This window comes from Candidatus Zixiibacteriota bacterium, from assembly GCA_016933955.1.
Lineage (GTDB): Bacteria > Zixibacteria > MSB-5A5 > GN15 > PGXB01 > JAFGTT01.
Map to the genome: position 1 here is coordinate 115,344 of JAFGTT010000015.1, position 57,671 is coordinate 173,014.

Below are 57,671 nucleotides of genomic sequence, written 5' to 3' on the forward strand. Positions count from 1 at the left end.
GGGCCGCCCAGGAATTGGAACTCAGAGAATAAATGACATCAAATTTATTCTTAAACCGTTTAACATAGGCTCGACCATCTTCGGATGCAACGATCACCCGTGGATCATGATAGATACGCCCCGTATATTCCGGAAGAGTGATAATCTCCGTTAACGAATCACTCAATATATACCCCGATTAATCGCCATAGAGCATCATATGGTTGATATGACCGTTGATCTCGACCGCATGGATTTCAGTTGCCCCGTATTGCAGGGCCTGAAGAACATCGACTCCTCCCCCCGCTCCAAGGGATAAAAACGTGCAGGAATCGAATTGGTCAATCAGATATTTAACATCGATACCATATTGGAAAAGTTCCGAATCCGGTTTATTCCAGTCACCATCGAAAGGATAAACCGGCGAATTGGCGATATTATCGATATTCAAACCCCGATAAACCCCATCGAAATCGTACAGTTTTATTTTCGACATGGCATCCCAGTGCGTGTAAATCACCCGCCCGTGTTCCTGCCTCTCAAGTGCCAGAAGTCCCGGCGCCATCCAGCTTAACCAGAAAACCGCCGCCGTTAAAATAACCGGGAGGCTTTTTAACCAGCCCCGGCTGGCAATAAAAGCCGCGGCCAGAAGCGGTGCAGTTACCACAAAGGTCGTCACCGGTGTCCCCAACCGGTTCATCAGCAGAATTGCGACAACCACTCCGAGACCGGCCCCGAGAAGGTCAGCCATATACAATTTTGTTATTTTGTGACTGTTCTCCTTGAAAATCCGGGATAAGGCCATACCTCCAAAGAAGAAAGGCAAACTTAGAATCAAGATTGTCAGCCCCACCTTTCCTACCATCAGCCAGCCATTCAGTAATTCCGAAAAATTTAATTCTAAGGAAAATACAAACGGAGGACTGATAATGGCCGCCAGACCCGCCAGTGAAAGAATCGGACCGACTTTATTACCTCGGTTAAGAAAAGGAAATAATCTCAGGGCCAGGCCTCCCAATCCGAGACCAAGAATCGCCAGTGATAATATTAAAAATGCGAAGGTATAAAAAAATTCCGCGGAAAATATCCTGGTCCAGACCAGTTCCAGCGAAATCAGGGAGATTGATAATAGTGAAATAATCAACATCTTATGATTTTGCATTCTTGCCTCGAAATAAGCAGGTATGTTACATGTCCAAACACGTCCGACCCGGTCTGAGGTGGGAAGACCGGCCCCTTATCAATCGAATACGCATAAACCTTAAAAAGGTTTCAGCCACCCGGAAATTGAAAACGACATGAATCATTTTTTATACGGCCAAAACAAATGAAACCTGCAACCAGGCATTTTCGTCTATAATGGTAAAGAATTCATCGGAAATCGGGAGGATATCATATGAAAAAGTCAATTATCGCAATTGTTGGCCTAATGCTTTTATTTTCAATCAGCCGGGCCGCTGAAACCAGCAGTCGTTTTCATGCGGTGGATATTAAGCATAATTGCCATCTGGATGATATCAATATCGATGTGGATGACAATGATGTTGTCATTACCAATAGAGGTAATGGATTCTGCCGCGTAATAATTACCGAAGATTATGAACTTTATATTGATGGTAATCTCATTAAAACCACTCCCGAACAGAAAAAATTGCTGGCCGAATATTATGATAAGACCATGGAACTGGTGATCTACGCCGAGGATCTCGGTTATGAGGGCGCGAAAATTGGTGTGGCGGGAGCCAAAGTCGGCCTGAAGGCGATGGGCGGGGTGCTAAAATTACTGTTTACCGATTATGACGAAGATGATCTCGAAAGAGAACTTGAGGCCGAATCCGCGCGGATTGAGGCCCGGGCGGCAAAACTCGAGGATAAGGCCGATGAACTGGAGACTCTGGCTGACCAGCTTGAATTACTGACCGAGGAACTTTCTGACGAAATTCCCGAATTAGAGCAACTGGAATGGTTCTCGAATTAGTCGAATGATTGAAACATAGCCGCGATAAATCAAAGGCGCCGGAGAAATGAATCGGCGCCTTTCTTGGTTTGAGAAGGTTATGACCTTATTCAAATGAATTTAATCATCCGAAACGGCACTGAAGATTTCCTCTCGTTGAGGTTTTGTGGACGCTGCCTTTATGCCGGATTGCGTTTTGGTGTATTGGATTGTCTTCGCAATAGAAGTCCGCTTTTCGGCTTTTCTGATAACCGTCCGGCCTTCAACCACTCCGGCGATATCATCGACTATTTCGGAAAGCCGTTCGGCCTGGGCGGCCAGTTCTTCCGCGGCAGACGATGACTCCTCGGCATTGGCCGCCACCTGCTGAACAACCTGTTCCATCTGGCTGACAGCCGCATTTATCTGCTGAATACCGACCGATTGATCTTCCGAAGATTGCTGGACTTCCCCTGATATTCTGGTGACTGATTCGATCTGTTTCTCTATCTCAGTAAGAGCCCGAGCCGCCCTATTGACCACTTCCACTCCGGCATTGGCCTTTTGGGTGCTTCCAAGGATTAAGTCCGAGGTGTCGCGGGCCGCCGTGGCCGCCCGCTGGGCCAGATTACGAACCTCTTCCGCTACGACCGCAAAACCTTTGCCGTGCTCTCCGGCACGAGCCGCTTCGACAGCCGCATTCAAAGCCAGGAGATTGGTCTGAAAGGCAATCTCTTCGATGGTTTTAATGATTCCCGAGATTTGATCGGAGGAGGATTTGATATCGCTCATGACACTGACCGTCTGTTGCATCGCCTCTCCGGCCTGGCTGGCGGATTCACGGGCCTCACCGGCATTGGCCGCCGCCTGTTGTGTCTTCGCGGCACCGTCTTTGGCGTGGCTTTCCAGCGACTTGAGCGAGGCCGAGGTCTCCTCAATTCCCGCCGACTGCTCCGAAGCTCCTTCCGCCAGAATTTCACTGGATTGAGATATTTGCTGGGAGGCTGAGGTTACTTCGCTGGCCCCGGAGGTCAAATTGCTGATGGCCTGATTTAGCGGACCGGCCATTTTGTGCCCGAAATAAAACGATAAAAGACCAAAAATAATCACCAGCACCATCGCTACAATTGCCGCCAGAATAACCATGCCGTTGATAGCCGCCGTAATTTTCCCGTTCGACTGCCGCACCAGTTCCTGGACATCCTTATAATCGTCTTCATATGTCCCGGCCCCGATTACCCAGTCCCAGGGCTTGAAGTATGTCACTGCCGCAATTTTATTACGCGCCTTGTCATCACCGGTATTTTTCCAGGGATAAGTGACATAAGCCACCGATCCGTTTTCCGTCTGGAGACCTTTGCTGACAATGTCCTGAATGAAATAACGTCCGTCGCTATCCTTTGCTTCCCAGATATTCTCACCGTCACGCTGGCCGCCTTTGGAAATTATATAATGACCTTTAATATCCCCACTACCGCCCAGAACATAAACATAACCGCTCTTACCAACATTTATGGCCATTATACCATTTCGGAGGCTTTCCACATTTTCCTGTTTAATGCCGACATAAAGAACTCCGACCACCCGGCCGTTATCGTCCTTTATCGGCTCGTACGAAGTTATATACCAGGCATTAACGACGAATGCCCGCCCCGTAAAGGTGTTCCCCCTCATCACCGCGGAGATAACCGGATTGGCCGTCCCATCCGGATTGACCGCCGGGATATATGTCCCGATTGCCCTGGTTCCGTCAAGTTTTTCGACATTCGTGCAAACCCGGAGCATATCCCCGTTATCATTCATCCGCTGGAATATGGTGCAGGTTCCGCCCACCAGGTTTTTAACCTCATCAACCACGGGCGATGATCTGGAAACTTCGGTATTCTGTCCCAGCCAGGTTTTCCCGGCATACATTTTGGGCAGTTTTACCCTTGAGGAGGCTTTGGAATACTGGTTGATGGCTTCCCATTCAACTGATTCCTCTGCAAAAGAAGTTTCTCCCGTTTCATTTAATACTTTACGGGCAACATTGAGGTCCGATTCGACTTTTTTCTCGAGCATCTGTTGCATCACTACGCACATTTGATAAACATCTTTGGTGATTTTACCGGCCTCACCTTTGGCGATATCGATGACGACGGTTTCCATGTCGTTTTGAACGGTTTCGACTTCACCTTGGACAGTCTCTTTCTTGATGAACGTCACGCCTATGATGATCAACGATGTGAAAACCACACCTGCCAAACAAAGCATGATAATTTTGGATTGCATTGAACGCAGATTCATAGTTGTACCATCCGTTGTTTATGAATTATATTAAAATGTGTTATATATGTTGGCTTGTTATAAATGGCCTCCAGGTGGCCGGACGTCCGGATAATTTCCTGAATCAACATATAAAATGTGAGGCCTGAAGTCCCTCCTGTTGTCATTTCCCTAAAGGACATATCGGCATTATTAATTATAATATTGCGTCTTGTCCATTATTTGCACAGACTGATAGAAAAAAAACCGCCGGAGGGTAATCCCCCGGCGGCCTTTAAGTTCTTATGTAACTTAAGGTATACTACAATTTGGCGGCTACGGCCCGGGCCATATCAAGGGTTCCGGAACTTCCCCCCATATCATAAGTGCGGACCTTGCCTTCCTTGATAACTTCGGCTATGGCGCCTTCCAGATTTTCGGCCTTATCGGTTTCTTCCAGCCAATCAAGCATCATCTTGACCGTCAGCAACATCGCCATCGGATTGACTTTGTATTTCCCGGCATATTTCGGGGCTGATCCGTGAGTCGGTTCAAAGACGGCATAATTGTCCCCGATATTACCGGATGATGCGAATCCCAGTCCGCCGACCAGTTGGGCGCAAAGATCGGAAATAATATCACCGAACATATTCGATGTTACCAGAACCGAATAATCTCGTGGATTCTTGATCAGCCACATGCACATGGCGTCGATATTGGTTTCCCAGAGATCGATCACGGGATAGCTTTTGGCCACCTCGCGGGCTGTTCGAATCATCAAACCCGAAGTCTCCCGGATTACATTCGGTTTTTCGACCACCGTGACCGTCTTTCGACCCGTTTTTTGGGCATATTCGAAGGCATCCGTAACAATATTTCGGCAACCGGTTTTGGTGTTGATTCGAAGCGATATCGCCACTTCATTTCCCGGGTGTTTGTCGAATTTTTTCATTTTGGGATTGTGCTTTTTAATGGCCTCGCGAAGCTCATCTGGAAGCGGGAAAAACTCCACCCCCGAATAGAGATCCTCGGTATTTTCCCGGAAAACAACAATATCAATGCCTTCCTGATAATTAAGAGGATTTCCCATATAGGCCTTGCAAGGCCTGAGATTGGTACGGAGATTGAATTCCTGCCGCAGACGAACGATCGGAGAAGAATAAATCAGGCCTTTACCGCGTAATGCGGGAATCAATTCCGCTTCGGCCTCCTCTTTTGGCTTTGAAGTAATGGCGCCAAACAGTGCACAATCGGTATTTTTCAGAATGTTAATGGTTCGATCGGGTAACGGATTCGATTCCCGACACCAGAATTCCCAGCCAATATCAGCATGAACATATTCGGCGTCTAAAGCCAGTTTATCCAGAACGATTCTGGCCGCATCCATTACATCGATACCGACACCGTCTCCGGGCATCCAGGCAATTTTATACTTCGCCATCTAAACGTACTGCTCCTTTCTCTATATCTGAAAAGTCAGGTTGAACAAATGCGCATCAGAAAGTCCCTCTTTGTATGGCAAGAAGGCATAATCAATTCGAAGATTACGCCGGGCAAAGCCGAATCCGCCCGAGAAATTCTTCGTGTCATACCCGGTCCGATACCCGGCCCGGATATAAAAATTATTCGCGAAATTGTATTCCCCCCCCAGGTGAAGGTGGGTATCGTCATCAACATTGACAATATCCACCGCCCCGGTCAATCCGCGAAATAAATACGAAATTCCCGCCCGATAAGTGGTCGGAAGATCAAAGGCCTCATCGCGCAGCTGCATGGTTGATCCAAAGTTCAGAACCGCCAGTCCGATATTCAATCCCTCCTCCGGCTGCATCAACAACCCGAGATCGAAATTAAAAGCGGCATCATCATCGGTATCGATTTCTTCATACATCATTCCCAGCGAAAACCCGAAGATATAATTCTTTTCCAACTCGAAGGCGGCGCCCAGCTTGAACATGACATCGTGAGCATCGAAGGTAATAAAATCCGAGGTCGGACCCAGACGCCCTTCAAGATTGTCAACCGCGGCAAAATGGATTCCTGCCGAAATAGCCACGGCTCTCTTTTCAAAACTGATATATCCCGTTTCCATCCGGGTGTTTTCCCAGTATGAGTCATAGCCGAAGGAACCGGCCAGACCCTTGACTCCCCAGCGCGCGGCCGGATTGAAGGCGGCCGAATAGGGATCACCGGGAATCGAGGAAAAAGCCCCGCCCATTCCTACCGGCCGGGCCCCCGGTTCCACCGTCAGCATTTTAAGGCCGGCCGCGGCGTCCGAGTTTTGACCGAAAAACAAAATTATGAGCAGGCACAACAGAGAATAAAAAAATATCTTCATCATCCAAACCTCAGAATATCAAACCAAAACTGAATATGTGATCATCGCCCTCGCCCACCCGGTCATTGGAAAAAGCGTAATTTATCGAAAGAAAGGTTTTTTCAAAAGCAAAATTAAATCCGGCGCCGGCTGTAAAGGTCCCGTCATCGAGACCGGTCCGGAGAGTTAATTTGTCATTTAATTCATATTCCCCGCCGAATTGAAAAACCGCTTCCGAAACCGTTTCTCTATCAGTTGTCTGGGTTTCTCCATCATCCACCGGATAATCCATCCGTTTCAGAAGAATATCCATATCGGCCGCCAGAAGCAGTTTCCCTTGTAAAATCCGCCCGGCCAGACCCAGACCGATATCGATCGGAAAATCATCCGTCTTGGTGGCCCCCAGGCCTTCCGTATTGGAATCCCATTTATACCGCCCAGCCAGATTGCTTATAACCAGGCCCAGTGTCAGATCGGATAAATATTTCGTATAACCGGCCTCATAACCGGACAGAGAATCCACATATAAAATCGCCCCCAGATTGAATCCGACCGAATTGGCTTTGATATCACCAATGCTCTTATGCAGATAACTGAGTTTTGTTCCCAACCCCAGCCAGGGAATAAAACGTTTGGCAAAGGTCAAACCGAAAACATGTTCCTCTGATGAAATCGTCGAGCCCGTCAGAAAACCGCTGTTGTCGCGTCGTTCCACCTCGCCGTAACCGGTATAAAGCCAGCTGAACGCCAGCGCTGATTCCAGGCGGGTCGGGAAACCGATCGAGAGATAGCCGAGTTTGCGGCCCAACTTCATGGCCCGATATGAACTGGCGAAATTATTGGCCGTGATGGTTTGAAGCCCGGCCGGATTATGAAGCTGACTGTAACCATCATTTGATACCGCTATATGAGCCCCGCCCATACCGGTGGCCCGGGCATCAACCGGAACCTTTAAAAAGACTCCGTTGTAGCCACCCTCGGCGGCCAGAACCGGCAGGTAACCCAGTATCAGCAGTATGAAAATTGTTGAATTTTTTAGTTTTTTCATATTCATAATCCTATGGTATTATGGCCAGTTTTCCCCATCGTTCTTCACCGGATGGGAGTGTTATCTTGAAATAGTAAATTCCTGTCGCGACATAATGCCCATCCTCATTAACGCCATTCCAGACATCCTCATTCTCTTTTATTCCGGCCGTTTTGTATTCATTGTCGGTAACTCTCTTCACCAGGTTCATGGCAAAATCATAGACCTCAACCGTAACATTCCCGGCCGAAGGGACATTGTAATGGAATTTTATCTGCGTCTGGCGCGAATCGGCATAGGAATAAGGAACCGGGAATGCATAAACCACACTTGAACTGTCATACACCCGGTATATTTCCCAGTTATTGGTGCCGAATTGATCCAGAGCGATTCGCGCCGCTCCTTCGGCTGTTCCGACCCAGAGGGTATCCCCGATCACGCGCGCCGCCAGGACTTCCGCGGCCGGATCAATTGTGTATGCAATCGTATTATCCCCGGTAACCAAATCTCCGCTGATCATGATCTCCTGCCAGGTCACCCCGGTATCGGCCGAATAAAGCAGACCCTGCGAGGTAGCCGCGAAAACTTCCGGTCCATTGAAATCAAAATTCCAGCAATTAACATCGGCAATCGGAATATGCCATTCCAATCCGTCAAGCGTCCCATAACATATGGCATTATATCCCGAATCGGTCGGATGGGTCGATGCCCAGACGCGGCTTTTACCGTCGGCAAGCGGCTGAACCGCCAAAACATTGACGAAATTGCCGCTTATGTTGTCACTCGGATAAGTATAATAGGTTACCTTGTCAAAGCGCGTCGGGTCATTATTCGGTTTTATCAGATGCCAGCGAAGAACGGCCGAACCGGGATATGATACGCCATAACCGGAATCGGCCCCGATGTATATGGTATCGTTCCAGATCAGTAAACTCCGGAAATCCTGATTATCAAAATTTATGGTTTGAGTGGTACTGTCCTTGATATTGTTGCCGTCCATCGAATACCAGAAGGCCCGGTTGGGCGATTGCGTGAATCTGTCCCGGCCAACGATAAAAATTACGGCATTGTCGAATCCGATATCATACTGCGGCGACCCCGTCGGGAACCCGGATAGATTCTGCGGCGTCCCCCACCCCGATCCATCATCAACCGCATAGTGCACCGAATTGATTCCTTCCACCGGATCCAGCGGATGATTCAATGTCCAGACAACCTTGGAATCCACCTCTCCCAGCGAATCCAGAATTGTCTGCACGGCGATTCGATATACCTGACCACCGCTGCTGTCACTGTCCACAAAAGTATGATTTTCCCGCGAGACGACCTCGCCCAGATCGTCGAATTCTATGCGCACCACTCCGGAATCCGTTCCGACCCAAAGGGTGGCCGAATCGGCGGCCACAGAATTGACCGTGTTACGCCCATTGGCGGCCGTCGTGTCAGCCGGATCGGTATAAATTTTTTGCCAGGTTTCACCGGTATCGGCCGACATATACAAACCGGCTTCCCGGGCGGCCATGAAGAGGAATGAACGGGCGGAGGAAAACTCCGCCGGGTATTTGTTTTCGCCGATAACATCATCAAGACCGGTAAAACCAGTCAGGAAATCTTCACCGTCATTATCCGAAACCGCCAGTCCGGTTCCGACTCCGCCCGCCGAATCAAGCGTTCCCGCAAATACACGGCCCCCGAAAACATGGACCGAAGCTACCGCGGCCCCCGGTAAACCATCATCGATAAATGAGGTTCGTGAAACCCGGTTGGTCAGACTTCCTTCGTCCTCGAAAAACTTAATCCGGGTAATTCCGGAATCACCGGCGATATAGATAAAGCTATCGGCCGCGGCGATATCATAAATTCGATGTGATGTCAGTTTCTCGCGCGCGGGCGCGAATATAAATCTTTTAATTCCGGCGGCCGTTCCCGTCCAAAGCAGAAGCGAATCTCCATGCAAACTGTCAATCGCCGCCGCGAAATGAAGATTACTATACTGGGTCGGATAAACCGAATCCAGCAGCGTGGCATAAATATTCCTCCAGTTGGACCCTCCGTCAAAACTGGCAATCAATCCTCCGGCCCATGAAGCACAGAACATCAGGCTGTCGATCCCGACAATGTCCCAGAGAGTACATTGGTACCCGTAGGTGTTGGGTACCATCATCGTATCCCAGGTCAGGCCCTCATCGGATGAATAGGCCATCCCATCGGCAAAAGCGTAAAGGTAATCGGCCTCATAATGATTAAGAGCCAGCCAGATAACATTACCCGAGGAATACATGGCGGAAATATCCTGGCTAACCAAACCATTGGAGGTATCATAGCGATTCCATCCGGATTCATCGAAATAAGAAAACGATACACCCCGGCCGGTGGCCAGCCAGACAGCGTTCTTGTGGGTAATAATATCGCCGACCCAGTTATCCGACAGACCCCTCCCGAAATGAGGTTCATCCAGGGTGTTCAGCATAAGGGCCGAGAGTGTCCCGGGAATAAACAATAAAAGGCCAATTAGGATAATTTTTTTCACGCGTCTCTCCTAAAAAAAATAGCCCGGAGCCTAAGAATAAGCACGGCTATTAGTTGGGCTTAAAATCATGCAATCTTATATAAATGGTTTGCTCAGTCGTTATCAATAATCTCTAAGCGTCACCTCCAAAATTGAAAAATACTCTTTTCGACCGTGAAGTCAAGCATAATTGATAAACTTATTGTTTCAATATGTTAAACATTTCAATCCCTTTTCGGTTCCCGTTTTTGGCTCTTAAGATTAATAAAATCAGCCACTTATCTGAATTTAAAAACGCCGATGTTTTTCCGGTGTCATCCCCGTCGAAAATGTCCGACGGGTCAAATACGCCATCCTTTCAGGAATTTGTTTGACAAATCGTGCCAGCAGGCGTTTCTTGTAATAACCGTAATTAAATCTTGCACTTGAGGTCAGGGCATGAAAAGAATACTTCCGCTGTTGATATTAACTGTTTTTGCCGGAATCGCCATAATTGGCATTATTCCGGGTTGCGATGAACTGATAACCAATGAATACTACGACACCATCGCCGACACTGTCACCCTGATGGACAGCAGTTGTGTTAAAATGTGTCACTCTGACTTTAACACTGATATGGAAGCGGCTCTGCGCCAGTGGCATAATTCCCCCCACGCCCTGGCCGTGCTGACCGACGATACCGCTATGGGGCTTGAGGCCGCCGACTGCGGGGCCCGGTGTCATTCCCATGAAGGTTTCGTCAAATCCTTGAGTAATATTTCCGGTTCGGTTGACTTTCCAACTCCAATCAACTGCTTCACCTGCCATAAACCCCATACCCAACCATATGATTTTTCCCTTCGTGACTCCAGCGAAATAACGCTGGCCGATGGGTCTTCCATTTACAACCTCAACCAATCCAATATCTGCGCCCGCTGTCATCAATCTCTGGTCGATAAGTTGAGTTCTATTACCAATAATATGCTGATCGGCGAAACCTGGGATTCCCTGGTTTATCATGGCTGGGCCGACGCCGAAATGATTATCGGAACCGGAGGCTATGAATACAATATTGTAACCTATGAACATTCCGGGCATGATGCCGCCGTCAATGGCTGTGTTACCTGCCATCAGGAAAAGGCCGAGGGCTTCATGCTGGGCGGACACAGTCTGAATATCCGGGATATGAGCAATCCGGATATTATCCTGCTGGAGGCCTGTAATGGAACCGGGTGCCATGCCACCGCACCGCTTTCGACCGACACTATTAATGCTCTTCAGGCCTACGTCCTCTCCAAACTCGATACCCTGGAACAGCAATTGCTCGACGATGACATGCTTTTGATTTTGGGAGATATAGTAATTCCAAATCCTGATATGATCTTCCAGACTGCTGACTCAGCCGGAGCCCTGTATAATTATTTCTATATTAAAAACGACCGCAGTAGCGGTATGCATGATTTCGTTTATGATACTCTCCTGTTGGAATCCTCGATTAAATATCTCCGGGGCGATTACACCCCATGAGAATTAATAGATAAAAAAAGGCCGCTCCCTGCGGGGCGGCCTTTTTTATAATCCGATAATTTCTATCTATTGGCTTCAAATTTGGCCGTCAGGGCCGGGACTATTTCAAACAGGTCCCCGACAATACCATAGGTGGCAATATTGAAAATCGGCGCATCCTTGTCGCGGTTGACCGCCACAATGGTCTTGGAAGTTTGCATTCCAACCAGATGCTGAATCGCCCCGGAAATACCCAGCGCAAAATACAGCTTGGGATTGACCGTTTTCCCGGTCTGGCCCACCTGGTGTGAATATTCAATCCAACCGGCATCGACAATGGCTCTGGAAGCCCCAAGCGCGGCCCCCAGAGAATCGGCCAGCTTTTTAGCCAGAGGAAGATTCTCAGTCCCTCTTATACCGCGACCGGCGGCCACAATAATATCCGCCTCGGTCAAACTGATCGACTGACCTGAGGCCGCCACCATCTCCTTTACAGTCATCTTCGATTCCCCGCCTGCCGATGAGACTGTCTCGGTAACAACTTCGCCGTTGCCATCCTTCGATTCATCCATAACTTTGGGACGCAGAGTGGCAAAAAACATTTTCCCGGGATCGGATCCCGTCAGATCAAAGATAACATTTCCGCCATAAGCCGGCCGCGTAATTACCACCGAATCGCCCTCGACCTTGATATCGGTTATATCCGACGCCATTGCGCCGTCATTCATGGCCGCCAGACGGCTGACCAGAGCTTTCCCGTAAAATGAAGCCAGCCCGATAACCACCCGGGGCTGATATTTTTTAATCAGTTCCGATATAATGCGGGCATAAATCTCATCATTATAATATTTCAGACTCGGGTGCGATACAGCCAGGACTTTTCCCCCGCCACGGAAGGCCAGATCGGCCGCCATAGAATCGGCCTTCTCGGCCAAGCAGGCAGTCAGGATTTCCCCGCCCATTTTTTTTGCGGCGGCCAGCAACTCATAACTGACATTTGAAAGAACCCCATCTTTTTGTTGCGCAATCGTCAGGACCTTAATACTCATCTTTTATCCTTCCTCTATTATAAATGCTTTTATTCCAATCCCTGTTTTCCGTAAAGGATTTTCTGATCATATTGTTGTCCGGAAATATAACAGAGCCGACAGCCCTCATCAACATTTTTTCCAAACATTTATGGGGAATCGGGTGATATGAGCGCGTCATTATTCGGGGCGGACATATCAATACGGGCCAGATATTCTCTGAAAATATTTTCGATCTGCGACAGATCCAGAACCTGCATTAATTTCCGGCGCAACTCAGCCCCATCGGGAAATCCTTTGGAATACCAGGCCAGATGCTTTCTCATTTTCAGAGCTCCCCCCTTCTGGCCATAACAGGCGACCATCAGCCGCGCATGCTCCAAGGCCATGGCCGCTTTACTGGCCGGATCCAGTTCCGGCAGAATCCGCCCTTCTTCCAGGTAGGTGTTAATAATCTTAAAAACATGGGGATTCTTCATGGCCGCCCGTCCGATCATGACAAAATCACAACCGGTGCCATCCAGCAATTGACGGGCATCAAAAGGTGTCACGACATCGCCATTGCCGATGACCGGAATAGTCAGCTCCCGCTTCAACAGAGCGATTTTCGACCAGTCCGATCTGGTACTGTAATCATGGGCGCGGCTTCGGGCATGCAACGTAACCGCCGCGACTCCTATTTTTTCGGCTTGCCGGCCGATTTCAAGATACACATCATCTGAGGCTTCCCAGCCCGTTCGCATTTTTATCGTAACCGGAACCCGGGCATTTTCGACAGCCGCAACCATGAGTTCTACCGAAAGCTGTAAATTCTTTAGAAGAGCCGCCCCGCCGTTTTTTTTGGTTACTTTCTTGACCGGACAGCCGAGATTTAGATCAATCAGGTCCGGATGGAATTCGGCCACTTTCCTGACAGCTGAGGCCAACAATTCCGGCTTTGACCCAAACAATTGAACCCCAATAGGATACTCATCTTTGGAAATATCTATCATCTGAAGGGTCTTCTCCTGATTCATGGCCACTGCATCGGCCGAAATCATTTCCGTATAACACAATGCCGCCCCATACTTCCGCGCCAGCAACCTGAAGGGGCGGTTGGATATACCGGCCAGAGGAGCCAAGAGGAGTTTTCCCTTTAGGATCAAGTTTCCTATAGTCATGCCGACAATATAATTAAGCCAATTTTTTATAGCAAGGCTGTTAACAAGAATCTGGGATTGCAGTCATTGTGACCGTTATTTTACTGATAATAATGTAATTTTGTAGCATATTGAAAGGAGTCCCGTATGCCGGAGATTATAGTCAAATACGAGGACAAAATCATTGAGCGGATTGTATCGGAGAAAAAACGTATTACCATCGGACGTACCAGCGATAACGATATTACTCTTGAAAACCGGGGTGTCTCTCGTCGGCATGCTCAGATTGAGTTTAATGATAATGCGGCCGTCATTATCGATAACGAATCACTAAACGGGACCTTTGTCAACAATCGGCGTATCACCGAAGAAATCCTGCGCGACAATGATGAAATTGTGATCGGTAAATATACTCTGGTCTATCACAGTGAAAACAGCCGGGAGGAATCAGGCGCCCATCTTGATGGAACCATGGTCCTTAAAACTAAAAAACAAAATGACCTGGTCCAGCGCGATAAGTATGAAAAAGAGCTTGTCCATCGCATGGGCGGCTCCCTGTTGCTGGGTGAGGAGAATGTCGATTTCTCGGAATACCAGATTGACCATGCCATCACCACCATCGGTAAAGCGAAATTCGTTCATGTTCATGCCAAAGGTTTCCTTCTTTCAGGAATCCAGGCCAAAATCGTCCGTGAACAGGAGCAGTTCATGATTGTCAATTTGGGGCGTAAGGGAAAAACCAAAGTCAACGGAGAAGAAATCAGCCGCCAGACTCTGAAAAACGGGGATATTGTCCAGATCGGCAAATCGGTTTTCAGATTTGTGGAAGGACGATAAGTCAATGAAAGTCGCTTTGATATCGGATGTCCATGGAAACCTGGAGGCACTCGAAAGCGTCCTTCGTGACATGGAAAAACAGGGTGTTGAAAAAATACATTTTCTCGGTGATTCCGTTGGCTACGGGGCCAATCCCAACGAATGTGTCCGCCTGATCGACAAGCACTGCGATATCAAACTTCTGGGAAACCATGATTACGCCGCGATGGGATTGGAATCGACGGAGAATTTCAACCAGCTCGCTCAGGCTTCAATCGATTGGACCCAGGCGGAAATTAAACCGAAGACCATCACCATACTTTCGGACTTCGAAATGGAAGCGGTTTTTCTCGATTATTATCTTGTCCATTCATCACCGGGACATCCTGAAAAATGGCGATATATCTTGAACAGCGAACATGCCGCTGTCTCATTCAACGATTTTTCAGAATCAATCTGTTTCGTCGGGCACTCACATTTGCCGACTTATTTCGAATTGGATTCGGACGGCAAGGTTCTCCAGAGAACCAAAGAAAAGCTGGAATGTGATAAAAACCGACGTTACATAGTGAATATAGGTTCGGTCGGCCAACCGCGCGACAATGATCCCAGAGCCGGTTATGTTATTATCGAGACAGAGATTAGCCTGATTGAATACCGAAGGGTGGAATATAACATTAAAAAGACCCAGGAAAAAATGCGGAAAGCGAATCTACCCGATTTTCTTATTGATCGCCTGACCAGCGGCGTGTGAAAGGCAAAAAATGCTTCAGAAATATTCCTCATACGTGTTGTGCTTCCTGATTGCCATCTTTGTGGTGACTCTGTATGTAAATAATTTCTCGCCCCTGGTGCGGCTTGAATGGAAAATACAGGACCTGTTGTACTCCTTCCGAGGGGACGACAATTTCTCCCAGGATATCGTTCAGATTGAAATCGATGAACCGACTTTACGGGAGTACGGCGAATGGCCATGGCATCGCGACCGCCTTGCCGATTTGGTGGCCGCTGTGGGGAGCGGGGAACCCAGAGTTATTCTCCTGGATATCCTCTTCGAAGCGGATACCCATGAGGACACCTCCGGCTATACCGCCATTCTGGCCGGACAATTATCCTGGATAAAAAACATGATTCTACCTTATGAAATCAGTCCGGCGGAATTTATGAACACCCGGATGTCGAATCCCAAATATCTTTATCAGTCATCGATTCAGGTCAACAACGAACTCGGAGTTCTGGACGAAAACGCTACCTTGATGGCCCATAAGGTCTTTTTACCGCCCGATATTTTATGCGAATATGCCAGCGGGCTGGGTTTCAAACACAGTATTTTCGACAAAGACCGAAAAGTCCGATGGGAACCGATGGCCATGTACTATGATGGATATTATTATCCATCGGTATCCCTGCTGACTGCAGCAACCTATCTGGGAATACCTCCATCATCAATTAAGATCTACGGCGGCGAATATATTCAGATGGGCGGTATTCAAATACCGATCAACAACCATGCTGAATTTTTCATTAATTATAATAAACCGGGGCGTTCATTCAACCGAATCTCGGCCGTCGACCTTCTGGCTGATCACGTAAAACCGAACGAATTGAAGGACAAACTGGCCATAATCTCGATTACCTCCGAATATATATCCGATTTTTATCGGACTCCGGTTTCCGATAACCTTGCGGCGGCCGAAAAAACAGCCAATGTAATTGAAAATATAATTCACTCCAATTTTATCAGTCGATACGATTCGTCGCCCATGCGGGACACTCTCCTTCTGATTGGACTGGGACTGCTGTTTGCATTCATACTGCCCCGCGTTTCGATCATGTATCGTCTGATTATTCTCCTGGCATCGCTCTTTATCCTGGCCAATCTGAATTTTGTCCTTTTCAACTCCTATAAAATCCTGACGCCATCGCTGTACTTCTGCCTGGAACTGGCTTTCCTGCTTCTGGCATCGCCGTTTCTCGATGAAGGATTTCTGGCCAGATTATCCAGTCTGCGTATCAGTATCGGCGATAAATCCGACGCCGCCCGTTTGCCCAAGGTGGACCTGTCCGAGGCCAATATGGCCCCTGTAGCCGAGCCGATATCAAAGCCAAAAAACCGGCAGGAGAAACCTGCCAGAATCTTTGAAACAAAGACTGCCCATTATGATATTCCTTCCGCGACAGCCGCACCAAATACAGTCGGAGTCATGAGTTCAGCCGCCATGGAAACAAGAATAGATAAGCCTGAAACAGATCATTTGGAGACAGCGGCACCGGCGACCATCGAATCCGAATTAGCCGTCGAGCAACCGGACGAACCGGTTCCTGCCGAAGAGAAAGGGAGCGGCGGATACGCGCCTCTGGAAGAATCTGAAAAAAGTGCAACGATTGATAGCCGGATCAATTTCGGCTCGGATAGTAATCCGATAAGAAATCTGGGACGATACAAAATCGTCGGCAATCTGGGTAAAGGTGCGATGGGCATGGTTTACAAAGGCACTGACCCGGCCATCAATCGCAATGTTGCCCTGAAAACTATCCGCCTGGATTTTGTCAATGATCCCGAAGAACTGGAAGAACTCAAGGAACGGCTGTTCCGCGAGGCCCGAGCCGCCGGAAATCTCTCGCATCCGAATATTGTAACGATATATGATGTCGGCAACGAAGGCAACCTGCAGTATATCGCCATGGAATATCTGGAAGGCCAGACGTTGGAAGAAATGATTCGGCGTAAGGCCAAATTTAATTTCCGGATTATCTCTCAAATAATCACTCAGATCTGCAGCGCTCTTGATTACGCCCATAATCAGGGCATAGTCCATCGCGATATCAAACCGGCCAATATTATGGTCCTGAAGGATTATCAGATAAAAGTCATGGATTTCGGTATTGCCCGAGTCGATTCCTCATCCATGACCCGAACCGGAATTGCCATGGGGACTCCCAACTATATTTCGCCGGAGCAATTGCAGGGCAAACCCGTTGATCGCCGCTGCGATATTTTCAGCCTCGGTGTGGTTATGTACGAAATGCTGTTACAGCGACGCCCGTTCCGGGGGGAAAATCTGACCGCCCTCATTTATGATATCGTCAACAAAAATCCCGAAACGCCGTCGAGCGTCAACAATTCCATACCGCACATTTTTGACAGGATTATTGACAAAGCCCTGAAGAAAAATCCCGCTGAAAGATTCCAGACGGCCAAAGAAGTCTCCACCGCACTGGCCGACTTCCTGGAGTCATTTGCTTCCAAACGGACGACTATGGTTTAAGGACAAAACCGGGCGTCAGTTTTCTTCTTCATCATTATCTGGTTGGATTATATCTTCGGCCAGTGATAAAGCCACCCCCGAAAGCATGACTTCAACACCCAGGTTGGTGAAATCGCTGGAAATTAATTCCCGATCAAGCCCTGCATAAAGCGAACACGAAGCTCCCTTCTCGACCACCAGACCGGAAAGCCGGTTTTTTGTCTCGGTAATAAAGGTCACCTCGCCCAGTTCTTCGGAAACAACGAAACCCGAGCAGTTGTGAAGTTGCAGATGCGAGTTGCCGGTGTAAACAACGACCAGCATCCCGCGTGCCCTGCCCAGCAATGTCTCCGGGTAAATTTCCAGAACCAGGACACGCTTCTCAGCGCCGTTGGAGATTTTAAGGCGGTAATGATCGGTCTGCCGGGTTATCTTTTCCGGTTCCAGTACCGCGCTGATTTTATTTAGATCCTCTTCGGAGAATTTAGCCATGCCTTATTTTTCCGATTTATCGTTCTTTTTATCGGATTCATCCACGCTTGATTTGATCTCCTCCTGGGTGTCCTTAACCGCCTTCTTGAATTCCCGGATTCCCTTGCCCAAACCCTGAGCTATCTCCGGAAGTCTTTTGGCACCGAATAACAGCAGGACAACCAGCAGGATAATAAGCATCTCCTGCCAGCCCAATCCAAACATTTTGCCATACTCCTCGGGTATACTTTCTTATATATACCACCATCTAAAGTAAATTATAACCAATAATACGCCCAGGACCGACACAAAGTTTATTTTAAACATCAGGCCGATAGTAAAAGACAACGAATACAATTGAACCCGGGCGGTCTCGAAACCAATATTGACCGATTTGGTAAAAAGCATTTTGGCCGCCCCGGGCGGCAAAAATGAGCCGATCAATTCACCTACGAAACCTCCGAGAATGGCACCCAGAAGAAGCGCAACAACGATAAACGTAAGTTCACGCGTTTTCAAACTTCATCTTCTCCTTAAAATATTTTTTCACCGAATTGAATATATACAACCCGTCGGCTGATCCCAGAATCATTTCGACCGCTCGTTCCGGGTGCGGCATCATTCCGACTACATTGCCCTCCCGGTTGGTGATCCCGGCGATATTCTCCATCGACCCGTTGGGATTACTCGTTTTGGTCAGATTCCCTTCCGGATCGCAATATCGGAAAAGAATTTGATTGTTTTTTTGCAATTTCTCCAAGTCTCCCTTAAAATTATAATAATTGCCATCCTTGTGGGCAATCGGGATTTTAAGAACTTGATTGAGTCGGCAATCTCCCGTAAAAGGATTATCAATCCGTTCTACCCGGATATAGACATATTTGCATGAAAATCTCAGGTGATCATTCCTCATCAAAGCCCCCGGCAGTAATCCCGATTCAACCAGGACCTGGAAACCGTTGCAGATTCCGATTACCAATCCCCCGTTTTCCGCAAAATTTATCACCGTTTTCATAATCGGCGAAAACCGGGCTATAGCCCCGGAGCGCAGGTAATCGCCATATGAAAATCCCCCAGGCAGGATAATGGCATCACAGCCATTAAGATCGGTTGATTGATGCCAGAGAAATTCCACTTCCTCGCCGATCAGTTTCACCGCTGAATAAGCATCATAATCGCAATTCGATCCCGGAAATGTCACCACCCCGAATTTCATTTCACTCGTACTCCACCCGGAAATTTTCAATCACCGGGTTGGCCAGAAGTTTTCTGCATATTTCTTCTACCCTGGCTTCTATCCGGCCATCACTCTCCGAGATTTCCAGTTCGAAAAATCGTCCGGATTTCACGGAATTAATCATGTCGTAGCCCATATTGGCAATGGCCCGCTGAATTGTCACCCCTTGGGGGTCAAGAACACCATCTTTTAGCCTGACATAGACTACTGCCTTTTTACTCTTCATCATCTTCTCCGTCATCATCCCGGTCACCGCCTTGACGCTTTTTTACGTAGCCAACGCCAAGATAGAATAACCGGTAAGCCTCTCTGATAAGACCAATAATAATATATGCGGCAAAGATAGGAAACAATAAAACACGCGGCCGGGCCAGAGCCGCAATAACTGCAATAATTATAAAAATAAGCTTAATCCTGTTTTTACGGGAATTAAACCGATCCGGCATGGCATCATATTCAATCTGCGACACCATCAGGGCCGAAAAGAGAAGCATCATACTCACCAGATACTGGCTGTATTCGACCTGCCCGAACACTTCATAGCAGAAAATGACATAAGAAACCAGAGCCAATGCTGCACCGGGAGATGGTAGCCCGAGAAATTTTTTCTTCTCCTCCGTCTGAGCCAGGAGGTTAAAACGAGCCAGTCGGTAACTTACGGCCATTATAAAAACCACCCCAATCACCCAACCTGATTTGCCCATAGCGTTGAGTTTGACGACATACATAATCACGGCCGGGGCAATCCCGAATGAAAGAAAATCGGCCAGGGAATCTAGTTCGATACCGAAATTCGAGGTGGAACCTGACAACCTGGCAATTTTTCCATCAAGACCGTCCAGAAATGCCGCCAGAATAATCCACCAGCAGGCTGTCGTGATCTCACCCTCGAAGGCATGTAATATGGCAAGAAAGCCGCATACCACATTTCCCATGGTAAATGTGCCCGGCACAATTCCTTTAAACTGGCTAACCTGCATCTTTAAATATAACCCCTAATTCTTTGTATAACGGCCTATTATAGTCTCGCCAGCCAACACATTATCGTCCGCCGACACCAGCACTTCAACATCCTCCGGAAGAAAAATCTCCGCTCTCGATCCGAAATGAATCATTCCATATATATCCCCGGCTATGACTTCCTGATCGGCAACGGCGGTACATGATATTCGCCGAGCCATAATTCCCGCAATCTGTTTGAAAATCAACCGGCCCCCATTGAAGACAAGCCCGATTTCGTTATGCTCATTTTCCTCGGAGGCTTTATCGAGAAAAGCCCGGAAAAATTTCCCCGGAACATACTTAACATATTCCACCCGGCCGGAAACAGGTATCCGGTTAATATGAACATTAATAGGTGACATGAAAATCGAGACTTTTTTTCCGGCACCCCCGATATATTCGTTTTCAATATCCTCAACCGATAGAATCCGGCCATCGGCCGTGGCCAGAATGAGATTGGAGTCTTCGGGAATATCTCGCGGCGGATTTCTATAAAAAAAGGTCAGAAAAACGGTTAACAGCGCCAGGCAGACCGAAATAATAAAAAGACTGACCGAATCCTTCCAGTTTGCCCAAAGAATTGCTGTCAGGGTTAGAAAAAAGCCCGCCACGATAAATTTAATGCCATATGAAGCAATCATTTACCAAAGACCCGCCGGAATATTTTATCGACATTTTTAAAATAATATGAAATATCGAAACATTCACCGATTTCTTCGACCGAAAGATATTTCGATATTTCTTTGTCATGGCTGACCAACTCGTCGAATTTCCCGTTTTCTGCCGCCGCTATCATGGCATGGCGTTGAACTAACCGATAAGCCTGGTCACGGTTACCGACAGCTTCGGTCAGTTTAAGTAACAGCCTCTGGGAAAAGACAATCCCGCCGTTGCGATAAATATTTTCAAGCATCCGGCCTTTATTGATAACCAAACGGCTGAGAATATCATTCAATAATTTAAGACCATAATCAGCCAGAATAGTAGCATCGGGAATAATGACCCGTTCGGCGGAACTGTGGGCAATATCGCGTTCATGCCAGAGTGGAATATTTTCCATGCCCGTCACGGCATATCCCCGTATCAGTCTCGCGATTCCGGACAGCCGTTCAGCAGTGATTGGATTCTTCTTATGCGGCATAGCCGAGGAGCCCTTCTGCCCTTTGGCAAAACCCTCCTGGATTTCGCCGATTTCGGTCCGGTGAAGATTGCGGATTTCCGTGCCGATTTTTTCGACACTGCTCATAAGAATGGCCAGGGCAGTGATATATTCCGCATGACGGTCCCGCTGAATTACCTGGGTCGAGACCTTGTCCACCTCAAGTTTCAACAGCTTACAGACCTTTGCCTCGATTGCGGGATCAATATTGGCAAAATTGCCGACCGCGCCCGAAATCGCCCCGACCGACATACGATCAGCCGCAGTCCTGAATCGCTCTCTTGCCCGCTCCAGTTCCGTGAACCAGACAGCAAACTTGAGCCCCAATGTTGTTGGTTCGGCCGCCACGCCATGAGTCCGGCCGATAATCGGAGTCATTTTGTATTTTAAGGCCAGTTTCTTAATTCTGCTGATAGCCTCGCCCAGCTTTTTATCGATTATACCTGCCGCCTTCTTCATTTGAAGTGACAGGGCCGTGTCCAGCATATCCGATGATGTCATCCCGAAATGAATATATCTGGCGTCGGGCCCGACGAATTCCGCAACAGAACTTAAAAAGGCAATAACATCGTGGTTGGTCTCCGCCTCGATTTCATTGATCCGTTTTATGTTGAAATTGGCCTTCTTGACTATGTTGTCAAGAGCCTTCCGGGGAACCATCTTCATATCCGCCATGGCGCGGCAGACAGCTATCTCGACTTCGAGCCAGTGACGGAATTTCGACTCCTCCGACCAGAGATGACCCATTTCAGGCAGCGTATAACGCGCAATCATCCTTTGTTTACCTTCTCCCAATCCTTGAGGAATTTGGCCAGACCGATATCGGTCAGGGGATGTTTCATCAATTGATCGATGACTTTAAATGGGATCGTGGCAACATCAGCACCCATCAGGGCGGCCTCGACCACATGGACCGGATTCCTTATCGATGCCACCAGGACCTCGGTATCAAAACCATAGTTGCCGTATATGGCAACAATCTGGTCGATCAAGTCCATCCCGGGCTGGTGGATATCATCGAGCCGACCCACGAACGGGGATACGAACGTGGCCCCGGCCTTGGCCACCAGAAGCGCCTGCAATGGCGAAAAACAAAGGGTGGCATTGGTCATAATACCCTTTTCAGTCAGTTTTTTTATAGCCACCAGACCTTCGCGGGTGGAGGGGATCTTGATCGTAATATTTTTGGCAATTGAGCTCAACTCATCGGCTTCCCGAAGCATCCCAACGGCATCGGTGGCCACCACTTCGGCCGAGACCGGGCCTTCCACCACCCGGCAAATTTCGGTCAGGAGCTCACGATAGGGCATATTTTCCTTGGCAAGCAAAGATGGGTTGGTGGTCACCCCATCCAGAATTCCCATATCGTTGGCCTGCCTGATTTCATCCAGATTGGCCGTATCAATAAAAATCTTCATTAAAAACACCTCAAAAAGTTAATAACCCACCGCCGTCAGGTACAATCCGCGCGCCGGGGCAACTGCTTTTACTCTTCTATGGTCACAGGATTGCAAAATATCCCGAAAGTCATTTAATGTCAAGTAATCCTTCTCCTTCCCGGCTTCCACCATCGACCCGACTAACGATCGGACCATGGTATGCAGAAAACGGTTGGCCCGAATCTCAAAAATCAACTGAGAGCCATTTTCTTTCCAGCCGCTGGAAATAACCTCGCAATCGTTATTTTCCTTCAAAGAAGAAACCACACAAAAAGCCGAAAAATCATGCCGCCCGATAATTTCGGCCGCAATGGCATTCATCCGCTCAATATCCAGCGGATACAGATATTCCCAGCGAAGTTGACGATAAAGCGCCGATTTTTCAAGTCCAATAAGGTAGCGGTATTCCCGCCAGCGGGCGGATTTCCTGGCATGAAACGACAAGTCAACTTCACTGGCTGACGTAATCAAAATGGATTCAGGGAGATAAAAGTTTAACGCTTGCCGGTATTTTTCCGGAGGCAGATAATGATCAATTATGAAACTGGCCACCTGGCCCAGGGCGTGGACACCGGCATCGGTTCTTCCCGCCGCCACCAGGTTGACTTTAAGTCCGGTAACCTTTCTAATGGCCGCCTCGATTTCAGCCTGGATGGTCACCGCGTTTTTCTGAACTTGCCAGCCTGAATAATCGGTTCCGTTGTACTGAATTTCAAGTCGAATATTTTTCTCCGCCATATTTTTCAGATCCTCGTCAGAATAAACAGGGCTGTAACCGCCATGGTACCTGTCACCAGAAAAACAATATCCGCCGCCCGCCATTTGAATTGCATATAAGAACTACGAGCCTGACCGCTGACATAACCGCGTGCTTCAATAGCTATAGCAAGATCGTCTGCCCGTCGAATGGCCGACTGGAATACCGGAATAAGCAGATAAACCATTTTACGGGCTCGATTAATTAACCCTCCGGCAAAATCTACCCCTCGGACCTGTTGCGCCTTTTTGATAGTGTCGAATTCTTCGGCCAGCACCGGAATAAAACGCATGGCAATAAATATAATCAAACCGATATCTTCGGCCGGCACTCCGATCCTTCTTAGCGGTTTCAGCCACCCAACCATGGCTTGAGCCAGATCGGCCGGCATGGTGGTCAGGGAGATGAAAAAGGCCACTCCCACAAAAACCAGCACCCGCAGGGAAAACGAAAGAGCCAGATTTATTCCTCCCTCGGTCAATCGAAATCCCCAGATCGTAAACCACGTGTCGGTATTACGGGCCGAAAATAACAAATGGTATATGGCCGTCACAGCCACCAGGATTATAAACGGACGGATATTCCGGGCGATCATAGCCGGTGATATATCAGAGATCAATAAAAGAATAATCAGGCCGGCTATCAAACAAACATAAAAAAGCGCCGATGAGGTGAAAACCGATATCACCATAAGAAAAACGGCTAACCACAACTTTCCTCGCGGATCGAGCCGATGCCCCCATGACTCCGACGGATGATATTGTCCGATTAAATAGCGACTGCTCATATGACTTTCCCTGTTAGAATGTTGAATCTAACCGGTTATGACCTCCCTGTCAAATGATACTTTAAATAGAAAAGCCGCCCCGATATCGGGCGGCCCCTTAAGATACTTCCGTTGAAATATATGGTTTTATTTGAGAAGCATCATTTTTTTCGTTTCAGCGTCATTCCCGTGATTCAGGCGATAGAAATATATGCCGCTGGCCGCCTGAAAACCGTTGTTATCGGCGCCGTCCCATTCTACCTGATAATTGCCCGGACGCTGGGGCTGATCGACCAGGGTTCTGACTTCCTGCCCCAGAAGATTAAATATGGTCAAGACGGTGTTGGACATCTGATGGCTATCGCTCTGCCGGATAGTGTAACTGATAGTGGTGGTCGGATTGAACGGATTGGGATAATTCTGGCCCAATTCAAAATTCCGCGGTAATAAAACATCATCTTCATTGTCGTTTAAGGCCGTAGTGAAATCTCCAAAGAAATTAAGAATGCCCGCCAGGACGGTATCGCGACCATCGAACTTGGAGGAATTATTATCGATTCCCTCATAACCCCAGTCAAAGAAAACCACCTTGTACGAACCGGCAAAACTCAACGAGGTGTAACCATCGGTATAATAGCGATAATGAAATACCGGTACCGCTCCATTAACCGGCTCGATTTTTTCGGCCCAGGTATAGATCTGGTTGGCATCGCTGTAATATCTTATCTGCAGTCCGTTGCCAATCGGTGACCCATCGACACCATCCTGGAAAGGAGAAAAGAGATCGGAAACATATCGGGCGTGCAGATAATTTTCGAGGAAAGCCGAATCCTCGGCATGAAGTTCACCGGCTAAACCCTGCCCGGTCAGAAACAGTTTGCCCTGGTTATCGAGATACTGCCGGATGGCATTTATATCGTTGGTTTGCAGAAGATCAAGAGACGTATCTCCGGTGAACCAGAAAACCATTTCATAATCATTTAAGACAACGGCCGGCGGCGTCCCCGAAGTGGCCTTATGCCAGATATCGGCCGGGATCAGACGACGGTACAGATCGCCGACATAAAGAGTATCATAACTCGATCCCCGGTCATCATCGACAATCAGGATCTGCGCTTTGCCGACCTGTTGCTCGATATTGAAATCGAAATTTCCGCCATCGCTTTCGATATGAACATAAAAGGAATCGAAGGTTGGCGTCAACGTATCCGGAATTTCCATAATAATCGGTGCCGTACTGCTGGTGACGTAACCGTCGCCAAGAAAATATGCCAGATCGACCGAAGGAGTGCTGAATATTATTCCGGGATCATTGGAAGTCATGGAGACCGTAACATCCCCGGCTGTCAACCAGTAATTCTTTATCTGGAAATGAAACTCCACCATCTCTCCCGGTTCAAGCAAACCGTTGAGATTCTCATCTGAAAAATCGTAAGTGTACAACTCCAGATTCGGCCTTGACCATTCAATATCAAGATTGGCCGTCATCAGTGAATCCGAGTCGGAGATATCCCAGACCGCCACTTCGGTGATGACATTTCCATAACCCCGGCTGCTCGGAACCGTCAGATCATCAAACGACCTTTTGGCTGTTGAGCCGGGCCAGGGATCGCCCGGATCCCCCTCGTTATTGGCCGCATATTCCAGTTGATACTGCCCGTCGGCCTGTTCCACCGCCACATGGTAACGGTTGACATTAGTATTATTAAAAGTAGCATTGTCATCGACATGATAAATCAGCAACCCCTCCCCAATTAATAAGGAATCAAATCCCGTTTTCTGCCGATTCTCAACCAGGAAGTACTCCGGTCCATAAACACCATTCTTCCAGAGCCGATATACCACCGGATTATTTTCTGCCTGTGGAATCTCAACATCGGTTAAATTGGAGTAAACTTCAATCGGATCGACAAAACCAAGGAAAGTCTTGCACCAGGCATCGAAATGCGATGGAATCCGACCGGCCCCCTTATAAACTCCTGTTCCCATAACCGACCAGAGACCGACCCCGGCTGAGGTCGATGGATCATAATCGATATCGTATAAATCCGGTAAGCCCAGCACATGACCAAACTCATGACAGAATACCCCGATCGGAGAAAGTGAGGCACTGCTGTAATATTCTTCCGGCTGGATGGTGTATTCATTTATATAAATGCCATCCTTGTAAGTGGCGTAGGAACCAAGATCCCATTTATGTGAAGCCATATCATTGAGATTCCCGGTTAATTCCATTCCCGGACCGGCGTGAACGATTGCCAGACCGTCAATTTCACCATCCGGCATACCGGAAGGACCATAAGTATCGAACAGGGAAAAGTCGATACCGACCGAATCAGCCACATTGATGGCATCATAGGCCAGCCCGCGAGAATTGGTCGGGAAAATACTCCCTATCCCCCCCTGCCCATCCACATAATAGAAATACGGGCGCGGCATTCTCAACCAGCCATAAACCTGCCCCTTGATAAGCATTTTACCATAAGAATTTTCAAGATAGTACTCGGTCATCGAACCGGTCGGATTGAGTCTTCCGGTGGAAAATAGAATCGAATCGAACTCGGCCACGGTTCCGGCCACATCGCCGGCGGTGTAAGCGCTATCGGCGAAATCCACCAGCAGGACCATGATAGTCAGGGTATCGACATCATCACTCGAGGTAGCCATACGTCTGGGCCGGTCAATTTCCCCGGCGCTATTAAGGCCAAGCGTCTTGGCATCCCGGAGAATCGTAATGTAATCCTGCAAAAGACCGTCTATTTCGAGTTTCTCACGCGCCTCCGGAGTAATCTGAACCGCGTGAACTTCTACCCCGATCATGACAGCAAGCATGATCACCAGGGTCGATATTCCAATTTTAACGACTGTACTCATTATTCATATCCCGCGAGTAATTATAATTTTAATTTTTGGATCTGAGTCCATCTATTTTATCAGCATCATTTTTTTGGTTTCAACGCTGGAACCGCATCTTAAGCGATAGAAATAAATCCCCGAACCGACTTCCTCTCCCCCGGAATTGCGCCCGTCCCAGGTAATTTCATGGTACCCGGTCGTAACCACACCGTCGTACAGCGTCCGGACTTTTTGCCCCAGTGTATTGAAGATGGTCAATTCGACCTTTGAGGTTCGGTTCAATTCAAAGGCAATGGTCGTTGTGGGATTAAACGGATTGGGATAATTCTGATCCAGAACAAAACTGGCCGGCAATATTCCCTGTGATTCCTGAACCTCGGTGAATCCTGTATAACGGTCAATGGCCCGATTGACTGAAGACACCAGTTCATCCATACCGCGCGCGGCCAGCATCGCCAGGGCGACTTCCACCGAATCGCCCGAAGCCAGATTAAAAGGTCCGAAAGACACAATCGTCATAAAATCAGCGTCAGCAGTATCATCGATTAGAATTCCTTCAGAAGAAATATAGGCGAATTTGGTCTGTCTATCCAGTCCGATTTTGCCGCCGTCGTTTTTCATGGATAAGATGCCGTTATATTTCGTCAGCGGAAGCAAACCCGTATAAAGGCCATCGCCCGTCTGGTAAACCATATCGCTTCCGGTATCGAAACCGACCCGGTCACCGCTGTCATCAAGATCGAAATCGGCCAGGAAACCGAAATAGACATTGTTCATGGCCGTAAGGGTATTATTCACCAGGTAATATTTAATAATGATGAAATTATCATTGCCCGAATCATTATAACTCGACATCGACTGCGAAATCGATACCGGCAAGGGAAGATCGGATTCGGTATCAACCATCCGGCAATAACTCCGGAAACCGCCGTCAATATCGGGATAACTGGTTGCCAATTCCTGGAGCGGCGAGAAATCCGATTCATAGGCATAAGCCTGGGTGTCGCGCACCGATGATGATAACTGCACCGCGCTCCGTCCGACAATTATACCGGCTTCATAGAGTAGGTTTTCGGACTGATCCAGCGTAAAACCGCTTTCCCCGGCCGGGAATATCGATCCCGTTCCATAACCGATCTGGCCGATATCGGACACCGTCGCCTCGAGCCTGGGTGTCACATGAGTAACCATATTTCCCGCCGGTTCATGGCCGACTGTTATTTCCAGAGCCAGAGTATCGATTTCCTCACTGTATGGAAAGGTTATGAGCAACTTAAAAGGAATTTTCTGACCGTTGAAAAAGGCGTCGGCGAAATTTATCTCAAACGGCGTCAGGTTCACCGCCGAAGTGTTTTTCTGCTGAAAGACGAACAGGGTCCGGTTGTTGATTATTTCAACCCCTTCTTCAAAACAAACCAGTTCCGCCTGAACCGAATCGATCTCCCCGGAAGGAATCTCGAGACGCATATATAAATCGAAGGTCTCGCCGGGATCGGCAATCTTATCGCCCCCGATATAATGGGCGCTGATATAGATATCCGGGGCCGGAGGCGAGGGAAGATACTGAAGCGCCAGATCGGCATCGGGCAGACCATGACCGTACATATTGTCTTCCCCGGTTGCCCCCAGGTCATGGCATGATTCCAGAATGGCATTTTTTATTTCGGACACGGTAACATCGGGGTTGTACTGACGGAACAGGGCCACCATCCCGGCGATCAACGGCGCCGCCATCGACGTTCCGCTTTTCAAAACATAACTGCTGTTTTTGGTCGAGGAATAAATCGAAACGCCCGGGGCCACAACCTCCGGCTTGATCTGAGTGGTATCACAACTCGATGGTCCGCGGCTGGAAAAACTGGCGATGGTGTTGGTGGTATGATCGATAGCCCCCACCGCAAAAGAATTTAGCAGGGAGCTGGCCCTGTTAGCCGGAATCCGAAGTGACATCGCATCCGGACCTTCATTACCGGCCGCAAAAATGGTTACGATCCCGGCCGCCTCAACATTATCAATCACCTGGTAGAAAGTCTGGTCGCAGGGCTGCATAAGTGAGGTCGGAATCCCCCAGCTATTCAAAATCACGTCCGGCATATCATCGATGGTAGCCGAATTGCCGTCCGGATCCATAGCCCACTGAAAGGCCAATAGAATATCCTCGATAGTGCGGCTCAGAGTCTGTCCCTGATCGATAACGGCCGCCGTAATCCATTCCGCTCCCGGCGCGACCCCGAAACTGTCGATTCTGGTACTGCCCACCATCAGTCCCATGGTATGCGTCCCGTGGCCGGTCTTATCGAAGGGTATGGTATCGGTCGAATTGGGAGCAAAGAAAGCCGCCTCACTTCCGGTCGTCCATCCCCGCCATTTACTGCTCAGGGCCGGGTGCGTCCCTTCCACCCCGGTATCAAAACTACACACCAGCCGTCCTTTGCCCGTAATGCCCTTCTGCCACACTGCTGGAATATTAAGGGCGGTCAGATGGCTGTAAACGGTGGCCATCTTGGCCGTCATCGAAACCGGAGTTTCATCAACCGGTTCGATGAGTTCAGCCTGACCGTTTTCAATAATCGATGCAATCCCGCTGATTGCGGCAATTCGGTCGAGTTTTGAAACAGGGATCTCGAAAACAAGAGCCGGTGCAACCCAATAACTGCGAATATTCGCCACGGGATAAATTCCCAGAATTTCGTTTTTTATATTCTGAGTCGCCGCCGGATTGGCCGCTTTAAGATTCTCAATAACATTAAAATGCCGTTCTTTCAGAGTCATTCCCGGCATAGTCGAAGTCCTGGCGGCATAATCGCGACCCGCATCATCATCGACAAAGATAATAATAGAGATAAGAGAATCGTCCTCGATCGGATTAATAAGAATATCGTTCAGTGAAGGCGACAATTCAGCCGCCTGAAGCAATCCTGCTGAAATCAGAATCAGACCGATATTGGTCAAAATCCATGATATTTTTGCAGATAAGCGATTCATCTCAGTCTCCTCAAATAAAACCAAAACCTTATCGCGCAACCGGCGTGCCGGAAGAAAAATCAAAAGAATAATGATATGTTACCGCTGGAAAATTCACACATCAAGCCCTGACGATACACTATCTCATTGCCCGGCCATGACTTACGTTTCTTCCTAAAAACGGGCGAAATATGCACAGCAGGATCATTCGATTTCCTGGGATTTGCATATCGGTGAGATGATATGCAAGTGAGAACTTCCTTGCAGATTAATCTCTTTGTTGTCTTGAAACTGATTGTTGATTATTTTGGGGATATGAAACGGCTTGCGGGACTTCTTAAAAAACATCCCATAATACTCATCCTGATATTGGCCGGATTGATTCGACTGATTTTTCTGATGGAATACTATAACAGCCCGGAATGGAATCAACTGGTAGTTGATTCGCTTTTCCATCATCGCTGGGCCATTTCGATTGCTTTCGGCAATATTATCGGAGATCAGGTTTTTTTCCGGGCGCCTTTTTACATTTACATCCTGGGGCTAATCTATGCCATCGCCGGACCATCGCTTCTGGCCGCAAGGATTTTCGGTCACTTGGTCGGCCTTATCTCTGTCTTTCTGACATACCTGATCGGCCGCAGGCTTTTCAATCGCCCGGTCGGTTTGATGGCCGCACTGATCCATGCCCTCTATCCGATCGCCATCTTTTTTGAAAGCGAGCTTTTGGTCGATAACTTGTTCACCTTATTCTTCGAGCTGTCAATCCTGATCCTTATCAGTAGTCCGAAAAATAAAAAATATCATCACTATGTTTTTCTTGGTTTAATTCTCGGATTCGCCGCCATCACGCGACCCCTCATTCTTGGCCTGATTCCTCTTTACCTGATCTGGATTATCCTCGACAGCAAAAATATCAGGTCGGTATTGCTCGGAATTGCCATTACATTTTTATTGATGATTGTTGTTATAGCCCCGATCACCATCAGGAATAAGATTGTCGGCAATGATTTCGTGTTGATATCTTCCTCGGGGGGAATTAATTTCTATATCGGCAACAATGCTTCCTCCGATGGCTTGACCGCTTCCCTGCCGCCCCCATACGGCAACAGCTGGCAGATCAGCGATATTAATTATCTGGCCGAAAAGGAGACAGGCCGGTCACTTAAGCCCTCCGGGGTTTCGGCATTCTGGACCTCAAAGGCTATTGACTGGATTACTCATAACAAAATAGACTTTATTAAATTGTACGCCAAAAAACTCTATTATTGCATGAATGATTTCGAGGTCTCGAACAACAAAAATATAAGTGCTTTTTTCGATGGTTTCCTGATTTTAAGAATAATTCCGTTAAATTACGGCTTTATCCTGAGTCTGGCGGCGGCCGGGATAATTTTCCTGTTTGCTCTTGGCGGGATTATGCCACAAATAAAAATGGTTTTCCTCCTTATCGTCGGGTATTTTTTGTTAATATCATTGTTCTTCATAAATGCCCGTTTCCGCCTGCCGGTCATTCCATTAATAATAATCTTTGGCGGGGTTGGCCTTGAATCGATATTCGCATCAATAAAACATCGGTCCAATTTAAAATATCCCGCCATTGCCGTGACAGCGGCAATTATTGCATTCACCCTTTCCCAAACCAATTTCTATCGCATGCGTCATGACAGCCGCGCCGGGGGGGCTTTCAGCAAAGGCAATTATTATCTCGCATTGGGCGATATGGAGCGGGCTGTTGATTACTATCGCATGACACTCAGTGATGATCCTCGTTATCCCGATGCCAATCTCAATCTCGGAGCGGCCTTTCTTAAAACAGGCCGGGGTGACTCCGCTGAGTTTTATCTCCGACGGGAACTGGAGCTTGAGCCCGGCAATGCCCGTGCCTTTGCCGATCTGGCCTCGCTATATTTCACCCGGCATGATTACGATAATGCCGGCAGGATGGCCGAGCGAGCCATTTCACTGAAACCATATTTCGATGATCCATACTTGATTTTGCTTCGTCTCAGCGCGGTTGTAAACGATACTTTGCTCTTCAATCGTACTCTGGAGCGAATTAATCGAATTCCCGAATCTCATACCGAGGTAGATCTCGAAGCCGGCCTTGTCCTGAGCCAGTGGAAAGATTTTGATCGAGCCATTGATTATCTCAATCATGTCATGGAAACCGGCGAACCAGCTATTGAAACCGATGATCGCGCTTTCGGATATTCTCCCGATGGCAACAGGACAATATTGAAACTCAAAGCCCGGGCGGCCTATCAGTTGGGATATATCTATGGACTTCAAAACCGTCTGGATTTATCTCTTGAAAAAAGCCGTCTGGCCATCGCCCTCGATTCCAATCTGGCCGAGGCCTATATCAATTTATATAATGCCTTCCTGATGACCGGACGCCGCGATCAGGCCCTTGATATTATCCATATCGCCCGGAATAAATTCCCCGACAACGAAATCATTCGGGCGATTATCAACCAACAGCCATAAAAAAGGCCGGGGACATTGATAATCCCCGGCCGGTTTTGAATCCTGAATCAATTAATCATCAGATCCGACATTATCCAGCATACTTCCAAGCAAACCCTGCTTCTTGAGTTCATGCATCTCGTCGGTAAGTCTCCTGAATCCCTCCACATCAACCCTGGCCGCTCCCGGAGCAATTTTGCCAGTCTGGATAAACGGCTGAACGGCCAGCCAATCCATAATGGTACTGAAGGCTTCCTGAGCTGAATCGGGATCAATCGGCAGAAGAGAGAACGAAAAATGTGACGTCCGGAAAAGACCTGTATTATATCTAACCGCAACTACCGTTCCATTGAATTTAGCTTCATGTCCAAACCTGACATCGGGTATTCCGCACTTTTCAATAAGACGCGGTGTCGAATCGAGATATTTCGATTGATAGAGATAAAGTGGGTCGGCGTACAGATTCCGTTCCACAAAACCAACTTCCGGCAGAGCACCGAGTATAATACTGCTATCTTCAGGACAATAATAATCATATTGGAGGTAACCAAACCCCGGCATCCAGAGGTATCTATTTACCAGTAGAATCGTATCAATCGGCAAATATGGTAAACCGTCTCCAGCTGTTGTCAATGGAATTGCACCGACAAAATCTTCGATCCGGCGACGGTCATCATTACTAAAATTTACTTGCCCCTGCCAGCCAGTATGCCACATCCTCTGGATTCCGAAATAGGCCTGGTATATCGCCGGAACCTCCTGATATAAACCACCTGAGGTTGTATCATAAAAAAAATCCATAAAGGGAGCGCGAATCATCGAAAGACAACTCATCCCGGCATTAAGACCATCCATAATCGATAGCATCACATGGCTATTCATTTGCAGTGATCCACCCGAATTATCTTTAATAAGAATAACAATCTTGTGTTTAAGAATATCTCTAAGGAGTACGGGGGGGAAACCTTTATCTTCGCATCTGGTCAACTTCGCTATTGGATAGTAATCCTGAGTAACTCCATACTTTTCCAATAATTCAGTACATGTGCCTCCATCATCCAGTTCATACACGGCATCCGGTAGAAGGGAATCCGAATTAAAAGCATCATAACCGGCCCAGTCATCGATCATTGCCCCAAAAACATCCCGGACTACCGGTTTGGTGGTATCAGCATACCAGGTGGCTCCAGATTTCACCTTTTGCGGGAAAACTGGCCAGTTCCAGAAACCTGATGTATTTGATTTATATGCACTTGCATCAATAATTATGACATCCCGCTCGAATTTGGGATTGATAACCGAAACCCATTTATAGGCCGGAACCGGATCGGGAACCTTCGAATCATCTCGCGATTGACACCAGATCAAAAAGTTATACTGCTCGGTAGTATCCGACACCGGCGCATCACGATAAACATCAAATATCTGCGCCGACTGGTCGGACACCCACGGTTCCCCGGTCAGAGGATCATAGGACTCCTCAATCAATTTATCCAAATCGTATTCCGCAATAGTGTCCAGATAAAGAAAATCATTCCACTCGCCATACGGATTGCCGCGACCCAGGGTGTCCACCAGAATCTCATTGTAGGTGGTATCAATGGTGGTATCGGGTGGATCCCCGGCAATGGTCGTGTCAATCTTGCTGATTACCCGGTAATAATCACCAAGATAATAAAAATCACCGTAAATATCGGTAAACACCGGCAAAATAGCCACCGAATCGATCAAATCCATCTCCGCATCCGTAAACGGCCCGTAGAATTTCCACTGGAACTCAAAAGGCGGTGCATTACGAGGATAATCGATTTCATCCGAACCGCTCCAGGATATGGTTACACCCTGCAATACCCCTGATGTTGTCGTGGCATTAACATAAGGATCACTAATGTTTCTCGAAGAAATCGACGTGTTGGGAAAATGATTGTTCTTGAAAAACATCCGCATATTGTCCGAATTGAACACCGACTTGGCGCCCAGATTGTCAATGGCCTGAACAAATACATACGAGGCCACATACTTCCTGACCGGGTCGGATACATCCGCCGACATTTTAACCTCATCATTGGTCTGAGGATCGTTCACGTCAACATCCAGAACAATCCAGTCAATCGATGATTCCGCCGCCGTCTCGATATACGTCAGCGGGTCATCACCCACGACCACGCTCTCGACAACAGCATAACGGAATTGGACAATGAAACCATCGACATCGGTCCCATACCAGTAAAGCGGAGTATCCGCCGAAAACTTCGCCCCGGCCGCCGGAATATTGACGAACTTGACTTCCGGGAGCATATTGAATCGTTCCGGTCCTTTAATCTCGCGATCGCACCCGCTTCCGATAATCACCGATACCGACAGCAACAAGGCGGACATTATGACCAGCATCCGCTTCATATATTTCCTCCATCTTTTTCATGTTTGGTAACAGCCATATTAAAACGCAAATCCTATCGAAAAGCGGTGGATTTGATTCAAATATCCAAAATCCTGATAGGCATAATCAACCGAGATATCGGTTTCCTCGCCAATGGGAATCCAGATCCCTCCGCCGGCCGTGAATCCATCCGAATCGTAATTGAACCTCTCACCCAGCCTCAGACTGATATAGTCCTGAAAGCGATACTCCAGTCCGACATTATACTTTTCAAGATTATCGGATGGATGACCACCTTCGGCCGCAAAAGTAACCAGGTGATTGTCATTGTCGAGAACATTGATCGAGGCCCCGAATTTGAAGTTGATCGGAAGAGGAAAATCCTCCTGGATATGCTTCATATCCGGGCCGAAATTGGAAATCATCATTCCAATCTTAAAATCCCGATAGCCGGAATTGTAGCAGGTTCCGACATCGGCCGCCCAGCCTGAAGCTTTACTTGTTTCCAGGTTTTCCTGTAAATATTTCACCGTAAATCCGATCGAAAACTTATCGGTTAAAAAACGTCCGTAACTGACACCCACGGCCACATCGCCGGCCGAGAAGTACTGCTTATTCCCGCTCTGATCAATCCCCTGCGGGTACGGATAATCCGTCCGGAGGATATCCCCTGTTCCCAGCGCATACACCCCAATTCCTATTACCCCGCCCAATCTTTCCGAGGGCATGGCCAAAGCCGCGAATTCATAGTTGATTCCGGCCGGTAAATCTATGTGGGTTAGCATCACTTCCGAACCGTAAACATACGTTAACCCGGCCGGATTATAATAGACGGCCGAGGCATCGGTAACACCGGCGGTAAAGGCCTCCGCCATACCCATGGCCCGGGCCGAAACACCCAGTTCCAGGAAGTTGACGCCGGTCGTTCCGACCTTGGCCTGGGAAAAAACCAGGGTCGGCAATAGAAACATCACAGCTCCTATCAGACAGCATATTTTGTATTTATTTAATCTCATCCGCACCGTCTCCTCTATCTGCTATAAAGTCCCGTATTTACAAACTGACCTGGAGACCGACTTTTACTTGACGGCCATACTGCCAGTAATATGGGTTACGATCATACTCGGTGCCGCCAAGAACATTGGTGCCGTCATTCTGGCCCGTATCGGCACGACCGGTTGCGGTATTAACCGTGGCCACGTTTTTGTTGTCGAGCAGGTTGTCAACCCAGACAATAAATCTCCAATTTAAGCTGACGAGTTTAAAGTACTTCTCAAAACGAACATCAAAGTTTAAAACTGATCCCATCCGTAATGAATTTTCCGCGATATCGACACCCGCATCCACGGTCATACCCGGATATTCCTTCGAAGGAGTAAAGGGCTTGCCGGTGTGGAATTTACCCTGTACCGCAAAAGTCCATCCATTGGGGATCCGGATCCCGAACATTTTTGGTTTCATGGTTTCAGGGATAACCAGCTGGATTCCGCAGTTGAATTGATGTCGGATGTCATCGTCAAGCGGCTTCTCCGATAGCGGTTCGCGATTCAGATAAAACTCATCGAAATAGTCGGTTCGGCTTTGCGATTGCTTTCCATAGGCAAAGGCATAGGTATAATTCACTTCACCATTAATCAGGCGCCCCCCGCGTTTTTCGATGGTAACCTCGAACCCGCGGCTGCGGCCATAATCCCGATTCTGATATTGTTGAATCTGGAGAGCACCACCGCCCAGCTTAACCAGGGAGCTGTTGATCTTGTCGAATTCATCCTTGAAGTAACCGGAAATATCGATCGAATAATCCTCCGACATGGCGTATTTAACCCCGAAGGAATATTGAATCGTCTTTTCATAATCAAGATTGTAATTCCCGACCACATCGTTGGCGGAAGCCGCCGTGGTATTACGGTCATACATATATGAATAACTGGGCAACTGATAAAAATGGCCATAATTGAAATGAATCTTGGCCTTATCCGAAATAGGGTATGAGAACCCGATTCGCGGCGACAATTTATTTCTGTCACCCAGAATAATGCCGCTGCTAAGATCATCATTACGAGCCACTTCTTCCAGACCGCCGGTCTGAATAAAGTAATCGTAACGGAAACCAAGACTGGCAATCATAGAACCATATTCCAGATTATCCCTGGCATAAAACGTTCCGCCAAGCGGCGAATAATTATAAAAATCACGGAGTTCGCCGATTGTCGGATAAGGACCGCCATCCGGACGCCCGGTGTAGGGCTGTTCGAGAGAACGGATATCCTGTTTGAGAAGATATTCCTGCTTCAATTCCGCGCCGATTTTGATTTCATGGTTGCCGAGTTGGCGATACACACGTCCCTCGACAACATACTGCTGAATCCTGTGATGGTGCCAGACGGTTTCGTCGGCAAAACTACCGACATCTAGAAAAGTCGAAGTTCCGCCGTAATCGTAGACACCGTTGCCGTTTAAATCCGTGAATTTTTCACCTGGATCGTACTTGTAATTCGGTGGATCATAAACACCATTGCCATTCCGGTCTTCATACGGAATTCCAGGGGACCAGGTTTCATCAGGAGAGGTATAACCGGAGCTTCGATCGAGATCCTGGTTGTCCTCCGGATCGGCCGACAAGATGAAAATATCAATATCCTTATCATAACGGCCGTTATTGTTCACATCGGTAAACGGCTCACCTAAACTGACATCACCGTCTTCGTACGGTTCCGCATTATGTTCATTGATATTATCCATCCGATCCTTATCAAGCTTACCGTTTCCATTGGTATCGTAGAGATAATCTCCTTTATCCCACTGACCGTTTCCATTCAGATCAATATAGGGCTCACCTTCCATATTATCGCCGAAGGAACCATCGTTGAATCGAAAATCGGCCACATAAGTATTGCCCGTTTGGATATCCACATAAAGCGGATTGTTTTCGTCGGTATACTGCGGGCCGGCCAAATCGGATCCATACAGAGTTGAATCCTCGAACATATTGATCAGCGGTTCCGGCTCATCATAAACGCCGTTACCGTTCAAATCGTCATATCTCTCGAATTCACTGTACTGCAGAAAATCATCGGGATCCAGTCCCTGCCCCGGATTATTGGGATCGCCGGGACGGCTCCAGACATCGCGATTGTAATAGGAAGCCTTCAAATAATAATGCATGTTGGGCGAAAGCTGATGAGTCAATTCCATGGCATAAGTCTGCCATTTCGTTTCAACAACATCGGCCGTATTGGGCGTATATCGAAATGCCCAGCTAAAATCAGTATATCGTAAAACCGATGATTTGTAGGAAAAGATCATTTTCAGATTCGGCAATGGCTTCATCAGAATATTGGCATTGATATTGTAATCATTCTGCTGACGCTCCGGAATCCGAATTCCCAGCAGATTGAAATAGTCATACCTCAACGGCTGAGTCGGACTGGCGTATTCATCATAACTCCAGGGCGTTCCGGTCTTGGTTACCTCGGCAAACAGGAAGTAAGTAACCTCCTTGTCCTCAAGAAAATGTAAACCGAGGGCAGGCATGATGCGCTTGCTTAAAATCGGGTCCGGACCGCTCAATGTACAATAAATATTATCATAATTCTCGGAGTATTCATTGAGGGTACTGTTACCGAAATCGTCGGTTATGTACTGAACACTCATATTGGTCTTTTCGGCCGACCCGGTCTGCGTGGAAATTTTGACGATACCGGAAAGCGCATTACCATATTCGGGATCGAAACCGTCCTTGATAATGGTGATTTCCTGGATCGAGCCGGAGGTCAGGGAAAGACCAAGGCTCATGGTACCGACACCACCCAGCGGATCGTTGATGGTTACACCGTCGAGGATGTATGAAACCTCGCCGACACGACCGCCGCGGATAATGATTTCGCCTTCGTTGGTAGTGACCACGCCGGCTGTCTGTTGCAACAATTGGTCGACATTCTGCACCGGCAGGGTTTTGATTTCCTCTTTACTCATCTTGAAAGTACTGGAGACTTCATGCTTGTCGATAATGTCACGGTCCGCCCTGACCTTAACGACAATCCCGAGGTCTTCAAGGGCGCTCCGCATCTCGACATTTTGATCGGTGGTCAGGTCGGTACTGACGATAACGCCTTCGACCTCGACTGCACCATATGAAATCGATGTCACTTTTAATATATACTCACCGGGGGGAACCAGTGCAATCATATACTTACCATCGGGATCCGTCATGGCACCCTGGTTGGTTCCCATAATCATCACTGATGCCCCAAGAATCGGTTCACCGGTATCTTTATCGGTGACAACGCCCTTGATTTTGCCGGTGGACCCGGCAAAGGCCAGAGACGATAGTATTAACAGCCCGGCAAACACCGTGATAATAAACAGCGCTCTTCTGGGCATTCCCATCATTACCCATTCCTCCTTATATCCTTGTTTAACTTATTTCCCAACCACATTAACATATATCTAAATAAGTGAATTTAAGCCCTTGACCCGCGGCATCTTGTGAGGACCTAAAGGCGGCCGCTTCTTTAGCGTTATAAAGTTTCCGCACACCTCCCTTTAAAACTCAAAAACTCTTACAAGCGTATAACATAGCCAGAAAACGAGGTCCAAGTCAAGTGATTTTTTGTCTTTTTCCCTCGACAAAAATGTTTCCCGGCGGATACATTTAAAAGACTTAAAAACAATCCATTCCGTTTAAAAATTTAACGCTTTTTCAGGCATTTTTCCTTAAAGCCGGCAGTCCCCCGAGCGATTTTTCCCCGGATTTCTTTCGAAATGACTTCAATTCTGAAATTTATCCCGAATTTTTCCGAAAATGATTGCCCGAACAGGCCTTCAATCTGCCCAATCGTATATATTTTCCCCCCATTGGATTCAGATACTTCGTCACCATCAACTGCCTGACCGATAGCATCACAGCGACTGATGCCATTGAGTTTGATTGAACCCTGCTGTATTAAGGCCAATCCGATCCTCCTCTGAGCGCCGCCGGCAATTTTCGATCCATCGGATATAATTTCATATCTTGAAACCGAATCAAAGCACGATTTCTTCCGGGCGCGAGTAGTTTCCATAAAAGCTCGCTCCGAGGATTTCGCAAAAATGGCCTTAAGCCCAATAACTGCAAGCATATCTGAGATCGCTTCGGAAATTTGCCGCGCGGTCCGAGAAAGCGTTCGCATTGGCGGCGGGAAAATCCCAAGATCCAATAATACCGTATAAGTCAGTTCCGATGGATCATGGTAAATGGCCCGTCCACCGGTAATCCGGCGAATGACGGGAATTCTGTTGTCAAGCAGGGTAAAATCAACCGCTTTCTCGAGATTTTGATTGTAACCGATGGTCACGGCCGCTGTATCCCAGCTGTAAAGGCGGAGAACGGCCCGGGGCGATCGGGAATCTGTCTTTAAACGGTCAAACAGCCATTCATCGAACATCATATTAAAATAGGGGTTTTCGAGAGGAGTAATATAATAACAACCATCCGGCATAACATCTTATCCATTATAAAATCGGCCCCGAATATAAGGCATTTGGCTGGAAAAACAAGAGCCGCGGCGCTTTTGCCAATTTGAAAAGGAATGTTTTTTATTGCATTACGCGGCCATCTGGAATATCATTTTTAAATGCAGGAAAAGATAATCACGCCAACCAGAAAACTGGCCATATCCATTATTATCATGCTGATACTGATAGTCGGGGGAACCATGGGATTCGCGACTATCGAAAATATGTCGATCATGAATTCACTGTATATGACTGTTATCACCATTTCGACAGTCGGGTTTGGTGAGGTGCAAACCCTTCATCCCGGCGGAAGAATGTTCGTTATCATGTTGATAGTCTTCAGTATTGTTGCCGGAACCATCGCCGCCTCGGCCATCGGTCAGTTTATTGTCGAGGGGGAGATCCGACAAATCATGGGGAGAAGGATAATGAGGACCAAAATACAAAAGCTTTCCGATCATTATATTATTGCCGGGTTTGGACGGGTCGGCCGCCATGTGACCGAAGCCTACCTGAGGCGCCAGGTTTCTTTTATTGTCATCGAGCGCGATAATGCCGCCTTAAATCAACTTGATGCCGAGGGAATACTCTATGTGGAGGGTCAGGCAACCGAGGATGAGACCCTTCGAACCGCAGGCGTGGAAAAAGCCAGGGTTCTGGTATCTACTCTGCCCGATGAAGCCGACAATGTATACCTGGCCTTAACCGCCCGGCATCTCAATCCTAATCTTCATATAATTTGCCGGGCCGATAATCCCGAAGGCGAAAAAAAACTCAAAATAGCCGGGGCCAATTACGTGGTCAGCCCCCATGTCATGGGCGGAATGCGGATGGCTATGGCCTCTCTGCGCCCTAATGTGGTCGATTTTATGCAGATGACCGCTCTGGGCAAATCCGGTCTTGGTATCGAAGAAGTCAAGGTGCCCGAGGGAAGCTGGCTCAACGGTAAATCCCTGATCGACTCACAAGTTAAAGCCAAATACGGAATTACCGTAATAGGCATAAAAAAGAAATCTCTCGATCTGGTTATCAATCCTTCACCCAACGCGATCATGGACTCCGGGGACATTCTTGTCCTGGTCGGTTCCTCGGATGAACTGGAAAACTTTACCGCTGAGATGGGTTGAGACTTGAAATCCGGAAAACGTCTTCGGCAGTTTAATCAAAATAAAAAATACGCCCAGGAGGAGTTGAACCCCCAACCTTCTGGTCCGTAGCCAGACGCTCTATCCAGTTGAGCTATGGGCGCTTTTTTTGTCGAAAATCAGCTGACAATATATCAAAATATACGCCCGTGTCAATTAAAATGTGTTCTGTGGTAATGAAATCGGCACCAGGTGCGATCCCGATCAACTATAAAATCCGATGAAATTATTTTAGATAAAAAAAATAAATGACCGCAAGAACGGCCACAATGAATATGGCCAGAAACAGCATCGGCAACTTGCTCGCCTGTTGCTCGGAACCGGTCCGAGTAATTACCTTCTGCGCCGTCTGGTTCAGTTTGACAATCGATTCAACTATCTGATTTTCCCGCAGAATCAAATCATCACCCTCCACCGGAATCGTTACCGGAGAGACAACCGGAATATCCGATTTGCCGACATCCTCAACTCGGAAAGCCACGACCGTCACATTATCGAGTCCGCCCCTGTCATTGGCCATCTGGACCAAATCCGTCACCAGTCGTTCGACATCATTGCGGGATTCTTTGGCCACCGAATAAATATCTTCATCCTCGACATAACCGCATAACCCGTCGGAACAAAAAATATAAACATCTCCCTTTTCCATTCGATCGGATCGGAAGTCGATTTCAACCGTTTCATGAATTCCAAGAGCCCGCGTGATCACATTACGATTGGCCAGTTTGGCCGCTTCCTCCCTGGTATATTTGCCCGACTCCTCCAGTTCGGCAACCCAGGAATGATCTCTGGTCAGGGGTATCAGGCGATCGGGAAGCAGTCGATAAGCCCGGCTGTCTCCCACATGCGCAATATTGACCATATCGCCCTGCAGGATGGCCCCGACCACGGTCGTCCCCATGCCGGTATAATCACTTCGCGATCGCGATTTGAGATAGACACTGCGATTGGCAATACGAATGGCTTTAACCAGCAGATCACCGGATGATGGAAACCGGGCCGGAAGGGCCAGAACACTATCCGTTGCCAGTTCACTACGCAGTTCCGAGATGCAATAGCTGATCACATTGCAGGCCTCGTGCGAGGCAACTTCACCCGCCTGATGACCACCCATCCCGTCGCAGACAAGAAACAGGTTGCGCTCATCGTCTATTTTGAAAGTATCTTCGTTGGCACTGCGAACATGCCCGACATCCGTTTTTCCGGCTGATATTATCCTGACAGTCAAAGTCTCTCCAAAATTGTGCTCAATAAACCTGATGCTGTTCTTCAGTATAAAAAAGTTAAAAGACGGCAACAATAAAAAAAACGGCAATTTCTATGGGGATACCCAATAAAAAACCCCGGCGAACCCGGGGTTTTTTTATTAAAAGACTTGCGTCTATTTCATAAGTACCATTTTTCTAACCTGAACACCTTCTCCCACCTTTATCCGGTAGAAGTAGATACCGCTGGCCAGGTCATGACCATCGAATTCAATCGAATGGCTTCCGGCTCCAAGCATCCCGAGATCCTGATGTTCAATCGTCTGTCCCAGGAGATTAAAAACCTCGAATTCGACGGCCGCCTTCGATGTCAGGTCAAAAGAAATAGTGGTAGCCGGATTAAAGGGATTGGGATAATTCTGATTCAGACGGAATCCCTCCGGCAACAGGACTTCATTTTCATCGCCGACATCGGTCGGAATTTCCACCGAAGTGATCGCCGAACCCTCGACATAAACCGAAGCATCAATCCCCGAGCTGACCCGGAAATCAACGACATCGGTCATGGCATGGAATATCGCGGTGGGTATGAGGACATCGAAATAAATGGTGGCCTCTCCCCCCGGCAGAGCATAGACAAAACCGATCATGGGTTTGATTATCCAGCCATGCGAGGTTGATCCCGAAATGGTATAAAAATCGATTCCCTCGCCGGTATTTCGAACCGTCACATAGTAACGGACCGTCTGCCCCGGGAAAGTGGTCTGGTCGCCCGGCATGGCAACGCTTTCGATCCCCAGCATGGCCGAAGCTGATAGATTAACTTCAGACTCGCCGCCCAATTCCGTCCAAACAGGTAATTCCGGCCCATTTGCAACGGCCATTCGCCCATTGATATAAAAGGTTATACTATCACCCGGATTAGCTCCCTCATCGATATCATCGGTTCGCGAATCATCGCCGTAAACCGCCAGAAAACCATACTTTCCGGAAATATCTACCGTATCTGTTCCGCAATAGATACCATCCGGATCATAGGCATCGATAATCGAACCGACCGGAATCGGGTTGTCGTTGTAAGCTGTCACCGAACCGTAGAAATTGGCCCAGGTGGTAGTCGGGATAATATCTCCGGCCAGGGCCATAATCGGCATCAGACTCACGCCTCCGATAATCAGCAATGTCACAATTCTTTTCAACACTTGTATCACCACCCTTGGCCGGCCGCCTGTTATGGCGGCCGGTTTGGAGTTTACTGTTTCACTTACTTCATCAGCACCATCTTGCGTGATTCATTAAATGAACCGGCTTTCATTCGATAGAAGTAAATACCGGAAGCGACCGCCTCGCCATTCTCATTCACGCCATCCCAGATGACATCATTACGTCCGGGCTGGGCAATACCATCGAACACCGTCCGGACTTTCTCGCCGAGGATGTTATAGATCTCGACCGTGGCGGACATGGCCGAGGGCACCGAGAATGATATGGTCGTGGTCGGGTTGAATGGATTGGGGTAATTCTGTGACAGACCGAATTCCTCGGGTAGCAATCCGCCGCCGGTCCGGGCTGTCAGAGTTCCCAACTCCAGTTTACCGCCGTTTTCCGACCAAGTAAAGGTTTCGTTGGTTTCGACACCATCAATAACCAGGATAAATTCCTCGCCCGGTTTGAGTCCTTCACGTTCGACCGTCGAAGGATCATCACCATAAACCGGTACAAATCCGAACTTGCCGCCATCGCCAATTGCGCCATAACCGACCACACTGCCGTCGGCGGCCTTGATTTCAACTTCGGAGCCGGTAGCCACCGGAACACCGTCCAGAGTTAAACCATATGAGTAGACATTCATCCACATCCGCGAGGTTGTAACCCGACAATCGGCGGCAACTTTATTCGCATGGGCAAAAGTCTGACGGAAGACCATAACCGGACCTATCCCCGGATAGATTAACTGGTCATCATAGTAAACCTTAAGCCAGTATCCAAATCCGGGCTTCATAACCGGCAGCGTTGAATATTCCGGCAGAAGCGGATCGAAGGTCTGACCCACGCCATCGAATCCGAGAGCGACAATCAGGTTAGTATCGACTATCGAATACAAAGCATCCCAGGTGGAATCCTCAACCGCCGGCAGATACGATACCAGATTCCAACCCAGCTCAAGATCGATAGGCGTGGTGGCGGCCACCGGTGTCCCGGTCACGATCAGTGTATCCGCGCAGTTCATCTTCACCCAGTAGCCGTGGAAATGATCGGTTTTCCAGAGAGTCGAAAATTCGGGCAGTGACGGATCATAGGTGGCCCCGCCCTGTTCGAAACCAAGCACGACATCAACGCAATCCCAAACTGATTCCAGAAGCGTCTCGATATCATCTTCAGGAGTATCGACATTCCAGGAAATCAGGTTCCAGCCCTGCTGAAGCGGGATTGTCCGCTCCTCAACGCTGAAGATGTCCAGACAAACCTCCATATTATCACCGTTTTCAGTCCAGATTCTGTCGCCGGAGGCATTGGCCGGATAACCGTTGATAAAGAACTGAATCTCATCGCCCGGCTCGGCTCCTTCATCCGCATCGGTGGTGAAATCATCGCGATAAACGAGCATGAAACCGTATTTACCCGGCTCCGTTACAAAATATGTTCCGCAATGAACGCCGTCGGGATCATAAGCATCGACCACCGAACCGGCCGGCATCGGAACACCGTAGAAATAGTTGTCGTCACAATAGAAATCAACCCACTCCTGGGTCGGAGTCACCGGCGGAACCGCGCTGAGGACAATCTCGATTCCGATTTCACCAAACTGAATTTCTTCAACCAGTCCGGGATAGTAACCCTCTTTATAGGCGTACGCGTCAAACGGCGAGATGCCGGAGGAATGGCAGGCAAACTGGCCGTTCTCATCGGTAATATCAGTCAACATCTGACCGCCGCCGGGGAAATCATCCCAGAGCTCGACCGTCGCTCCCTCGATTTCATTACCTTCGGTATCCACCACCCGGCCGCAAATATAACCGGTACTGGTATCAATCACGACACCGCCGGGGATAAAGGTCGGACGAATGATATTGAGCATATCATCGATAAAGGTCAGACCGCCTTCCGGTATAATCCGGGTCGTGTCGATCGAAACAAAGGCTTCGGTGGCACCTTCCTGAATGGTGAAATGTAGTTTGGCCAGAAGGCCGCGCCCCGGAATAACGTTTTCGGAGAAGGTTGGCACGATTCCAATCTGAACCCGCCGCGTGGCATTATCAATAACCACCGGCTTATTGTCGACATAACTCACTCTGGTCCCTTCAAAGGTGACTTCATTAAGATGAATATCCGAAGAACTCCAGATCAACGGCAAGTTGATGGCCTGAAGAACTTCGAAATTCCTGAAGTAAACCGGGACGATGATATCACTGCCCGGAACACCCGGAACCGTGGAAACCCAAACCGAATCCTCGCTCACCGGACCCGACGGCTCGACTGTCAGGTAATACGGGACCTTGACGGTATCAGCCGCCGGCGACATTTCCTGGATTATAAAAATAGTATCGGCATAACTGCCCGGCGCCAGCATGGAAGTATTAACCATTAATACCAAAGAAGTCGGTGTCACGTAACTAAAAGTCCAGGTTGACAGCCACGAACTCATATTTGCGAAAGCGATTCCGATATTCGCCCCACTGGCTTCATAAACCAGGAGGGAATCATAGGCCGTCATTCCCTGGGTCAACGTCCGGTTGAAATAGAGCGGAGAGACAGCCAGCTGATATTCCGGCTGACCCTCGACCGTCAGCTTCACCGGCACAAATAAAGGTGAGTTGAATGCCTCGTCCGACATAACCACGATAGTATCGTAATAATCACCCGGTTCCAGAGAAGTAGCATCGACCGTGAAATGAATCGTAATCGGCGTCTCAAAGACTATATCGGTGTCCATTATCAGCCAGTCGGAAGAATGGTAATAAGTTCCTATGATATTTCTATCACTGACTTCATAAATGTATAATGAATCGATCAGCATATAATCGGCATTGAGAGTATAATCGAAATATTCCGGCAATGTCGCCAATTCGGACAGAGCGGATGTAACCGTCAGCATCACCGGCACGAATAACGGTGAATTGGAAGCTTCATCCGACACAACCACGATTGTATCGTAATAATCTCCGGGCTCCAGAGAAGTGGCATCGACCATAAATTGTACGGTGAATGGTGTCGCATATACTATATCGGTATCCGGAAGCATCAGCCAGTCGGAAGAATTGGAATAAGTTATCGGGATATTTCCATCACTCATTTCATAAATATGCACCGAATCGCTCAGCGTATCGCCGACATTAAGAACATAAGTAAAATATTCCGGTAATGTCGCCAGTTCGGCCAGAGCGGATGTAACCGTCAGCATCACCGGGACATAAATCGTCGAGCCGCTTCCATCAAGCGCCATAACTGTGACAGTATCATAATATGTACCAGCCGCCAATCCGGCCGAATTAATATAAATGGGCACCGATTCCGGTGTCACCGGATTGAGGCTGTAATCGGGCAAAGTCATCCAGCTGCTCTTATTGGAAACGGTGAACTCCACATGACGATCACTCAATTCATAGACGAAGATCGAGCCATAGGTCGAATCCCCTTCCATCAGGGTAAAGTCGTAATGGTCGGGACTGGCCGCCAGTTCTGTCACCGGAGCCTCTTCGATCGTCAGCGTCACCGGAACACGCAATGGCGTATTATTCGGCTCGACGTCCATGGTAATGACAATTGTGTCATAATATGTGCCGATCGCTAATCCGGGAGTAATATAGAAGCCGATTGTATCCGGCGTTACCGGTGCTTCCGGTAGAATAACCAGATTCAGCCAGGCTTCGCTGTTACTATAATGGAATTCGACATTTTGACCGTGCGTTTCATAAACAACCAGATAATCGGAAATCGTATCAGTCGGAGTAATGGTATAGATGAATTCCGTTGGAGTAGTCGCCAGTTCGGTTATTACGGCCGCTTCAACATCGAGAGTCACCGGAATCACTATCGGGGAGTTAGTGGCCTCAGCGGCATCAATCGTCAATGTTCCCTCATAGTGACCCTCATCCAGCATTTCGGCATTGATAACGAACAAACCGTAACCGGGAGTCTGAAACACCGTGTCCGTAGTGACAATCCAATCATCCGAGCCGGTCAGCGCGAAACTAATTTCGCGGCCGCCCTTTTCGATAACATAAATGGAATCAAGCATCATCTGACCGGCCGTCAGGGTGTATGTCAAAGTTGCGGTATCAACCGACAATTCGATCGGAGCCTCGACGTCCTGAACCGTGATATACACACTTTCGGAATCGGCCAGCTGACCATCGGAAGCGATAAACATTATCGTATAATCACCGACTTGTGTCGTATCGGGACGGAACTCGAATACTCCATGACCGTTACCGCTATCGACAAAAGTCATATTTTCATACAAACCGCCGGTCGTAAGAGTGGGAATGGTTCCATCCGGATCTGAAGCCGATGCCGGAATTACCAGAAGACCCTCCTCGTAAACATATTGTACCCCGACCGGCACATTTTCCAGAACCGGAGCCCGGTTAACATCATTGACCGTCACCGAGACTTCCAGTTCATCGGTCAGATCACCATCGGTGGCATAAAAGATTACGGTATAGTCACCGGCCTGGTCATAATCGGGTGTCCAGGTAAAAGTCCCGGTGCCGTCGCCGTTATCGACAAAACTGGCGCCATCGGGAATATCAGCCGTGATTTCCGGAGTCTCCCCATCGGGGTCGGCTACGGTGACGTTAAATGTTAATTCCACATTTTCATCGGTAGTCTGCGGATCGACCGCCGCGAATTCGGGCGCCCGATTGACATTATTAACCGTAATTGATACTTCCAACGTATCCATCTTGGTCCCGTCGGAGGCATAGAAGATAGCTGTATAATCACCGGCCTGATCATATGTGGGTGTCCACGTAAAGGTCCCGGTTCCATCACCATTATCTGTAAATCCGGCACCCTCGGGGATCGTCGCCGTCAGAGCCGGAATCGCGCCATCGGCATCGCTTGCCGAAACATTGAAAATCAATTCCGCATTCTCATCCGTGGACTGCGGATCGACATCGGCAAACACCGGCGGGCGATTGACATTGTTGACCGTGATGGTTATTGTCTCCTCGTCATCCAGTTCACCATCGGAGGCATAGAATGTAACCGGGTAATCACCGGACTGCTCAAAAGTCGGAGTCCAGTTGAACGTCCCGGTTCCATCGCCGTTATCCGTAAAACCGGCTCCCTCCGGTAAGGTTGAAGTTGTCAGAGCAGGGTAAGTTCCATCCGGATCGGAGGCTGAAACCCCGAAAGTCAGCTCAGCCCCTTCATCAATTTCCTTATCGCCGATATCGACCAGAACCGGGGCCTGATTCTCAGGTTGGGTGGTGTCCAGAACCGTGAAACAATATGGCCCGCTGAAATTGAAAGTCGCGTCATCAAAAAGCCAGTCGAATTTGCCCTCAGGATCAACTCCCGGAACGGTACATGAATCAATACAGAATGTCCCGGCTTCATCAATCTGATAGGCAAATGAATAATAATTCACCGGAGCGGCTTCCACAACCCAGCCAAAAACGGAGGCGCCCGTAAAATTGATCGTATCGGGTAATGCCCCATCCCAGCTGAAACCGTAAAACTGCTTGATAATCAGCCAATAATCCATCCAGCCATTCTTGGTTGTTATCGAACTGTCCCGAAGAGTATCCTGAAGACGCCAGTCAAACACCACCGAACCTTGAACGTTGCGGTGTGTTACGTTGGAGATACTCCCATCCGGGCTGTAAAAATAGAATGGAATACTTAATCCCACCTGTTCGAAATATTCATTTTGCAAATAAATATCCACAAAAAACGGATCGCCCTTGATGACCGTATTAGGTGCATACTCGGGAGAAATTTTCGCGGTTATGCTGGAAGCGCCAGCCTGCCCGGCTATCAAAAAAACCAGACATGTAACTGCAAGATAAAGCAACCGTCCTTTCATCTCACACTCCTGTTCTGTGATTTATAATTTGAGTTATTTTGATTAATTTCACAATTGATTCAGAGACGATATAGTGTTTCCATCTGTTCAAAATTATTTGTTATTACTAAATTCCCACCCGAACCGGTAGCGAATATACTTCACTCCGGCCCGGACACTATCTTAACCGCCTGACACTTTTAGCAATTTAGCAAACTTAATACCGGAACACTATATTATTGCAAGTTCTAGCAAGTACATCAATGCTGTTTAACACTAATATTATATGATTTTGAACATTTTTGTCAAGTCATTTTATCAATGGTATTTATGCAAATCAATGCACAAAAAGTTCACTCCGCCGCATGCATCGCCCGGCGTTTTCGAAGACGATAATGTAAAAACACTATTATTAAAGTCGCCCCAAGAAAATCAAATAACCAGTCAAACGGATCGGAATGCCGCCCGGGGATATAACTCTGATAGAACTCATCGAACATAGCAAACATGGCCACCAGGACCAGGGAAATACCCAGTATCAGGATAACCCTGTTCGGCATCAGGTGCGATATCGACCGAAAAACCAGAATCGCAAACACGGCATACTCAATAAAGTGAATTATTTTATCCAGTTTGAAAATATCAAAGGAGTTTTTTCCCAGATCGGGAATAGACGACAAAATAATAATCAGGGCCGCATACGCGATAGCCGGAAGATGATAAATAAAAAAATTCCTCATTCTTGCTCCTCAAGGCCAAGGCAAGCCTAACGGTTTTGGGGCCGGGAAGCAAGAAAAATCTTGGAGCGCCGTAAATTGAAATAAAATCAATCAATCATATCCCGGGCTGTAAGCGAATTATTAACTTGACATAATCCTTACAATATTGGTAAATAAAACCGGTGTGTAATTTATAAAACAATGCCGAATATGAAGAAAAAAACTGAAATAAATCAACTGCCCACTTCCCCGGCCCTGGTGGGAAAAGATGTTTATCTTCGGCCCGCCGAACCGGCCGATTATGAGTTGACCTACCGCTGGTTTTTGGCCTCCGATCCGCATTCACAAACCTGTCATCTAATCAGAATGGCCACCCCGGCTCAGGCCGCCGAACGGGCGAAACAGCGCGAGATCAACGTCAATGAAGGAGATTTCATTATTATCCGGCTGGAAGATGACAACCCGGTTGGAAAAATCAGGTATTTTAATCTCAATATGCTAAATCGATCGGCTGAGGTGGGTATAATCATGGCTCCCGATGCCCGGAAACAGGGATACGCCAAAGAGGGCCTAAGCCTGCTGGTTGGTTATCTGTTTGCCTATTTGAATCTCAACAAGGTTTATGCCCAGACATCGACCTTCAATAAGGCAGCCATTAAGCTCCTGGAAGCTCTCGACTTTAAACTCGATGGAACCCTCCGCCAGCATCATTATTTCAAGGGCGATTTGTACGACGACCTGGTTTATTCACTGCTGAAGTTTGAATACAGCCCGTGATTTTTCCGGTCCCTTGATAAACCGATAGAATATTCCCTGATTGGGTAATGAAATCGCCCTCATCCCGGGGAACAGGTTCGTATATATTTTAATCAATGACAAAGGTTCACCGGCAAACGGAGGCAATATGAAAGTCCGAGATATCCTGAAAACCAAAGATAACCGGCTCGTGAGCATTGCTCCCGAAAAAACCATACAGGAGGCGATGAGCAGAATCGTGGAAAGAAAAATCGGCGACCTCCTGGTTATGAAAAATGACACCCTGATCGGAATCTTAAGTGAAAGAGATATTCTGAAAAACCTGGCCGGCCATGGAGCTGCCATCCTGAAAGAGCCGGTGGAAAAATATATGACCAGAAAACTCATCATCGGCATTCCTGATGATGATGTCGATTCGGTAATGGCTTACATGACCAACAACCGGATTCGTCATGTCCCGATTCTTGAGTCTCAGAAGGTTATCGGGTTGATCTCGATTGGGGATATTGTCAAGTTCCAGGTCCAGAATCTCAAAGTCGAGAATCGCTATCTTGTGGATTATATCACCGGCAAATATCCGGCCTGAAAATCGGGGCCATACCCGGTTACTCCAAATCGAATTCGAATTTAATAAAAACAAAACCGGCGGGGTAGTATCCCGCCTTTTTTATCCTCCCCGAAATTGCCCCGATCGGACTTTCCGGTGTTAAATTTTTGAACAAACTGCCGATATTTTCCCATAGATAAGATAGACTCAACACGAACAAAATGGGATAAATGATTTTGCCAGGTAGTCTATCATGGGAATAATATTGTATTTACGGAATCAAAAGGTCCTGGGCTACACACCTTTTTACCGGCCGATACAATTATTTCAGGGGCCGGGGATCAATAAGGAGTAATATAATGGAGCTTACAGTCACCCATAACCGGAACGAAACGACCTCCGGAATTAAAAGCGACGGGGACAACAAATTATTCTGGGAAACCAGCCGGGTCACCCGGGAAGATCGCGAAAATCGCAATAAACACCGGGGATATATCATCTGGCTGACCGGATTGAGCGGGGCCGGAAAATCGACCATCGCCCAGGAACTGGAGAGGATCCTGTTTTCCCGCGGTTACCAGATTCGTATTCTCGATGGCGATAATGTCCGGCAGGGTCTGAATTCGGACCTTGGCTTTTCTGCCGATGATCGTCAGGAGAACATCCGGCGTATCGGCGAAGTCTCCAAGCTCTTCGCCGAAACCGGAATTATTACGATCAGCGCTTTTATCTCGCCCTATACCAGGGATCGTGAACGGATTAGGGGAATCATGCCGCCCGGAGATTTTATCGAGGTCTATGTCGAATGTTCCCTTGCCGAATGTGAGCGGCGCGATACCAAGGGTCTGTATAAAAAAGCCCGCGCCGGGCTGATTAAGAATTTCACCGGCATTGATGATCCTTTTGAACCTCCGGCCAATCCGGAATTGATCGTCAATACCGAAAACTCGACCGTCACCGAGTCGGTCTCGGTTGTTCTAAGCTATCTGAACAAACATGGTCATTTATAACCAAGAATATTATCGGAATATCAGGGCTCGCGGGATAATCGCGAGTCCCTGATAGAATAATCGGATAAATAAATTTTAAGAAATCAATTTGAAATAGGGACTTATCGGGGCCGATCTTATGGAAAAAACAGCACAAAGTGTAACCTACAGGCAGGGTGATGATATCGAGCGCGCGGCGCATCGAACCTGGTATCGCGGCGGAATCTGTAATTTTATCGCCAGCAAACAAAATATGAGAGAACCTCAGGCCATCGAAAAATACATCCTGAAAGGCTGGCCCCCGAATTCACCCATAATCTCCAAACAGAGTAAAATTTTGGCGTTTGGAAGCTGTTTCGCGCGTCATATTTCGGAATATCTCGGACAGCGCGGCTATCTGGTCGGGGCCGCCCGCGAGGGCCTCGACACCTATATCATCCGCTGCGGAGCGGGCATGGTCAACACCTTTTCGGTCCTCCAGCAACTGGAATGGGCCTATGAAAACAGAAATTTTTCGGAAAACCTGTGGTATGACTCCGAAAAAGAGCTCGCCCCGTATAATCGCGAAATACGCGAAAATACCCGCCGACTTTTCGATCAAACCGATATCTTCATAATCACCCTCGGTCTCTCCGAAGTCTGGTGTAACCGTCAAACCGGGGAGGTTTTCTGGCGGGCTATCCCCCAGGATAAATTCAATCCGGAGATTCATGGTTTCCGGGTTACCACGGTCGACGAAAACCGCGACAACCTTGAAAAAATATACTCGGTGATTAAAAAGCATCGACCGCAGGCCGAGGTTATCTTCACCCTCTCCCCGGTTCCCCTGGTCGCCACCTTCCGGCCGATATCATGCACCACCGCCAATTCCGTATCCAAAGCCATCCTGCGAGCGGCCCTCGATGAATTCCTGAGACAGCATCCCGACACCCCCGATCTTCATTACTGGCCATCCTATGAAATCGTCAATAACTACTTTTCCGATCCCTATGAGGATGATAACCGGCATATCAAACCGGAAGCCGTCCGGGTTATTATGGAGATGTTCACGAAGTATTATTGCCGATCCGAAAAACCAAAATTGGGTCTTCCACCGGTATCGAAAAACCGTGAAGCAGGGCGCAAAATCAATCTGGTCGGGGGCCGAGAAGTAGTTTGATCGGAACGTTTTACCAGTTATCATCGGGCGTATAGCCCAGTTCAATCAAAAGGGGACCCGCGATTTTCTTGATTACCGGCTTGTCTTCCTCTTTTAAATCGGTCTGCCAGCGCGCCACGGCCTTTTTATACAACGGCTTGGACACCTGGTCGGCGCTTGATTCACCCGCCAGATTGCGTTTTTGTTCATGAAACTTGAGAACAACCGGATCCCAGGGCTCATCGATAAATTCGAACAGCCTTTTTAAAGTCGCTTCGGTTTTATTGATAATATCCTCGTACCTGATTTCCAGATAACGGTCTTTCAATCCCGGCAGATTCAATGCCCGGCGTCCCGCCATAACCGCCTGAACCCAGTAATCGGCGGCCTTATCGGCCTCCCGGGTATAGGCTATCGGCTGGCCGGTGGTGGGATCGACCCATTTCATCTGCAACAGGGAACAGATAATATCCCGGCCGTCGCGAATGACATGGATCAAGGGACTTTCGGGAAACAGGTAATGAAGGTGCTGAAAATAAAATACATTATTGGGAGATTTCTCGGCCATCCGGGCCTTGCCCTGCTTTATCCGGTATTTTTCCATAAAAGACCGGATCATGTTATTATAAATTTCATCCACATCTTTGGGCGTCAGGTTGTATTCCATCATCGGTTTGGCAAAGGAATTACGGATAGTGGACCATTGCTCGGCGATTATGGGAATAATTTTTATTTCCGGCCCGCAGGCGATATTCGGATGAGAATCAAGAATTACCCTTACCAGAGTCGTGCCCGACCGGGCCGAACCGCCGACGAATATCGGAGACTTCATCATAATTTGGCATCCTTCGCGATTTACTACCGGCCATCCCCGGCGTCATTTTCAAGTCTTTTCATCAATTGCAATTGTATTCAAAATTACTAAAGTCGGTCAAGTTTAAAAAAATCAATTTCCGTTAGAGAACTGCACTTATTTGATTTTATTAGAGACCGATAATTGGGGTGAAATATCTGGTCGTTCTATACAACACAGAAATCTCCCAATGAATGTGCCAACTATCATTAGTATAGAGAAAGTCCAAGCCAACCAGATGCTATATCGGAAGCCGTATTCGTATTTCCTTTCCAATAATTTGCTTAGGATATAATTGGCTGTAGGTAAAATGCCCTCTTTCCGATGAAGCTTTCATGATGAGGAATATACCCTCAAATGGTATATTAGAGGTAGTCAGCAAATTTTTTATCTCATCGACAGTAATGCGTGGCTTGCATTCAATGCTGACAATTAAATTAAGGTTTGGTGTTTTCTTATATTTTCCGCATTTATATTTAATAAGTTGAGCAAGTTCTCGACAAGGTTTTTTGCCGGCGCGAAACACGTATCTTACTACCTGAAAATTCGCCATCCAATTTTTAACATTTATTTTTATATCGACATCTTTGTCAGAAATTAATTTCTTGCCGTATTTAATTAACCAATCAATGGTTATTTCCTTTTGGGGGCAATTATCTTGCCAGTCTTTTGCGGCTGGAAAGCCTATTATAGCAACTTCTTTCTCGTCTTCCTTGAGAAATTGAACAAAAATATAGCCAATTAGAAGCTCATGTACCTTCTTGGGCAGTGCTTTATTTGGATTAAATCCTTTTAAGTATGATAAAATATCTTGTTGGGATAGCCCAAGTAGGCCTTCTTCCTTCGATTTCGGAATCGGTTTTGACGTATCATTATTTTCATTCATTATCGGGCCACTAAAAAATCGGGGTGAGAGGATTTGAACCTCCGACTCCTTGCTCCCAAAGCAAGTGCGCTACCAGGCTGCGCCACACCCCGAAAAACCAATGCAATATATCCCCTGTAAAAACAATGTCAAGAAAGATGATTTCTACAATTTAGTAGATAATCCGAATATCATAATTCTCCCTGATTTTCAGCCAGTCGCTTTTCAGGATGGCATATCGGTATTCATCCTCAAATTTATTCCCGGGACCCAGGGTATATTCCCGTAAAATTCCTTCCAGCCGAAATCCCGGCGTTTTTTCAATCGACTTTTTTGATGAAATATTCGAAACAAAACAACCGGTTTCCACTCGATTCAATCCGAGCAGATCAAAAGCCAGATGAAAAAGCAATGGTTTACTGGAAGGTGCAATTTCCCGGCCCCTCATATGGCTTAATATATCCGCCCCCGTATAACCACGCAGATTTTTCCAGCTGCCGATTCCCAGCGATGTCAGACCAGCCAATTCATTATTAAACAACACGTAAAATCCGAATTTTATTCTGATCCCGGACTCATCATATCGAGGCTTATAGCTTTCATCGATTTCGGCAAGCATATATTCGGTATCCGCAAATCCCCGAAACATGTCCTTGACTATATCCAGATTATTTTCGTCAATCAAATTCAGGATTATCGGGCCGGATGATATCGCTTTTAATTTTTCCATTGATAGAAACTGATAAAGTTAAAAATGATGCGTTATTTCGGATTGCCGAATTTTGATGAAAGAAGCTCTCTGGCCTTCACAAGCGCTTTTCCCCGGTGAGAAACGCTGTTTTTTTCCTCAAGAGTCATTTCGGCGAATGTTTTCCCCGCCGGAGGATAAAAGAAAACCGGATCGTAACCGAAACCGTCATACCCCGCCTTTTCTCCGGTTATGATCCCTTCGGCTGTCCCCTCAACCGTTTCGACTCGGCCATTATCAAACGCCAGTGCAATCACCGCTCGGAATCTGGCCGCTCTTTTCCCTTCAGGAATCCCCTCCAGCTCCGCCAGAAGTTTCCGGTTGTTGTCTTCATAACTGCATTCCGGTCCGGCATAGCGAGAGGAATATACCCCCGGAGCGCCGTTTAAAGCCTCGACCTCCAGTCCCGAATCATCGGCCAGAGCCGCAAATCCGGTAAATTCAGCGATCCCCCGGGCTTTGAGAACAGCATTTTCCTCGAGCGTCAGCCCGGTTTCCTCGATTTCGGGGAATTCCAGGAAATCATCGCAGGTTAATATGGTGATCGGCAGATCCTTTAACAGCTCCCTGATTTCCCTGATTTTATCTTTATTCTTCGTCGCCAGAACAAGCTGCATTGTCACTCCAACAAAAACGATAATTCATCAGGAGGCCGTAATCAAATCTCCCTCCCCGCCGGGCCGTCATAGCTGAAATTGCGGTTGCCCAGCTGACGCATCGGCTTCTCCCGCGTCATCTCCTCATACGCATGCGCCAGAAGACCCGGTACCCGGGAAATTATGAAAAATCCCTTGCCCAGCCGCCAGTCGAAACCCATATCGGAGATCACGGCCGCAATTGCCCCATCGACATTGATCGGCAGCTGTTTCCCGGTCGATTCCGCCAGCGCCTTTTCCAGCGCCCGGCATAACTCAATATGCCGTCCCGAAAAATTATTCCTTCCCGCTATTTCGAACAGCTTCACCGTCCG

Annotated in this window: 46 protein-coding genes and 2 tRNA genes (2 of these 48 cut by a window edge); 11 read left to right on the plus strand and 37 right to left on the minus strand. The window is 47.8% G+C overall.

Going from position 1 to position 57,671, the window contains the following annotated elements; translation table 11 throughout:
• Together JXQ28_05460 and JXQ28_05465 are read right to left on the minus strand one after the other, a co-directional pair.
• Window positions 1-166 carry the 5' portion of a hypothetical protein gene (locus tag JXQ28_05460; protein MBN2277175.1) on the minus strand. It extends 1,142 nt beyond the left edge of the window, so only the first 166 of its 1,308 coding nucleotides appear in the window; its start codon is at window positions 164-166; the stop codon falls past the left edge of the window.
• 12 nt (window positions 167-178) lie between these two features.
• A complete protein-coding gene (locus tag JXQ28_05465) occupies window positions 179-1,141 on the minus strand; it encodes a hypothetical protein (GenBank protein ID MBN2277176.1) in 963 nt (320 codons plus the stop codon).
• A gap of 234 nt (window positions 1,142-1,375) precedes the next feature.
• Between JXQ28_05465 and JXQ28_05470 the strand changes: the two genes are divergently transcribed.
• Entirely contained in the window at window positions 1,376-1,957 is a 582-nt protein-coding gene (locus JXQ28_05470) for a hypothetical protein (GenBank protein ID MBN2277177.1), read from the plus strand.
• A 99-nt stretch (window positions 1,958-2,056) separates the two neighbouring features.
• On the opposite strand, the gene JXQ28_05475 is transcribed toward JXQ28_05470, so the two are convergent.
• The 5 genes from JXQ28_05475 to JXQ28_05495 form a co-directional block, all read right to left on the minus strand.
• Window positions 2,057-4,201 carry a Cache 3/Cache 2 fusion domain-containing protein gene (locus JXQ28_05475; GenBank protein ID MBN2277178.1) on the minus strand — a complete coding sequence of 715 codons (2,145 nt, stop codon included), beginning with the start codon at window positions 4,199-4,201 and terminating at the stop codon, window positions 2,057-2,059.
• Window positions 4,202-4,481: 280 nt separating this feature from the next.
• A complete protein-coding gene (locus tag JXQ28_05480) occupies window positions 4,482-5,600 on the minus strand; it encodes an isocitrate/isopropylmalate dehydrogenase family protein (GenBank protein ID MBN2277179.1) in 1,119 nt (372 codons plus the stop codon).
• Window positions 5,601-5,621: 21 nt separating this feature from the next.
• Entirely contained in the window at window positions 5,622-6,500 is an 879-nt protein-coding gene (locus tag JXQ28_05485; GenBank protein ID MBN2277180.1) for a PorV/PorQ family protein, read from the minus strand.
• Window positions 6,501-6,507: 7 nt separating this feature from the next.
• A complete protein-coding gene (locus JXQ28_05490) occupies window positions 6,508-7,524 on the minus strand; it encodes a PorV/PorQ family protein (GenBank protein ID MBN2277181.1) in 1,017 nt (338 codons plus the stop codon).
• Window positions 7,525-7,534: 10 nt separating this feature from the next.
• Window positions 7,535-10,033, minus strand: coding sequence for a hypothetical protein (locus JXQ28_05495; protein ID MBN2277182.1), 2,499 nt, complete (start codon window positions 10,031-10,033; stop codon window positions 7,535-7,537).
• Window positions 10,034-10,450: 417 nt separating this feature from the next.
• Between JXQ28_05495 and JXQ28_05500 the strand changes: the two genes are divergently transcribed.
• Window positions 10,451-11,518, plus strand: a complete 1,068-nt coding sequence (locus JXQ28_05500; protein ID MBN2277183.1) for a hypothetical protein — start codon at window positions 10,451-10,453, stop codon at window positions 11,516-11,518.
• A 62-nt stretch (window positions 11,519-11,580) separates the two neighbouring features.
• Here the strand turns inward: JXQ28_05500 and JXQ28_05505 are convergent, their stop codons facing one another.
• Together JXQ28_05505 and dusB are read right to left on the minus strand one after the other, a co-directional pair.
• The gene (locus JXQ28_05505) at window positions 11,581-12,546 is read right to left on the minus strand and encodes an electron transfer flavoprotein subunit alpha/FixB family protein (GenBank protein MBN2277184.1); all 966 of its coding nucleotides are present in this window, start codon (window positions 12,544-12,546) and stop codon (window positions 11,581-11,583) included.
• Between the two features lie 128 nt (window positions 12,547-12,674).
• Complete coding sequence (gene dusB / locus JXQ28_05510) at window positions 12,675-13,646, minus strand: tRNA dihydrouridine synthase DusB (GenBank protein MBN2277185.1); 972 nt, start codon at window positions 13,644-13,646, stop codon at window positions 12,675-12,677.
• 165 nt (window positions 13,647-13,811) lie between these two features.
• On the opposite strand from dusB, the gene JXQ28_05515 reads away from it, so the two are divergent.
• The 3 genes from JXQ28_05515 to JXQ28_05525 are packed head-to-tail and all read left to right on the plus strand — an operon-like array spanning window position 13,812 to window position 17,749.
• Entirely contained in the window at window positions 13,812-14,501 is a 690-nt protein-coding gene (locus JXQ28_05515; protein MBN2277186.1) for an FHA domain-containing protein, read from the plus strand.
• A gap of 4 nt (window positions 14,502-14,505) precedes the next feature.
• Window positions 14,506-15,234, plus strand: a complete 729-nt coding sequence (locus JXQ28_05520; protein MBN2277187.1) for a metallophosphoesterase family protein — start codon at window positions 14,506-14,508, stop codon at window positions 15,232-15,234.
• A gap of 10 nt (window positions 15,235-15,244) precedes the next feature.
• A complete protein-coding gene (locus JXQ28_05525; protein ID MBN2277188.1) occupies window positions 15,245-17,749 on the plus strand; it encodes a CHASE2 domain-containing protein in 2,505 nt (834 codons plus the stop codon).
• A gap of 15 nt (window positions 17,750-17,764) precedes the next feature.
• On the opposite strand, the gene JXQ28_05530 is transcribed toward JXQ28_05525, so the two are convergent.
• From JXQ28_05530 to JXQ28_05590, 13 genes are all read right to left on the minus strand, one after another.
• Window positions 17,765-18,220 carry a hypothetical protein gene (locus JXQ28_05530; GenBank protein ID MBN2277189.1) on the minus strand — a complete coding sequence of 152 codons (456 nt, stop codon included), beginning with the start codon at window positions 18,218-18,220 and terminating at the stop codon, window positions 17,765-17,767.
• A gap of 3 nt (window positions 18,221-18,223) precedes the next feature.
• On the minus strand, window positions 18,224-18,424 hold the full coding sequence (gene tatA, locus JXQ28_05535) for a twin-arginine translocase TatA/TatE family subunit (protein MBN2277190.1): 201 nt from the start codon (window positions 18,422-18,424) through the stop codon (window positions 18,224-18,226).
• A 27-nt stretch (window positions 18,425-18,451) separates the two neighbouring features.
• Window positions 18,452-18,718 carry a DUF4321 domain-containing protein gene (locus tag JXQ28_05540; protein ID MBN2277191.1) on the minus strand — a complete coding sequence of 89 codons (267 nt, stop codon included), beginning with the start codon at window positions 18,716-18,718 and terminating at the stop codon, window positions 18,452-18,454.
• The gene (purQ, locus tag JXQ28_05545; GenBank protein MBN2277192.1) at window positions 18,705-19,415 is read right to left on the minus strand and encodes a phosphoribosylformylglycinamidine synthase subunit PurQ; all 711 of its coding nucleotides are present in this window, start codon (window positions 19,413-19,415) and stop codon (window positions 18,705-18,707) included. Before purQ ends, JXQ28_05540 begins: the two co-directional genes overlap by 14 nt.
• 1 nt (window position 19,416) lies before the next feature.
• Window positions 19,417-19,662 (minus strand): phosphoribosylformylglycinamidine synthase subunit PurS, encoded by a 246-nt coding sequence (gene purS, locus JXQ28_05550; protein MBN2277193.1) that lies wholly within the window; start codon window positions 19,660-19,662, stop codon window positions 19,417-19,419.
• Entirely contained in the window at window positions 19,652-20,371 is a 720-nt protein-coding gene (pssA, locus tag JXQ28_05555) for a CDP-diacylglycerol--serine O-phosphatidyltransferase (protein ID MBN2277194.1), read from the minus strand. Before pssA ends, purS begins: the two co-directional genes overlap by 11 nt.
• Before the next feature lie 60 nt (window positions 20,372-20,431).
• A complete protein-coding gene (locus tag JXQ28_05560; GenBank protein ID MBN2277195.1) occupies window positions 20,432-21,079 on the minus strand; it encodes a phosphatidylserine decarboxylase family protein in 648 nt (215 codons plus the stop codon).
• Entirely contained in the window at window positions 21,076-22,371 is a 1,296-nt protein-coding gene (locus JXQ28_05565) for an adenylosuccinate lyase (GenBank protein ID MBN2277196.1), read from the minus strand. Before JXQ28_05565 ends, JXQ28_05560 begins: the two co-directional genes overlap by 4 nt.
• Window positions 22,368-23,015 carry a fructose-6-phosphate aldolase gene (fsa, locus tag JXQ28_05570; protein ID MBN2277197.1) on the minus strand — a complete coding sequence of 216 codons (648 nt, stop codon included), beginning with the start codon at window positions 23,013-23,015 and terminating at the stop codon, window positions 22,368-22,370. The genes JXQ28_05565 and fsa overlap by 4 nt, the downstream gene beginning before the upstream one ends.
• A gap of 18 nt (window positions 23,016-23,033) precedes the next feature.
• Window positions 23,034-23,774 carry a tRNA pseudouridine(38-40) synthase TruA gene (truA, locus tag JXQ28_05575; GenBank protein MBN2277198.1) on the minus strand — a complete coding sequence of 247 codons (741 nt, stop codon included), beginning with the start codon at window positions 23,772-23,774 and terminating at the stop codon, window positions 23,034-23,036.
• A 5-nt stretch (window positions 23,775-23,779) separates the two neighbouring features.
• Entirely contained in the window at window positions 23,780-24,580 is an 801-nt protein-coding gene (locus tag JXQ28_05580) for an energy-coupling factor transporter transmembrane protein EcfT (protein MBN2277199.1), read from the minus strand.
• Window positions 24,581-24,706: 126 nt separating this feature from the next.
• Window positions 24,707-27,433: a M6 family metalloprotease domain-containing protein gene (locus JXQ28_05585; GenBank protein MBN2277200.1), complete on the minus strand. Its 2,727-nt coding sequence runs from the start codon at window positions 27,431-27,433 to the stop codon at window positions 24,707-24,709.
• A gap of 51 nt (window positions 27,434-27,484) precedes the next feature.
• Window positions 27,485-30,400, minus strand: a complete 2,916-nt coding sequence (locus JXQ28_05590; GenBank protein ID MBN2277201.1) for a S8 family serine peptidase — start codon at window positions 30,398-30,400, stop codon at window positions 27,485-27,487.
• A gap of 222 nt (window positions 30,401-30,622) precedes the next feature.
• Between JXQ28_05590 and JXQ28_05595 the strand changes: the two genes are divergently transcribed.
• Window positions 30,623-32,869: a glycosyltransferase family 39 protein gene (locus JXQ28_05595; GenBank protein ID MBN2277202.1), complete on the plus strand. Its 2,247-nt coding sequence runs from the start codon at window positions 30,623-30,625 to the stop codon at window positions 32,867-32,869.
• A gap of 51 nt (window positions 32,870-32,920) precedes the next feature.
• Here JXQ28_05595 and JXQ28_05600 read toward each other — a convergent pair whose 3' ends face one another.
• From JXQ28_05600 to JXQ28_05615, 4 genes are all read right to left on the minus strand, one after another.
• Window positions 32,921-35,248: a hypothetical protein gene (locus JXQ28_05600; GenBank protein MBN2277203.1), complete on the minus strand. Its 2,328-nt coding sequence runs from the start codon at window positions 35,246-35,248 to the stop codon at window positions 32,921-32,923.
• Window positions 35,249-35,287: 39 nt separating this feature from the next.
• Window positions 35,288-36,244, minus strand: coding sequence for a PorV/PorQ family protein (locus JXQ28_05605; GenBank protein MBN2277204.1), 957 nt, complete (start codon window positions 36,242-36,244; stop codon window positions 35,288-35,290).
• A gap of 37 nt (window positions 36,245-36,281) precedes the next feature.
• On the minus strand, window positions 36,282-39,620 hold the full coding sequence (locus tag JXQ28_05610) for a TonB-dependent receptor (protein MBN2277205.1): 3,339 nt from the start codon (window positions 39,618-39,620) through the stop codon (window positions 36,282-36,284).
• Window positions 39,621-39,919: 299 nt separating this feature from the next.
• Complete coding sequence (locus JXQ28_05615) at window positions 39,920-40,708, minus strand: lipoate--protein ligase family protein (protein MBN2277206.1); 789 nt, start codon at window positions 40,706-40,708, stop codon at window positions 39,920-39,922.
• A 135-nt stretch (window positions 40,709-40,843) separates the two neighbouring features.
• Here JXQ28_05615 and JXQ28_05620 point away from each other — a divergent pair, with 135 nt between their 5' ends.
• Window positions 40,844-41,851 (plus strand): potassium channel protein, encoded by a 1,008-nt coding sequence (locus tag JXQ28_05620; protein MBN2277207.1) that lies wholly within the window; start codon window positions 40,844-40,846, stop codon window positions 41,849-41,851.
• A 48-nt stretch (window positions 41,852-41,899) separates the two neighbouring features.
• On the opposite strand, the gene JXQ28_05625 is transcribed toward JXQ28_05620, so the two are convergent.
• The 5 genes from JXQ28_05625 to JXQ28_05645 all read right to left on the minus strand — a co-directional run bounded on the left by JXQ28_05625 (window position 41,900) and on the right by JXQ28_05645 (window position 50,826).
• Window positions 41,900-41,973: transfer RNA gene (locus JXQ28_05625), tRNA-Arg, on the minus strand.
• A gap of 122 nt (window positions 41,974-42,095) precedes the next feature.
• On the minus strand, window positions 42,096-43,097 hold the full coding sequence (locus JXQ28_05630) for a Stp1/IreP family PP2C-type Ser/Thr phosphatase (protein MBN2277208.1): 1,002 nt from the start codon (window positions 43,095-43,097) through the stop codon (window positions 42,096-42,098).
• Window positions 43,098-43,250: 153 nt separating this feature from the next.
• Window positions 43,251-44,276, minus strand: coding sequence for a T9SS type A sorting domain-containing protein (locus tag JXQ28_05635; GenBank protein ID MBN2277209.1), 1,026 nt, complete (start codon window positions 44,274-44,276; stop codon window positions 43,251-43,253).
• A 62-nt stretch (window positions 44,277-44,338) separates the two neighbouring features.
• Complete coding sequence (locus JXQ28_05640) at window positions 44,339-50,107, minus strand: tandem-95 repeat protein (GenBank protein ID MBN2277210.1); 5,769 nt, start codon at window positions 50,105-50,107, stop codon at window positions 44,339-44,341.
• A 332-nt stretch (window positions 50,108-50,439) separates the two neighbouring features.
• Window positions 50,440-50,826, minus strand: a complete 387-nt coding sequence (locus JXQ28_05645; protein MBN2277211.1) for a VanZ family protein — start codon at window positions 50,824-50,826, stop codon at window positions 50,440-50,442.
• 189 nt (window positions 50,827-51,015) lie between these two features.
• Here JXQ28_05645 and JXQ28_05650 point away from each other — a divergent pair, with 189 nt between their 5' ends.
• From JXQ28_05650 to JXQ28_05665, 4 genes are all read left to right on the plus strand, one after another.
• Window positions 51,016-51,582, plus strand: a complete 567-nt coding sequence (locus JXQ28_05650) for a GNAT family N-acetyltransferase (GenBank protein MBN2277212.1) — start codon at window positions 51,016-51,018, stop codon at window positions 51,580-51,582.
• A 127-nt stretch (window positions 51,583-51,709) separates the two neighbouring features.
• A complete protein-coding gene (locus JXQ28_05655) occupies window positions 51,710-52,147 on the plus strand; it encodes a CBS domain-containing protein (GenBank protein ID MBN2277213.1) in 438 nt (145 codons plus the stop codon).
• Window positions 52,148-52,467: 320 nt separating this feature from the next.
• On the plus strand, window positions 52,468-53,118 hold the full coding sequence (gene cysC, locus JXQ28_05660; GenBank protein MBN2277214.1) for an adenylyl-sulfate kinase: 651 nt from the start codon (window positions 52,468-52,470) through the stop codon (window positions 53,116-53,118).
• 118 nt (window positions 53,119-53,236) lie between these two features.
• The gene (locus JXQ28_05665) at window positions 53,237-54,256 is read left to right on the plus strand and encodes a GSCFA domain-containing protein (protein ID MBN2277215.1); all 1,020 of its coding nucleotides are present in this window, start codon (window positions 53,237-53,239) and stop codon (window positions 54,254-54,256) included.
• A 10-nt stretch (window positions 54,257-54,266) separates the two neighbouring features.
• On the opposite strand, the gene JXQ28_05670 is transcribed toward JXQ28_05665, so the two are convergent.
• The 6 genes from JXQ28_05670 to JXQ28_05695 all read right to left on the minus strand — a co-directional run.
• Complete coding sequence (locus JXQ28_05670) at window positions 54,267-55,070, minus strand: sulfotransferase (protein ID MBN2277216.1); 804 nt, start codon at window positions 55,068-55,070, stop codon at window positions 54,267-54,269.
• A 259-nt stretch (window positions 55,071-55,329) separates the two neighbouring features.
• Window positions 55,330-55,974, minus strand: a complete 645-nt coding sequence (locus JXQ28_05675) for a hypothetical protein (protein MBN2277217.1) — start codon at window positions 55,972-55,974, stop codon at window positions 55,330-55,332.
• An 18-nt stretch (window positions 55,975-55,992) separates the two neighbouring features.
• Window positions 55,993-56,066: transfer RNA gene (locus JXQ28_05680), tRNA-Pro, on the minus strand.
• A gap of 59 nt (window positions 56,067-56,125) precedes the next feature.
• Window positions 56,126-56,683 carry a GNAT family N-acetyltransferase gene (locus JXQ28_05685; protein ID MBN2277218.1) on the minus strand — a complete coding sequence of 186 codons (558 nt, stop codon included), beginning with the start codon at window positions 56,681-56,683 and terminating at the stop codon, window positions 56,126-56,128.
• A gap of 32 nt (window positions 56,684-56,715) precedes the next feature.
• Window positions 56,716-57,318, minus strand: coding sequence for an XTP/dITP diphosphatase (locus JXQ28_05690; GenBank protein ID MBN2277219.1), 603 nt, complete (start codon window positions 57,316-57,318; stop codon window positions 56,716-56,718).
• 41 nt (window positions 57,319-57,359) lie between these two features.
• Window positions 57,360-57,671, minus strand: partial view of a citryl-CoA lyase gene (locus JXQ28_05695; protein MBN2277220.1) — the 3' portion only. The gene runs 453 nt beyond the window's last position; only the last 312 of its 765 coding nucleotides appear in the window; its start codon lies off the right edge, out of view; its stop codon occupies window positions 57,360-57,362.

What these genes read in the sequence shown, in the direction of transcription:
- JXQ28_05465 (MBN2277176.1), bottom strand. Translation starts at nt 1,141, where the DNA reads ATGCAAAATCATAAGATGTTGATTATTTCACTATTATCAATCTCCCTG.
- JXQ28_05470 (MBN2277177.1), top strand. Translation starts at nt 1,376, where the DNA reads ATGAAAAAGTCAATTATCGCAATTGTTGGCCTAATGCTTTTATTTTCA.
- JXQ28_05475 (MBN2277178.1), bottom strand. Translation starts at nt 4,201, where the DNA reads ATGAATCTGCGTTCAATGCAATCCAAAATTATCATGCTTTGTTTGGCA.
- JXQ28_05480 (MBN2277179.1), bottom strand. Translation starts at nt 5,600, where the DNA reads ATGGCGAAGTATAAAATTGCCTGGATGCCCGGAGACGGTGTCGGTATC.
- JXQ28_05485 (MBN2277180.1), bottom strand. Translation starts at nt 6,500, where the DNA reads ATGATGAAGATATTTTTTTATTCTCTGTTGTGCCTGCTCATAATTTTG.
- JXQ28_05490 (MBN2277181.1), bottom strand. Translation starts at nt 7,524, where the DNA reads ATGAAAAAACTAAAAAATTCAACAATTTTCATACTGCTGATACTGGGT.
- JXQ28_05500 (MBN2277183.1), top strand. Translation starts at nt 10,451, where the DNA reads ATGAAAAGAATACTTCCGCTGTTGATATTAACTGTTTTTGCCGGAATC.
- JXQ28_05505 (MBN2277184.1), bottom strand. Translation starts at nt 12,546, where the DNA reads ATGAGTATTAAGGTCCTGACGATTGCGCAACAAAAAGATGGGGTTCTT.
- JXQ28_05515 (MBN2277186.1), top strand. Translation starts at nt 13,812, where the DNA reads ATGCCGGAGATTATAGTCAAATACGAGGACAAAATCATTGAGCGGATT.
- JXQ28_05520 (MBN2277187.1), top strand. Translation starts at nt 14,506, where the DNA reads ATGAAAGTCGCTTTGATATCGGATGTCCATGGAAACCTGGAGGCACTC.
- JXQ28_05525 (MBN2277188.1), top strand. Translation starts at nt 15,245, where the DNA reads ATGCTTCAGAAATATTCCTCATACGTGTTGTGCTTCCTGATTGCCATC.
- JXQ28_05530 (MBN2277189.1), bottom strand. Translation starts at nt 18,220, where the DNA reads ATGGCTAAATTCTCCGAAGAGGATCTAAATAAAATCAGCGCGGTACTG.
- tatA (MBN2277190.1), bottom strand. Translation starts at nt 18,424, where the DNA reads ATGTTTGGATTGGGCTGGCAGGAGATGCTTATTATCCTGCTGGTTGTC.
- purQ (MBN2277192.1), bottom strand. Translation starts at nt 19,415, where the DNA reads ATGAAATTCGGGGTGGTGACATTTCCGGGATCGAATTGCGATTATGAT.
- purS (MBN2277193.1), bottom strand. Translation starts at nt 19,662, where the DNA reads ATGAAGAGTAAAAAGGCAGTAGTCTATGTCAGGCTAAAAGATGGTGTT.
- pssA (MBN2277194.1), bottom strand. Translation starts at nt 20,371, where the DNA reads ATGGGAAATGTGGTATGCGGCTTTCTTGCCATATTACATGCCTTCGAG.
- JXQ28_05560 (MBN2277195.1), bottom strand. Translation starts at nt 21,079, where the DNA reads ATGATTGCTTCATATGGCATTAAATTTATCGTGGCGGGCTTTTTTCTA.
- JXQ28_05565 (MBN2277196.1), bottom strand. Translation starts at nt 22,371, where the DNA reads ATGATTGCGCGTTATACGCTGCCTGAAATGGGTCATCTCTGGTCGGAG.
- fsa (MBN2277197.1), bottom strand. Translation starts at nt 23,015, where the DNA reads ATGAAGATTTTTATTGATACGGCCAATCTGGATGAAATCAGGCAGGCC.
- truA (MBN2277198.1), bottom strand. Translation starts at nt 23,774, where the DNA reads ATGGCGGAGAAAAATATTCGACTTGAAATTCAGTACAACGGAACCGAT.
- JXQ28_05580 (MBN2277199.1), bottom strand. Translation starts at nt 24,580, where the DNA reads ATGAGCAGTCGCTATTTAATCGGACAATATCATCCGTCGGAGTCATGG.
- JXQ28_05585 (MBN2277200.1), bottom strand. Translation starts at nt 27,433, where the DNA reads ATGAGTACAGTCGTTAAAATTGGAATATCGACCCTGGTGATCATGCTT.
- JXQ28_05590 (MBN2277201.1), bottom strand. Translation starts at nt 30,400, where the DNA reads ATGAATCGCTTATCTGCAAAAATATCATGGATTTTGACCAATATCGGT.
- JXQ28_05595 (MBN2277202.1), top strand. Translation starts at nt 30,623, where the DNA reads ATGCAAGTGAGAACTTCCTTGCAGATTAATCTCTTTGTTGTCTTGAAA.
- JXQ28_05600 (MBN2277203.1), bottom strand. Translation starts at nt 35,248, where the DNA reads ATGAAGCGGATGCTGGTCATAATGTCCGCCTTGTTGCTGTCGGTATCG.
- JXQ28_05605 (MBN2277204.1), bottom strand. Translation starts at nt 36,244, where the DNA reads ATGAGATTAAATAAATACAAAATATGCTGTCTGATAGGAGCTGTGATG.
- JXQ28_05610 (MBN2277205.1), bottom strand. Translation starts at nt 39,620, where the DNA reads ATGATGGGAATGCCCAGAAGAGCGCTGTTTATTATCACGGTGTTTGCC.
- JXQ28_05615 (MBN2277206.1), bottom strand. Translation starts at nt 40,708, where the DNA reads ATGCCGGATGGTTGTTATTATATTACTCCTCTCGAAAACCCCTATTTT.
- JXQ28_05620 (MBN2277207.1), top strand. Translation starts at nt 40,844, where the DNA reads ATGCAGGAAAAGATAATCACGCCAACCAGAAAACTGGCCATATCCATT.
- JXQ28_05640 (MBN2277210.1), bottom strand. Translation starts at nt 50,107, where the DNA reads ATGAAAGGACGGTTGCTTTATCTTGCAGTTACATGTCTGGTTTTTTTG.
- JXQ28_05645 (MBN2277211.1), bottom strand. Translation starts at nt 50,826, where the DNA reads ATGAGGAATTTTTTTATTTATCATCTTCCGGCTATCGCGTATGCGGCC.
- JXQ28_05650 (MBN2277212.1), top strand. Translation starts at nt 51,016, where the DNA reads ATGAAGAAAAAAACTGAAATAAATCAACTGCCCACTTCCCCGGCCCTG.
- JXQ28_05655 (MBN2277213.1), top strand. Translation starts at nt 51,710, where the DNA reads ATGAAAGTCCGAGATATCCTGAAAACCAAAGATAACCGGCTCGTGAGC.
- cysC (MBN2277214.1), top strand. Translation starts at nt 52,468, where the DNA reads ATGGAGCTTACAGTCACCCATAACCGGAACGAAACGACCTCCGGAATT.
- JXQ28_05665 (MBN2277215.1), top strand. Translation starts at nt 53,237, where the DNA reads ATGGAAAAAACAGCACAAAGTGTAACCTACAGGCAGGGTGATGATATC.
- JXQ28_05670 (MBN2277216.1), bottom strand. Translation starts at nt 55,070, where the DNA reads ATGATGAAGTCTCCGATATTCGTCGGCGGTTCGGCCCGGTCGGGCACG.
- JXQ28_05675 (MBN2277217.1), bottom strand. Translation starts at nt 55,974, where the DNA reads ATGAATGAAAATAATGATACGTCAAAACCGATTCCGAAATCGAAGGAA.
- JXQ28_05685 (MBN2277218.1), bottom strand. Translation starts at nt 56,683, where the DNA reads ATGGAAAAATTAAAAGCGATATCATCCGGCCCGATAATCCTGAATTTG.
- JXQ28_05690 (MBN2277219.1), bottom strand. Translation starts at nt 57,318, where the DNA reads ATGCAGCTTGTTCTGGCGACGAAGAATAAAGATAAAATCAGGGAAATC.